49 protein-coding genes (2 of these 49 running past the window's edge) are annotated in these 57,671 nt (G+C 54.3%); 9 read left to right on the forward strand and 40 right to left on the reverse strand.

What is annotated here, in order from left to right; genetic code table 11:
- The 9 genes from gatB to glnA form a co-directional block, all read right to left on the reverse strand.
- Positions 1 to 114, reverse strand: partial view of an Asp-tRNA(Asn)/Glu-tRNA(Gln) amidotransferase subunit GatB gene (gatB, locus tag NFS35_RS08200; protein WP_251206699.1) — the 5' end (the start) only. Its footprint begins 1,344 nt before the window's first position; 114 of the gene's 1,458 nt are visible here — the first part of the coding sequence; its start codon is at positions 112 to 114; its stop codon lies off the left edge, out of view.
- 9 nt (positions 115 to 123) lie between these two features.
- A complete protein-coding gene (gene gatA / locus NFS35_RS08205) occupies positions 124 to 1,647 on the reverse strand; it encodes an Asp-tRNA(Asn)/Glu-tRNA(Gln) amidotransferase subunit GatA (RefSeq protein WP_251206641.1) in 1,524 nt (507 codons plus the stop codon).
- Between the two features lie 99 nt (positions 1,648 to 1,746).
- Positions 1,747 to 2,043 (reverse strand): Asp-tRNA(Asn)/Glu-tRNA(Gln) amidotransferase subunit GatC, encoded by a 297-nt coding sequence (gene gatC, locus NFS35_RS08210; protein WP_251206642.1) that lies wholly within the window; start codon positions 2,041 to 2,043, stop codon positions 1,747 to 1,749.
- 20 nt (positions 2,044 to 2,063) lie between these two features.
- Positions 2,064 to 3,815, reverse strand: a complete 1,752-nt coding sequence (gene aspS / locus NFS35_RS08215; protein WP_251206643.1) for an aspartate--tRNA ligase — start codon at positions 3,813 to 3,815, stop codon at positions 2,064 to 2,066.
- A gap of 419 nt (positions 3,816 to 4,234) precedes the next feature.
- The gene (locus tag NFS35_RS08220; RefSeq protein ID WP_251206644.1) at positions 4,235 to 5,500 is read right to left on the reverse strand and encodes a DUF6056 family protein; all 1,266 of its coding nucleotides are present in this window, start codon (positions 5,498 to 5,500) and stop codon (positions 4,235 to 4,237) included.
- A gap of 79 nt (positions 5,501 to 5,579) precedes the next feature.
- Complete coding sequence (locus NFS35_RS08225) at positions 5,580 to 6,794, reverse strand: LL-diaminopimelate aminotransferase (RefSeq protein ID WP_251206645.1); 1,215 nt, start codon at positions 6,792 to 6,794, stop codon at positions 5,580 to 5,582.
- Between the two features lie 103 nt (positions 6,795 to 6,897).
- On the reverse strand, positions 6,898 to 7,752 hold the full coding sequence (dapF, locus tag NFS35_RS08230; RefSeq protein ID WP_251206646.1) for a diaminopimelate epimerase: 855 nt from the start codon (positions 7,750 to 7,752) through the stop codon (positions 6,898 to 6,900).
- 44 nt (positions 7,753 to 7,796) lie between these two features.
- Positions 7,797 to 8,345: an ANTAR domain-containing response regulator gene (locus NFS35_RS08235; protein WP_251206647.1), complete on the reverse strand. Its 549-nt coding sequence runs from the start codon at positions 8,343 to 8,345 to the stop codon at positions 7,797 to 7,799.
- Positions 8,346 to 8,413: 68 nt separating this feature from the next.
- Positions 8,414 to 9,745 (reverse strand): type I glutamate--ammonia ligase, encoded by a 1,332-nt coding sequence (gene glnA / locus NFS35_RS08240; protein ID WP_251206648.1) that lies wholly within the window; start codon positions 9,743 to 9,745, stop codon positions 8,414 to 8,416.
- A 337-nt stretch (positions 9,746 to 10,082) separates the two neighbouring features.
- On the opposite strand from glnA, the gene NFS35_RS08245 reads away from it, so the two are divergent.
- On the forward strand, positions 10,083 to 10,586 hold the full coding sequence (locus tag NFS35_RS08245; protein WP_251206649.1) for a hypothetical protein: 504 nt from the start codon (positions 10,083 to 10,085) through the stop codon (positions 10,584 to 10,586).
- A 130-nt stretch (positions 10,587 to 10,716) separates the two neighbouring features.
- Here NFS35_RS08245 and NFS35_RS08250 read toward each other — a convergent pair whose 3' ends face one another.
- The 18 genes from NFS35_RS08250 to NFS35_RS08335 form a co-directional block, all read right to left on the reverse strand.
- Positions 10,717 to 12,630 carry an NAD(+) synthase gene (locus NFS35_RS08250; protein ID WP_251206700.1) on the reverse strand — a complete coding sequence of 638 codons (1,914 nt, stop codon included), beginning with the start codon at positions 12,628 to 12,630 and terminating at the stop codon, positions 10,717 to 10,719.
- A gap of 139 nt (positions 12,631 to 12,769) precedes the next feature.
- Positions 12,770 to 13,654: an Hsp33 family molecular chaperone HslO gene (gene hslO / locus NFS35_RS08255; protein WP_251206650.1), complete on the reverse strand. Its 885-nt coding sequence runs from the start codon at positions 13,652 to 13,654 to the stop codon at positions 12,770 to 12,772.
- Between the two features lie 49 nt (positions 13,655 to 13,703).
- Positions 13,704 to 14,498 carry a class I SAM-dependent DNA methyltransferase gene (locus NFS35_RS08260; RefSeq protein WP_251206651.1) on the reverse strand — a complete coding sequence of 265 codons (795 nt, stop codon included), beginning with the start codon at positions 14,496 to 14,498 and terminating at the stop codon, positions 13,704 to 13,706.
- Between the two features lie 56 nt (positions 14,499 to 14,554).
- Positions 14,555 to 15,226: a hypothetical protein gene (locus NFS35_RS08265; protein WP_251206652.1), complete on the reverse strand. Its 672-nt coding sequence runs from the start codon at positions 15,224 to 15,226 to the stop codon at positions 14,555 to 14,557.
- A gap of 39 nt (positions 15,227 to 15,265) precedes the next feature.
- On the reverse strand, positions 15,266 to 18,367 hold the full coding sequence (locus NFS35_RS08270; RefSeq protein ID WP_251206653.1) for an immune inhibitor A domain-containing protein: 3,102 nt from the start codon (positions 18,365 to 18,367) through the stop codon (positions 15,266 to 15,268).
- A gap of 3 nt (positions 18,368 to 18,370) precedes the next feature.
- Complete coding sequence (locus NFS35_RS08275; RefSeq protein ID WP_251206654.1) at positions 18,371 to 19,378, reverse strand: hypothetical protein; 1,008 nt, start codon at positions 19,376 to 19,378, stop codon at positions 18,371 to 18,373.
- 133 nt (positions 19,379 to 19,511) lie between these two features.
- Positions 19,512 to 19,988, reverse strand: coding sequence for a COG2426 family protein (locus NFS35_RS08280; RefSeq protein WP_251206655.1), 477 nt, complete (start codon positions 19,986 to 19,988; stop codon positions 19,512 to 19,514).
- 96 nt (positions 19,989 to 20,084) lie between these two features.
- Entirely contained in the window at positions 20,085 to 21,149 is a 1,065-nt protein-coding gene (hisC, locus tag NFS35_RS08285) for a histidinol-phosphate transaminase (protein ID WP_251206701.1), read from the reverse strand.
- A 23-nt stretch (positions 21,150 to 21,172) separates the two neighbouring features.
- Positions 21,173 to 22,186: a glycosyltransferase family 2 protein gene (locus tag NFS35_RS08290; RefSeq protein WP_251206656.1), complete on the reverse strand. Its 1,014-nt coding sequence runs from the start codon at positions 22,184 to 22,186 to the stop codon at positions 21,173 to 21,175.
- A gap of 488 nt (positions 22,187 to 22,674) precedes the next feature.
- Positions 22,675 to 22,857 carry a hypothetical protein gene (locus NFS35_RS08295; protein ID WP_251206657.1) on the reverse strand — a complete coding sequence of 61 codons (183 nt, stop codon included), beginning with the start codon at positions 22,855 to 22,857 and terminating at the stop codon, positions 22,675 to 22,677.
- A gap of 439 nt (positions 22,858 to 23,296) precedes the next feature.
- Entirely contained in the window at positions 23,297 to 24,298 is a 1,002-nt protein-coding gene (locus NFS35_RS08300) for a glycoside hydrolase family 130 protein (RefSeq protein WP_251206658.1), read from the reverse strand.
- Positions 24,299 to 24,319: 21 nt separating this feature from the next.
- Positions 24,320 to 25,261 carry a DUF1861 family protein gene (locus NFS35_RS08305; RefSeq protein WP_251206659.1) on the reverse strand — a complete coding sequence of 314 codons (942 nt, stop codon included), beginning with the start codon at positions 25,259 to 25,261 and terminating at the stop codon, positions 24,320 to 24,322.
- Positions 25,262 to 25,276: 15 nt separating this feature from the next.
- Positions 25,277 to 26,587 carry an FAD-dependent oxidoreductase gene (locus NFS35_RS08310; RefSeq protein WP_251206660.1) on the reverse strand — a complete coding sequence of 437 codons (1,311 nt, stop codon included), beginning with the start codon at positions 26,585 to 26,587 and terminating at the stop codon, positions 25,277 to 25,279.
- Between the two features lie 62 nt (positions 26,588 to 26,649).
- Positions 26,650 to 28,875: a glycoside hydrolase family 88/105 protein gene (locus NFS35_RS08315; RefSeq protein ID WP_251206661.1), complete on the reverse strand. Its 2,226-nt coding sequence runs from the start codon at positions 28,873 to 28,875 to the stop codon at positions 26,650 to 26,652.
- 84 nt (positions 28,876 to 28,959) lie between these two features.
- The gene (locus NFS35_RS08320; RefSeq protein ID WP_251206662.1) at positions 28,960 to 31,521 is read right to left on the reverse strand and encodes a hypothetical protein; all 2,562 of its coding nucleotides are present in this window, start codon (positions 31,519 to 31,521) and stop codon (positions 28,960 to 28,962) included.
- An 80-nt stretch (positions 31,522 to 31,601) separates the two neighbouring features.
- Positions 31,602 to 33,254, reverse strand: coding sequence for an extracellular solute-binding protein (locus NFS35_RS08325; RefSeq protein WP_251206663.1), 1,653 nt, complete (start codon positions 33,252 to 33,254; stop codon positions 31,602 to 31,604).
- 75 nt (positions 33,255 to 33,329) lie between these two features.
- On the reverse strand, positions 33,330 to 34,190 hold the full coding sequence (locus tag NFS35_RS08330; RefSeq protein ID WP_251206664.1) for a carbohydrate ABC transporter permease: 861 nt from the start codon (positions 34,188 to 34,190) through the stop codon (positions 33,330 to 33,332).
- Between the two features lie 11 nt (positions 34,191 to 34,201).
- Positions 34,202 to 35,152: an ABC transporter permease gene (locus NFS35_RS08335; RefSeq protein ID WP_251206665.1), complete on the reverse strand. Its 951-nt coding sequence runs from the start codon at positions 35,150 to 35,152 to the stop codon at positions 34,202 to 34,204.
- 605 nt (positions 35,153 to 35,757) lie between these two features.
- Here NFS35_RS08335 and NFS35_RS08340 point away from each other — a divergent pair.
- On the forward strand, positions 35,758 to 37,560 hold the full coding sequence (locus NFS35_RS08340) for a glycoside hydrolase family 2 protein (RefSeq protein WP_251206666.1): 1,803 nt from the start codon (positions 35,758 to 35,760) through the stop codon (positions 37,558 to 37,560).
- Between the two features lie 196 nt (positions 37,561 to 37,756).
- Here NFS35_RS08340 and NFS35_RS08345 read toward each other — a convergent pair whose 3' ends face one another.
- Together NFS35_RS08345 and NFS35_RS08350 are read right to left on the reverse strand one after the other, a co-directional pair.
- On the reverse strand, positions 37,757 to 38,728 hold the full coding sequence (locus tag NFS35_RS08345) for an ArsR/SmtB family transcription factor (RefSeq protein WP_251206667.1): 972 nt from the start codon (positions 38,726 to 38,728) through the stop codon (positions 37,757 to 37,759).
- A gap of 60 nt (positions 38,729 to 38,788) precedes the next feature.
- Positions 38,789 to 40,291 (reverse strand): L-fucose/L-arabinose isomerase family protein, encoded by a 1,503-nt coding sequence (locus tag NFS35_RS08350; protein WP_251206668.1) that lies wholly within the window; start codon positions 40,289 to 40,291, stop codon positions 38,789 to 38,791.
- A 586-nt stretch (positions 40,292 to 40,877) separates the two neighbouring features.
- On the opposite strand from NFS35_RS08350, the gene recQ reads away from it, so the two are divergent.
- Positions 40,878 to 43,268 carry a DNA helicase RecQ gene (recQ, locus tag NFS35_RS08355; protein ID WP_251206669.1) on the forward strand — a complete coding sequence of 797 codons (2,391 nt, stop codon included), beginning with the start codon at positions 40,878 to 40,880 and terminating at the stop codon, positions 43,266 to 43,268.
- A gap of 4 nt (positions 43,269 to 43,272) precedes the next feature.
- On the opposite strand, the gene NFS35_RS08360 is transcribed toward recQ, so the two are convergent.
- Positions 43,273 to 43,803, reverse strand: a complete 531-nt coding sequence (locus NFS35_RS08360; RefSeq protein ID WP_251206670.1) for a GNAT family N-acetyltransferase — start codon at positions 43,801 to 43,803, stop codon at positions 43,273 to 43,275.
- Positions 43,804 to 44,040: 237 nt separating this feature from the next.
- Entirely contained in the window at positions 44,041 to 44,271 is a 231-nt protein-coding gene (locus tag NFS35_RS08365; RefSeq protein WP_251206671.1) for a DUF4869 domain-containing protein, read from the reverse strand.
- Positions 44,272 to 44,403: 132 nt separating this feature from the next.
- On the opposite strand from NFS35_RS08365, the gene NFS35_RS08370 reads away from it, so the two are divergent.
- Both NFS35_RS08370 and NFS35_RS08375 read left to right on the forward strand, forming a co-directional pair.
- Positions 44,404 to 44,838, forward strand: a complete 435-nt coding sequence (locus NFS35_RS08370; RefSeq protein WP_251206672.1) for a MarR family transcriptional regulator — start codon at positions 44,404 to 44,406, stop codon at positions 44,836 to 44,838.
- 73 nt (positions 44,839 to 44,911) lie between these two features.
- Complete coding sequence (locus NFS35_RS08375; protein ID WP_251206673.1) at positions 44,912 to 45,679, forward strand: sulfite exporter TauE/SafE family protein; 768 nt, start codon at positions 44,912 to 44,914, stop codon at positions 45,677 to 45,679.
- Here the strand turns inward: NFS35_RS08375 and NFS35_RS08380 are convergent.
- From NFS35_RS08380 to NFS35_RS08390, 3 genes are read right to left on the reverse strand one after another with little or no spacing between them, the layout of a single operon-like run.
- Entirely contained in the window at positions 45,667 to 46,218 is a 552-nt protein-coding gene (locus NFS35_RS08380; protein ID WP_251206674.1) for a GNAT family N-acetyltransferase, read from the reverse strand. The genes NFS35_RS08375 and NFS35_RS08380 overlap by 13 nt on opposite strands.
- A gap of 27 nt (positions 46,219 to 46,245) precedes the next feature.
- Entirely contained in the window at positions 46,246 to 46,938 is a 693-nt protein-coding gene (locus NFS35_RS08385; protein ID WP_251206675.1) for a class I SAM-dependent methyltransferase, read from the reverse strand.
- 1 nt (position 46,939) lies between these two features.
- Positions 46,940 to 47,653: a DUF1062 domain-containing protein gene (locus tag NFS35_RS08390; RefSeq protein WP_251206676.1), complete on the reverse strand. Its 714-nt coding sequence runs from the start codon at positions 47,651 to 47,653 to the stop codon at positions 46,940 to 46,942.
- A gap of 619 nt (positions 47,654 to 48,272) precedes the next feature.
- On the opposite strand from NFS35_RS08390, the gene NFS35_RS08395 reads away from it, so the two are divergent.
- The 3 genes from NFS35_RS08395 (at position 48,273) to NFS35_RS08405 (ending at position 50,826) form a co-directional block, all read left to right on the forward strand.
- Positions 48,273 to 49,076: a transporter substrate-binding domain-containing protein gene (locus tag NFS35_RS08395; protein WP_251206677.1), complete on the forward strand. Its 804-nt coding sequence runs from the start codon at positions 48,273 to 48,275 to the stop codon at positions 49,074 to 49,076.
- A gap of 360 nt (positions 49,077 to 49,436) precedes the next feature.
- The gene (locus tag NFS35_RS08400; RefSeq protein WP_251206702.1) at positions 49,437 to 50,093 is read left to right on the forward strand and encodes an amino acid ABC transporter permease; all 657 of its coding nucleotides are present in this window, start codon (positions 49,437 to 49,439) and stop codon (positions 50,091 to 50,093) included.
- Positions 50,083 to 50,826 carry an amino acid ABC transporter ATP-binding protein gene (locus tag NFS35_RS08405; RefSeq protein WP_275564671.1) on the forward strand — a complete coding sequence of 248 codons (744 nt, stop codon included), beginning with the start codon at positions 50,083 to 50,085 and terminating at the stop codon, positions 50,824 to 50,826. Before NFS35_RS08400 ends, NFS35_RS08405 begins: the two co-directional genes overlap by 11 nt.
- A gap of 110 nt (positions 50,827 to 50,936) precedes the next feature.
- Here the strand turns inward: NFS35_RS08405 and NFS35_RS08410 are convergent, their stop codons facing one another.
- The 4 genes from NFS35_RS08410 to NFS35_RS08425 form a co-directional block, all read right to left on the reverse strand.
- Complete coding sequence (locus NFS35_RS08410) at positions 50,937 to 51,212, reverse strand: CD3324 family protein (RefSeq protein ID WP_251206678.1); 276 nt, start codon at positions 51,210 to 51,212, stop codon at positions 50,937 to 50,939.
- Between the two features lie 403 nt (positions 51,213 to 51,615).
- A complete protein-coding gene (gene xylB, locus NFS35_RS08415) occupies positions 51,616 to 53,106 on the reverse strand; it encodes a xylulokinase (RefSeq protein WP_251206679.1) in 1,491 nt (496 codons plus the stop codon).
- Between the two features lie 130 nt (positions 53,107 to 53,236).
- A complete protein-coding gene (locus NFS35_RS08420) occupies positions 53,237 to 53,890 on the reverse strand; it encodes a DUF4867 family protein (protein ID WP_251206680.1) in 654 nt (217 codons plus the stop codon).
- Between the two features lie 203 nt (positions 53,891 to 54,093).
- Positions 54,094 to 54,708: an SGNH/GDSL hydrolase family protein gene (locus tag NFS35_RS08425; protein ID WP_251206681.1), complete on the reverse strand. Its 615-nt coding sequence runs from the start codon at positions 54,706 to 54,708 to the stop codon at positions 54,094 to 54,096.
- A gap of 224 nt (positions 54,709 to 54,932) precedes the next feature.
- Between NFS35_RS08425 and NFS35_RS08430 the strand changes: the two genes are divergently transcribed.
- The gene (locus NFS35_RS08430; protein WP_251206682.1) at positions 54,933 to 56,486 is read left to right on the forward strand and encodes an alpha/beta hydrolase family protein; all 1,554 of its coding nucleotides are present in this window, start codon (positions 54,933 to 54,935) and stop codon (positions 56,484 to 56,486) included.
- Positions 56,487 to 56,569: 83 nt separating this feature from the next.
- On the opposite strand, the gene NFS35_RS08435 is transcribed toward NFS35_RS08430, so the two are convergent.
- Positions 56,570 to 57,343, reverse strand: a complete 774-nt coding sequence (locus tag NFS35_RS08435; protein WP_251206683.1) for a DeoR/GlpR family DNA-binding transcription regulator — start codon at positions 57,341 to 57,343, stop codon at positions 56,570 to 56,572.
- Positions 57,344 to 57,429: 86 nt separating this feature from the next.
- Positions 57,430 to 57,671, reverse strand: partial view of a DUF4838 domain-containing protein gene (locus tag NFS35_RS08440; RefSeq protein WP_251206684.1) — the end only. Its footprint extends 1,486 nt past the window's final position; 242 of the gene's 1,728 nt are visible here — the last part of the coding sequence; its start codon lies off the right edge, out of view; it ends in the stop codon at positions 57,430 to 57,432.

Here is a 57,671-nt window from a genome sequence, read left to right on the forward strand (position 1 = left end):
GGTGGAACATCCGCAGAAAATCTTGGTGTTGGTGGCCAGTTCCACGTGCACCTCCAGCCCGATGACTGTCTCGTATTCCTTAGGAAAGCCCTTATTCATTTGAGCGCTCTTCATCGTTGCCATTTATCTTCCCTCCCCTGTCCGCACAGCCTTTTCCTGACCGGCTCTGCGCAGTTGCTCATATGTGTATGCCGCCTGCAATATCTTCTTCTCCTGAAAGCAGTCTCCAATCAGCTGCAGACCGATCGGCAGCCCCCTGCTGTCGGCCCCGCAGGGCACGCTGATGGCCGGAAGTCCCGCCAGATTCGCGGAAATCGTATAGATATCCCCCAGATACATCTTCAGAGGGTCTGACAGGCTCTCCCCCAGCTTAGGAGCCGTGGTGGGCGCCACAGGCCCCAGAATGCAGTCATATCCGGCAAAAGCCTGGTCAAAGGCCTTTTTGATCATGGCTTTCACACGCAGCGCCTTCAGATAATAGGCATCATAATAGCCCGAGCTCAGGACGAAGCTTCCCAGCATGATGCGGCGCTTCACCTCCGGGCCGAAGCCCTCCGAGCGGGTCTTTTTGTACATCTGATGCAGTTCTTCCGCGTCTGACGCCCGATAGCCGTATTTGATGCCGTCAAAGCGCTCCAGATTGGAGCTGGCCTCCGCCGCCGCGATAGTATAGTAAGCGGGAATCGCATACTCCACCAGGTTCAGGTCAAATTCCTCTACCACAGCTCCGTTTTCTGCCAGCAGCCCCGCCGCCATGCGCACGGCTTTTGCCACTTCCCCGTCAAGCCCCTGGCCGAAATAGTCTCTGGGCATGCCGATGCGCATGCCCTTTACATCCTTTTTCAGGGAAGATGTAAAATCGATATCTTTTCTATTTAAATACGTTGAGTCTTTCCTCGTTCCCGCAGCAGCCTCTCCGTCCGGTCCGCTCCCCAGGGCACCTCCGCCGGAAGCAGCAATGGTTTCCAGTATCGCGGCGCAGTCCTCCACTGTCCGGCCCAAAGGCCCTATCTGGTCCAGGGAGGAGCCATAGGCCACCAGCCCATACCGGGACACCGTGCCATAGGTGGGCTTCATGCCTACCACACCGCAGTGGGAGGCTGGCTGCCTGACGGAGCCTCCGGTATCTGACCCTAAAGCGAAGAAGCACTCCCCTGCCGCCACAGCCGCCGCGGAACCCCCGGAAGAGCCCCCCGGCACATGCTCCGGCTGGTGGGGATTCCTCGTCACGCCGTAGGCGGAAGTCTCCGTGGTGGACCCAAAAGCGAACTCGTCCATATTGGTCTTGCCGATGATGACCGCCCCCGCCTGTTCCAGGTTCCTGACTGCTTCCGCAGTGTAAGTGGGGACGAAATTCTCTAATATCCGGGAAGCGCAGGTAGTCCTCCTCCCTGCTGTGCATAAATTGTCCTTGACAGCCACGGGGACTCCCGCCAGAGGGCCTGCCAGTTCTCCGGCCTCAATCTTTTTCTGCACCTGTCCGGCCTTTTCCAGAGCCTTTTCTTTCTCAATCGTGATATAACAGTGGAGCTTCTCCTCCGATTCCTCTATCCGGCCCAGCACAGCCTCCATGGCCTCCACGGCCGTGGCCGCGCCTTCCCGGATGGCCGTGCCCAACTCCACGGCCGAGAGCGATAAAATATCCATAATCTGTCTCTTTTCCTTTCCGGGAACCTGCCGCGCAGACCTCTGCCCCGCGAACGGCAGCACTTCCCGCACTTCGTACCTTTTCTTCCGCGGATGCCCCTACCGGGACATCACATTCGGCACCGCGAACATATTGTCCTTTTCGGCGGGGGCGTTGCTCAGAATCCCTTCACTATCATCGCCGTTCGTCACCACGTCCTCCCGGAACACGTTCTGCGCCGGGAAGACATGGGACATGGGCTCCACCCCCGCGGTATCCAGTTCGTTCAGTTTATCGATATAGTCCAGCATTCTGCCCATATCTTTCCTGGCCTGCTCCCTCTCCTCGCCGGAGAGCTCCAGCTTGGCCAGAATGCCCACATATTCCATGGTCTCATCGCTGATGATATTTGCCATTTCTTCTCCTTTCTCTGTCCTCAGTCACGCACCCTGATATGCACTTCCCGCAGCTGCTGCTCCGTGACCTCGCCGGGCGCGCTGCACATCAGATCCTGCGCGGAACCGCTCATGGGGAACGCGATCACCTCGCGGATATTCTCCTCGCCCCGAAGCAGCATCAGCATCCTGTCAATCCCCGGCGCCATTCCCGCATGGGGCGGCGCGCCGAACTGGAACGCCTGATACAGGGCGCCGAATTTCTTCTTCAGGGTCTCCTCGTCGTATCCCGCTATCTCAAAGGCTTTCACCATGATGTTCATGTCATGATTGCGCACCGCGCCGGAGGAAAGCTCTACGCCATTGCATACGATATCATACTGGAAAGCGATAATATCCAGCGGGTCCTTCGTCTCCAGAGCCTCCAGACCGCCCTGGGGCATGGAAAAAGGATTGTGCGTGAAACCAATCTGTTTCGTCTCCGGATCCAGTTCGTACATGGGGAAATCATTGACATAGCAGAACCGGAAAGCATTCTGCTCCGTCAGCCCCAGCTTCTCCCCCAGCTCATTGCGGATCTTCCCGGCGTAGTAGTTTGCCCGCTCCTCCTTGTCCGCGATGAAGAAGATCGTGTCCCCGGCCTCCAGCCCGGCCAGCCTGCGCAGCTCCCCTTTCAGCTCCTCCGGGATGAACTTGTCGATGGGCCCTTTATAGGAGAAGTCCTCCGCCACTTCCAGATATCCGAGCCCCGCCATGCCTAAGGAAACCGCGAACTGCAGCAGCTTCTCATGGAACCCTTTGCTCATCTCGGCGTGCACCTTGACGGCCCGTACTGTCCTGCCCAGAAAAGGCTTAAAAGCACATTTCTGGAAAAAATCCGTCACATCCCGGATGCGCAGGGGATTGCGCAGATCCGGTTTGTCCGTTCCGAACTCCACCATGGCCTGGCGATAGCTGATGACAGGATAGGGCGCCTGCGTCACCGCCGCGCCCTCCGGCGCGAATTTCTCAAACACCGCCGAGAGCACTTCCTCTCCTGCCCGGAATACGTCCTCCTGGGTGGCAAAGCTCATCTCGAAATCCAGCTGGTAGAATTCCCCCGGAGAGCGGTCCGCCCTGGCGTCCTCGTCCCGGAAGCAGGGCGCTATCTGGAAATACTTGTCGATGCCGGACACCATCAGCAGCTGCTTGTACTGCTGGGGCGCCTGGGGCAGCGCGTAGAACCTGCCCTTGAACTTGCGGGAGGGTACGATGTAGTCCCTTGCCCCTTCCGGCGATGAAGCGCAGAGGATGGGTGTCTGAATCTCCACGAACCCCATCTGGGTCATTTTCTGTCTCAGAAAAGCGATTACTTCTGAACGGAATAAAATGTTATCCCGCACCTTGGCGTTGCGCAGGTCCAGGTAGCGGTATATCAGGCGCACTTCCTCCCTGGTCTCTTTGGAGGTCATCACCTCAAAGGGGAGCTGGCGGTACACCTTGCCCAGCACGGTGATTTCCTGAGCCTCCAGTTCGATGGTGCCGGTGGGAAGCTTGGGATTGTAAGTGTCCTCGTCCCGTTTCTCCACAGGCCCCTCCACGCTGATGCAGGTCTCTTTGATCAGCCCTTTCAAAAGTCCCGGCCTGCGGATCACGATCTGCAGCACGCCGTACATATCCCGCAGATCGATAAAGGACACGCCGCCGTGGTCGCGGATATTCTCCACCCATCCGGCTACTTTGATGGTCTCTCCGATGTGCTGCTCTCCAATCCTTTCGATTGTCATGTCTCTGTAACAGTTCCTGTTTGTCATAGCGGCTCCTTTCTCTGTAGACGTGTCCCGGAAAGGCGCTGTGAATTGTACAAATACACATAAAAAAGCCCCGGAACACAGTTTCCTGCATCCGGGACGAATAATCCAGGGATTATCCGCGGTACCACCCGCTTTGAAAAGCCGTGCCTTCCATCAAAGGCATGCTCGGCTCTTCCACTCTTACACTTAACGCGTGCGACGTGCCGCCCTAGCGCAGAAGCAGATGCTCCTCCGTTCAGACAGCCTGCTCCGGAGTGTTCCCTGTAACGGTTCCCGCCGGCAGCGCTTTCAGTCGGTGACGCCGCCTTCCTGTTGCCTTTCCCGAAAAGAGTCTCCTTCATGGCATTTTTTAATATGACGCTATGCTATCACATTTTATCATGCTTTGCAAGCGTTTTTTATGCCTGCCTCCTGCACCGCTATCGTATCCATCCCCACAGAATCGACAGATACTCGCCGCAGAAGTACATCCCCCGCAGTCCGATCAGCGCGGCGCCGCCCCACAGCGGCCACGCCAGATCCTGCCTCTCCCGCACCATGCGCCCTGCCAGCGACAGGATGACACAGATGCACAGCGCCATGGTACCGAAAGAAGCCCTGTCGGGATAATGGGGCGAAAGGAAGAATGCGCCCCAGGAAAGCAGGGCACAGAAGAGCAGCAGGCTGTTCCGCCGCCCTATCTTCCGCTTCATGACGCATACGCTGACGAACAGCATGAAAAGCAGCGCCAGCAGGACGGGAAAGAGATATTCCATGGCCCCCTTGCACTCCCCATAGCTCCTCAAAAAAACTTTCCACAGGGTTCCGTACTGCTCTTCCTCTATCTGGGCGCTGCGGACCCCGTTGCCCGGCGCCGCGATGCACAGAATGCTGCCCGCCAGGCAGAACAGATTTCCCAGCAGCATCCAGAGCCTGGGTTTACGCCCCTCCCGCAGGCCCAGCAAAATGACCAGCAGGCTCAGACACCATACCGCCGGGCCCATATTCTCATTGCTCCAGCCCGCCAAAATTCCCAGCGGAATAATCCATAACGTGATTCCGGGCAGATGGTTCCCATTTGCCTTACCATTCCCGCCGTCAGCCGGAGCATTGCCGTTTCCTGTGGGCTTTCCGAATCCGGGCAGCAGACTGCCCTCATCCGGCAGCTCCCGCAGATAGCACCAGACGAACAAAAGGATGAATACCGTGATATACAGGTAATTCGCCGCTCCCGCCTGCCAGAACATACTCATGCGCCAGTTGGCATTCAGGCCCAGCACCATGGCCATGCCCGCAAATAGCGCGGGAAATCCGCGATGCTCCGCCACAAGGCATATGGTCCATCCCAGCAGCAGCGTGAATACTATATTCAGCACGTCCGCCGCCAGTTCCCCCGCCAGCAAGGTCAGCTGCAGGATGCCGTGGGTCATGCTCCTGCCCCCCCAGTTATTGTAATGCCATATCTGGCTCTTTACGATATCTGATATGGAACTAATCGGTGTATCGTCTGACAGCATGGTGGAATACCACAAATCGTCCATCATGAACGGTATTGCCCGATGGGTGACGAACATCACGAGAAGCAGCGCCGCCGTCATGATTCCTGTCGCTATCCACATGATTTTCCGAGATTTTTCTGTCACTTTGCCAAAATCCTCCCCGCCGCTCCGCAGATATCCATCCGCCGCGGTTACTTCTTCTGTCACAGCAGATTACCAGCCGCGGCCGATTCTCCGTCATTGGTAAGCACTTACCATCGCCGTCTTTCCGCCATAAATTCTTTCGCTACAGCGTCTTTATCCTGTCCACTGCCTCTACCGTATTCTCATAGCTGCCGAAAGCCGTCAGCCTGAAATACCCTTCCCCGCTGGGACCGAAGCCCGAACCCGGCGTCCCCACAACGTTGACTTTCTCCAGCAGGCAGTCGAAGAATTCCCAGCTGGTCATCCCCTCCGGGACTTTCATCCAGACGTAAGGCGAATTGACGCCTCCTGACACCCTATAGCCCGCCTTTTTCAGGCCATTGAAAATATAATCCGCGTTCTTCTGATAATAGGCGATCTGCTCTTCCAGCTGCGCCTTTCCGGCCTCGGAATAGACCGCCTCCCCCGCCCGCTGCACAATATAGGGCGCGCCGTTATACTTCGTGCCATGCCGTCTCGCCCACATGGAGTGGAGAGAGACATCGCCGCATTTCAATTCTTTCGGAATCACGGTGAATCCAAGACGCAATCCCGTAAATCCGGCATTCTTGGAAAAGGAGTGCAGCTCAATGGCACAGCTCTTCGCCCCCTGACATTCGTAGATGCTGTGGGGCACGTCCGGCTCCGTGATGTATGCCTCGTACGCCGCATCATACAGGATGACAGCTCCCACTTTCAGCGCATAGTCCACCCACTCCTGGAGCTGACTCCTGTTGACTGCCGCGCCGGTGGGATTGTTGGGGAAACACAGGTAAATCAAATCCGGCGTCTCCTTTGGCAGTTCCGGCACAAAATCATTGTCCGCGGTACAGGGCATATAGATCACATTGCTCCAGACTTCCCGGGCCGAATCATAGTCCCCCGTCCGTCCCGCCATCACATTGGAGTCCACATATACCGGATACACCGGGTCACACACCGCTATCCGGTTATCCAGACTGAAAATCTCCTGGATATTGCCGGAATCGCATTTCGCTCCGTCGGAGACGAAAATCTCGTCCGCCCCGATATCGCAGCCTCTGGCCCTGTAATCGTTCTCCGCAATGGTCTCCCGCAGGAAATCATACCCCAGGTCCGGAGCATACCCCCTGAATGTCTCCGCTTTCCCCATCTCGTCCACAGCGCCATGCAGGGCTTCTATGATAGCCGGCGCCAGCGGCAGCGTCACATCGCCTATCCCAAGACGGATGATCCTCTTCTCCGGGTGCGCCGCACTGTAGGCATTCACTTTCTTCCCAATCGTTGAAAACAGATAGCTTCCCGGAAGCTTCTGATAATTGTCGTTAATCTGATACATTTTTATCCCTCTCTGCCCGCCCTGGCAAGCATGCGCGCAAAGCGGACAAAGTCCCCTTTGCGGACAGGACTCACCCGGGCATTCTTTTGTGTGAGCGCACTTCTCACACTTCGCCTTCAAACACCGTAACCGCCGGGCCTGTCATATAAATCAGGTTTTCCTCCCTGTCCCATTCAATGAACAGTTCGCCCCCTAACAGCTTAACCGTTATGGCATTGTCTGTCAAGCCATTTAACACGCCTGCCACCAACACAGCGCAGCACCCGGTGCCGCAGGCAAATGTCTCCCCGGTGCCCCGCTCCCAGACCCGCATGAAGCAGTTCTTCCTGTCCAGAACTTCCACGAACTCCGTGTTGGTTCGACTGGGAAAACGCTCATGGTTCTCAAACAAAGGCCCGATCTGCTCCAGCGCCGTCTCCGCCACGTGCTCCGTGAAGACCACAGCATGAGGATTCCCCATGGACACGCAGGTCATACGGTATTCCCTGCCGCCCACCAGGATAGGCTCATCCACCGCCCTGTCCCCTGCAGCCTCCACCGGAATCAGAGCCGGTTCCAGAACAGGACTGCCCATGTTGACCCGCACCCGGGTCACTTCTCCTCTGCAGCTGTTTTCCCCGTTTTCCTCCACAGTCAAGTCCAGATACTTTACCTTTCCCGCACTGACCACGGTAATGCTTCTCTTGTCCGTCAGCCCCTTATCATAGACGAACTTCCCCACACAGCGTATGCCATTGCCGCACATCTCAGACCTGGAGCCGTCCGCGTTGTACATCTCCATCTCAAAATCGGCCTCCGCCGCCGGATTGATGAAAATCACCCCATCCCCTCCAATGCCGAAGTGCCTGTCGCTCAACCGTCTAACAAAATCCGGTTTTTCAGAATCCGAAACCTTCTCCTCGAACCCGTTCACATAAACATAATCATTCCCGCATCCCTGCATCTTAGTAAATTTCAATTCAAAAACCTGCCTCCCTTCCCAACACCCCAAAACAGGTGCATTCACGCTTTCATCATAGCCAGAACCATGGCCGCAGTCTCCACCAGGTTCGTCCCGCTGTCCATGCTGCATTTCTGCAGATACTTGTGAGCCTCATTCTCCGTCAGATGATTCCTGGCCATCAGTATCTCTTTCGCCTCTTTCAGCAGGGCCTCCTCCTGTGCGCTCCTTACTCTTGGAGCCACCCGCGCTTTCCGCCTGCGGCGGACGATTCCTTCCTCCATCATCCCCACAGTGCTGATCAAATCATTCACTTTCAGCGGCATGGACAGGCGCACGATGCCCTCCCCGCCGCACTGGTTCAGAAACCGGTCAGAGGCCATCAGGAGCATCTCGAACCCCTCCGGCAGGCATTCCCGCAGCTGGGAATATACCATGTCCGCCAGCTTATAGCCGCAGATGACGATGCCGTCCCCCAGCCCGTCCACCTGGCTGATGACCTGGGCGCCGGTGGTGCAGACGCCTGTCACCCGAAAACCGCCCCGCACCAGTACGTTCTTGATGCCTTTCGCGTCTTCGGGCTTCGGCAATGCCACGATTAAGTTCGTCAAGCGTCCTCACCTCCCTTTCCGCCATATTCTTCTCCGCATGGCGCTGCAAGTCCAGAAGAATGCCCTCACTAATAGCGATAGAGGTACTGGCGAATCTCCCACTCCGACACATGGGCCCTGTACTGCTGCCACTCCTGCTCCTTGGCCGCGATATATTTCTCCGCCACATGCTTTCCCAGCACATCCAGGATGAAGCCGTCCTTCTTCAGCTCCTCCACAGCCTCTATCAGTGTCCCCGGCATGTTCTCGATGCCAAGGCCTCTCCTCTGGGCTTCCGTCATGGTATAGATATTGCAGTCCACGCTCTTCGGCGGCTCTATCTGATTCGCAATGCCGTCCAGACCTGCTTTCAGGCATACCGCCAGCATCAGATAGGGATTCGCGGCGGAATCCGGGCTCCGCAGCTCTATCCTGGTGCTGCCTCCCCGCTCCGCGGGAATGCGAATCAGGGGACTGCGGTTCGTAGTGCTCCACGCGATATACACCGGCGCGTCATATCCCGGCACCAGTCTCTTGTAGGAATTCACAAGCTGATTGGTGACAGCCGCCATGCCCTTGATGTGCCGCATGATGCCTCCGATGAAATAGTAGGCCTCTTTGCTCAGCCCGTTAGGGTCATTACCGTCCTCAAAGAGATTCCTGCCATCCCTGTGCAGGGACATATTGATATGCATGCCGGAACCGTTCACCCCGAACCTTGGCTTGGGCATAAAGGTGGCGTGCAGGCCATGGCGCTTCGCGATAGTCCGCACCGCCAGCTTGAATGTCATGATATTGTCCGCCACCGTCAGCGCCTCGCCATAGCGCAGATCGATTTCATGCTGGGCGGGCGCGCTCTCATGATGCGAGGCCTCGATGATCAGCCCCATGTCCTCCAGTGTCATGACAATCTCCCGCCTGGCGTTCTCTCCGCCGTCCAGCGGCCCGATGTCGAAATAGCCCGCCTGCTCGTGGGTGTTCGTGGTGGGCATGGCATTCTCGTCTGTGTCGAACAGAAAGAACTCGCACTCCGGCCCCACCTCAAAGGTATATCCCATGTCGCCTGCCTCCCCTACGGCCCGCTTCAGAACCTGCCTGGGGTCCCCCTCAAAGGGCGTGCCGTCCGGCCGGTAGACATCGCATATCATCCTGGCCACTTTCCCCTGCTGTGGTCTCCAGGGAAATATCTCCAGAGTGGACAAATCCGGGTGCAGATACATATCCGACTCCTCGATTCCCACAAAACCGTCAATAGAAGAACCATCGAACGTACATCGGTTGTCCAGGGCCTTATCCAGCTGATTGGCCGTAATTGCGATATTTTTCAGTTGGCCGAACATATCCGTGAACTGCAGACGGATGAATTCCACATCCTCTTCTTTCACCAATCTCACAATATCGTCCCTTGTGTAATTCTTCATTCACCAAACCTCCTGCGCTGTATCCCGTTCTTTTCCGTACAAAAAAGGGCAGTTCTTCCTTACCATAAGAACGCCCTTGTCCTATACACTATCATAGCAATCAATTTCCAGCTTGTCAATGATTTTTCTTTCTCTGACCTGACACAGGTGCGCGTCCCATAGCGGGCTTTTTATGATTCTCCCGGAAAAGCTGCAGTTTGGGACATGGATTCAGAGGCAGAATGGACGGTATCGTCCTGCAGCATGAATAATGCGGTAATCTCTGCATAATTCTCTGCCTTATTTCATATCTATTATAAAGAAAAAGTGACAAGATAATCTTCAAGGGGAAATAGGGATGAGTGCTAAAACCAAAATCGTCGTACTTCACATGAAAGAGCTGATCTATACCGCAATCTTCGCCGTGCTGGGAATTCTGTTCATCGTCCTTCTGGCCATGATGTTTCTGCCGGACAAAGACAAGGATAAGGACAGAAGCGGAGAACCCCGGGCAGAGGACGCCTCCGGCCCGGAACCTGTCATGGCGGAAGTCTCCTCTCTCTACATACCGGGCATCTATACCACGGAACTGGTGCTGGGCAGCGAGACCGTGGATGTGGAGGTCATCGTGGATAAAGATTCCATCACCTCAATCCGCCTGGCAGGCTTAAATGAGGACGTCACCACCGTATATCCGCTGCTGCAGCCCACGCTGGATTCCATCTGCGAACAGGTCTACGAGAGCCAGTCACTGGAATCCATCACCTACACTGCGGAAAGCAAGTACACCTCCCTGGTGCTGCTGGAGGCCATCCAGGCTTCGCTGGATAAGGCGGCGGCCCAGAACGGCAATGCGGAATAAGGTTGGACTAAACGACATTTCACCGAATGAATCGCAACGAAAAAAGCGCAGGACCGGCAGAACTCCCCTGCGCTTTTTCGATTCTGTCCTGGCGTTTAGCCGTCTTTTCCATCACGGTATATCAATATTTTTACCCCAGCTTCTCCGCCTCGTCCATCCACAGCCTGGCGCAGGCGTCCGACGGCATGCGCAGATCCCCCCTGGGCGACAGCGCCACGCTTCCCACTTTCGGCCCGTCCGGCAGGCAGGAACGCTTGAACTGCTGGGAAAAGAATCTCCTGTAGAAAATCTTCAGCCATTTCCGTATCGTCGCCTCATCGTACTGCCCCTTAAATGCCAGTTTCGCCACCCGGTACACTTTCGCCGGCGGATAGCCGCAGCGCAGCATATAGTACAAAAAGAAATCGTGCAGCTCGTAAGGCCCCACCAGGTCTTCCGTCTTCTGGGAAATCACCCCGTCCACAGGGGGCAGCAGCTCCGGGCTCACCGGCGTATCCAAGACGTCCTCCAGCACATCCGACAACGCTTTATCGTCACAGATATCGGCATAATACTTCACCAGATGGCGCACCAGCGTCTTGGGCACTCCGGCATTGACGCCGTACATGGACATATGATCGCCGTTGTAGGTGGCCCAGCCCAGCGCCAGCTCCGACATGTCTCCCGTCCCGATCACAAGCCCGTTCTTCTGGTTCGCGATGTCCATGAGCACCTGGGTACGTTCCCTGGCCTGCCCGTTCTCATAGGTCACATCGTGGCTGGAGCTGTCCTGCCCGATATCCTGGAAATGTACCTTTACCGCCTCCTTGATATCCACTTCCTCCAGCGTCGTACCCAGGGTGCGCGCCAGCAGGCAGGCATTCTCATAAGTCCTGTCCGTGGTGCCGAAGCAGGGCATGGTCACCGCTATGATGCCTTTCCTGTCAATCCCCAGCATGTCAAAGGCACGCGCCGTCACCAGCAGCGCCAGGGTGGAATCCAGACCGCCGGAGATGCCCAGTACCGCTCTGGTCAGACCAGTGTGCTCATACCGCTTCTTAAGGCCCATGGACTGGATGGAAAGGATTTCCTCACAGCGCGCCCGCCGCTTCTCCTCATCCCCGGGCACAAAAGGCATAGGCGCAAAGCAGCGCCCCAGCTCTGTCTCCGCCACTTCCAGCCGGAAAGGCACTTTCACATAAGGCGCCTCCGGCTCCCTGCCGAAAGTCCCCATGCGTCTCCTGTCCGCCAGAAGCTTTCCCACATCGATATCGCCGTATAGCGTCTCGCAGGTAAATTTCTTCACCCGGGCAAGAACCGTGCCGTTCTCCGCAATCAGGTCATGTCCGCCAAACACCAGATCCTGGGTGGACTCCCCCTCCCCCGCGGAGGTGTAGATATAGCCGCAGATCAGCCGGGCGCTGACGGATTTCACCAGAAGCTCCCGGTACTCGTCCTTGCCGATGGTCTCATTGGAGGCAGACAGGTTCGCGATGACAGTGGCGCCTTTCAGCGCATGGTTCACCGCCGGGGCGTCCGCCACCCACAAATCCTCGCAGATTTCACAGCCCACCGTTAGGCCGTGCACTGTCTCACAGGGAAAGAGGATATTGGTCCCGAAAGGAATGGTCTTCCCCATGAAAGAAAAGGGAACAGGCTCCGCATTGCCCTCTGTAAAGTGCCGTCCCTCGTAAAATTCCGCATAAGAAGGGATATTCGCCTTGGGAATCATCCCCAGTATCTCACCGTTCCAGAGCACAGCCGCCACATTGTAGAGCCTCCCCTCCCGCTCCAGGGGCAGTCCCACCATGACCAGCGCATCCTTGCCCCGGGTTCGCTCCGCGATGCGTGACAGCTGATCCGCCGCCTCCTGCAGGAGAAGCTCCTGCAGGAACAGATCCCCGCAGGTATACCCTGTGACGCAAAGTTCCGGGAAGACGATGATCTTCGCTCCTTTCCTCCAGGCTTCCTCCAGCCTCTCGCAGATCGCGCCCCCGTTGTAGACCGGGTCAGCCACTTTGATTTTGGGCGTCACAGCCGCCACCTTGATGAATCCCTGCTTCATGTCGTCCCTCTTTTCTTCCCCGATTCCCGAAAACCATGTGCCCGATACCTCCGGCATTTCTCACCGCCATTGCCCGGGCGGATTTCCTTTCCAATGCCTCCGTACACCGCAGGCCTCCTGCCTGTGCGAAACGAACGGACTACGGCCTCCTGCTTCTGCGGTACAAGGTCTCCAGCTCTTCCACGCTGAATTTGTAGTGGGTGTTGCAGAAGTGGCAGCCCGCCTCAATCTCCCGGCCCTCGTCTATCATATCCTTGATTTCTTTCTTCCCAAGGCTGATCAGCACCTTTTCTATCCTATCCTTGCTGCAGTTGCAGGAAAAGGCCACCGGCAAGGTATCCGTCACTTCACAATCCAGCCCCTCCAAAATCCGCTCCAGCATCCGCTCCGGCGTATCTCCCGCGTCCAGCATGGCGGTCACGGATGTGATTCCGGCCAGGTTCTTCTCCAGCCTGTCGATTGTCGCCTCCTCCGCGAAAGGCATCAGCTGCACGATGAACCCTCCCGCCTGCCTGACCGTATTGTCCCGCTCCATGAGCACGCCCAGCCCCACACAGGAGGGCACCTGCTCGGAGGAAGCGAAATAATAGGTCAGATCCTCCGCGATCTCACTGGTCTGCAATAAAGTCTGCCCAACATAGGGCTCCTTTAAACCCATGTCCCTGATGACGGAAAGCGTACCATGCCCCAGGGCCCCTGCCACATCCAGCTTGCCCAGGGCATTGGCAGGCAGGATCACATCCGGCACGTTGGCGTATCCTTTCACACCGCCTTTTGAGTCCGCCGTCACCAGCAGCCCCTGCACCGGGCCGTCCCCTTTAATCTGCAGGGTCAGCAGGTCCTCTTCCCCTTTCTGCATACTGCCCATCATGGCTCCGGCGCTTAGAAGCCGCCCCAGAGCCGCCGTCACCACAGGGCTTGTGTCATGCGCCCGTCTTGCCGTCTCCACCACATCTTTTGTGGTACAGGCAAAAGCACGGATTTGTGCTCCTGCCGCGGTGGCGCGTACCATATAATCTGACATTTTGCACCTCGTCTCCCAAATTGAATTGCGCCTTTTTTACTCTGACTCTCTAGAATTTCTTCCCACACTTTGCCACTAAATAAATCCGCTCGCTCTTCTCCGTGACAGCCTCTCCGGTGTCCGCGTCCATGGCTTCCACCACTGCCAGGCCGGCCTGCTTAGTCAGCCTCAGGATCTGCTCCAGGGAATATCCCCTCTGGTAATGGGTCTCCTCGAATTTGCGGAACAGGCCGCCCTCTTCCCGGACGAACACGGTCAGGTCATATTCGTTGATTCCCTCCTCCGCATCATAGAAATTATCCCAGATAAAGCTGCAGTCCCCCCGGTTCTCCGCGATGGTGGCATCCCCAATCACTTCCCTGTACTTGTAGTCCGTGTTAAAGTCAAAAATGAAGACCCCTCCGGGAAACAGATAATTGTTCACCAGGGAAAATACGGTCAGGAGTTCTTCTTCGTCCAAAATATAGTTTATGGCGTCGCACACGCTGATTATGGTGCCCACCGTGCTGTACAGCTCCAGTTCCCGCATATCCTGCTGCAGATAGAGGATTTCGCTGCCGCTCTTCTCTTTCTTTTCCATGGCCACGTTCAGCATACACTCGGAGGCGTCCACCCCTATCATATCGTAGCCTTTTGCATACATCAGCTCCGCCAGCGTGCCGGTGCCGCAGCCCAAATCCACCACCAGATTCCGCTCGGATTCCAGAAGCCCCTCTGTATCCCGCTCCGGCTTCGACACGCCGTATTTTTGAATCAATCTGTCTATGCGCTCTCCCCAATGCTCATAGGGAACTTCATCCATAAATCGGTCATAGACACCCGCAAAATCCTGATAGATATCCAAACCTGCCTCCCTGTGTCCGCTTTCGGCAGACGCTGCTTTTCATATTACGGGTATGTCTACAGATAGTCGTCGCTCCATTCCATATTTTCGCCATCTCCGGAATCGCTGCCTCCCGCATCGCCGCCTCCCGTATCCCCAGGCACATCCACAGGAGGCGGGGCGGCTTCCCCTCCTCCGGAATTCTGATTTCCCGAATTCCCGCCACCGCCACTGTTTCCATTATTTCCGCTGTTATCGGCCGGCGGGTCCACCTGCTCCGGTATTTCCGCAGGGGCCTGAGGTACAGCCGTCTGGGGACGCACTGCAGGTTTTGGAGTCTCTTTCACACCTACCGACAATGCCCCTGAAGCTTCTGCGGCTGCCTCCTCCTGCCGTTTCGCAGCCTTCTCCTGCATCAGCTGTTCGTCAAAGGCCCGAAAGCCCTCTTCTGCCAGACAGAACCGATCCTCTTTCGCCAGCTCTTCCACAGACGCCACATCATGCCATAACCTGCCGTCATACCATTGCACCCGGTCGTCCTCTATCCGCACTCTGACCGTATCAGCCCTCACATACCCAAGCGTCTCCGGTGCGATTTCTGCTTTTTGTTCTTCCAAAGAACCTTCTGCGGTCCGTTCCTCCAAAGGCAGTTCCTGTTCCCCGCTGTCCCGGACAGCGCTTGCCAGAAATCCCGCGGCAAACATCACTATCCCCACAGCCGCCATCATCATATATTGTCTCTTCGCCATCCCGTCTCTCCCATCTGCCTGTTTCCGCACATCTGCCAGCTACCTTCTCTCTACGGAATCAATAATCTCCTGCACATATCGGTAGCCGCTGCTGCCAGGCTTGAACTCTCCTCTGGCCTGCACCTGCTTTGCCACAGTGTATACACTTCTGTATACCGGCGGGCCATATATGACCAGATCCTCTCCCTCGCATTCCAGCACCATATATGCCCTAAAAGAGATATCTTTCGCATACATGTTAGGCGCCAGATTTATCAACACTGAGGTAAAACGGTTCCGTCCCGCCACGGTCTCAAAAATCTTGTCGTACACTTTGCCGTTTTCCGTCCAATAGGCTCTTCCGCCTCCTACCTTTGTGCCGTCTTTCACAAAAGGATATTTCTTCCTGTTTTCATTGGTGATAAATAAAGTTCCGTATTCTTTCAGCCTGCAGCCGTCCACATTTCCCGCGACCAGCTGCTGCTTTAAGCCTGTACCGATGCCTGATTTAAAGCGGATTCCCGCCGGGCTCTGTATCCGGATGGAAAAACCGTGATAGCTCAGAAGATTCTCCAGTCCCGGCATGGGAACGGCCTTACAGACCTCTCCCTCCCAGGACAATCTCCATACATACATGCCCACCGGAATGTTCTTCGCATCATAGGAATACATGACCGCCGTCCTGCCGGAAGTATCCGGCAGCTTCAGCTGATAATTGTTTCCGCTTTTGACAGCCGTATATTCTACGCCGTCTATATAAATATCATTTCCCGTATATCCTGCCGGCGGAGTCAGGGTCAGCAGGCGCGCCTCCTGCGTCGGAGGAGGCGTTACGCTTCCTCCTGCTATCGCCTTTTTGCGCACCACCAGATTGGTCGTATTCTGTGCCCGAGTGGCAATATAAAGGTTCGAGCCATAACTGCAGACTCCCAGATAATCCAGCCCTGTCCCCAGATTGTCAGCAATCATCCGGAAAGAAGCGCCTGTGCCCTGGAGCAGCTTTGTCTTCCTGGCGTCTGTATCATAATAAGCCAGACAGACCTGATTTCCCACCATTGCCATGGATGCGGCATTGAATTTCTTCATGTCCGGAATCGTATAATTCGTCCAGCTGTTCCCATCGAACACTGCCATGGCACCGCTTTCCTTGCCGAATTCCCCGCCCCCGGCAAAAGCGTAGATATTTTTCCCATACTTCACAATCTGATGGATATTGGTATGCCGGTTCGGCAATGTATCCTCCGTGCTCCATTTGCCATTGCTGTACTTCTGTACTTTCGTAACGCCGTCGCGGCTGTCCGCATACACCATGTAGAAGCTGCCGTTTGACATCAGCATGGCCGGGCGGCTGAAATCGCTTGCCGTCAGGCTATTGTCCACCAGACTGTTGCTCTCCAGATTATATATCTTCCATCTTCCGCCGTGCTCATAAGCAGCATAAATATCACTGCCATCCACCACGAACTGCATATATTTCGGATAGGCGACATTGTGCCGGGCAACCTGTTTCCATGAACCGTTCTCCAGTTTGCAGTAGACAGGCTGAAACGCCTGATCCAGATAGGCAAGATATACCTCCCCCCCGCAAACGGCCATGCTGACCGGATATGCCGTGGCTGCCGGGCTTACCTTTGCTCCCACCTGCTGCCACGCTTTCCCGTCCCAGCGCTTTACGCTTACCTGTTCATAACTGTAGCTGCCGGAAATGCTTTCCGTAAACGCCGCGTAGAGAGTCCCTGTGGAGGGATCCGTACAGACAAAAGGGTCTCCCGTGCACTGACCGCCCACGGTATCTCCCATGTTCTCCCACGACATGGCGCTCTTGTAGTCCGCAAAAGTCACCGTAAAAGTCAGCTGTTTCTGATCCGAAGAGAGCTTCACGTCACTGATTTGAATCCCGCTGTTGCTCCCGTCAGAGTAGTACAGCGTGTCCTTTGTAAAATCTGCGCTCAAATCCGTGCTGCCGTAGGAGGTCTCACCTGCCGTCACATCCAGAGCCGCTTTATGCACACGATTGATATTTGCGTCCTTATCAGCGGCCAGCTCCGGATCCGTCACCCCCGGCCGGTACACATAGATGTAATTTTTTCCCGCCCGGTTGTCCAGACCGTCAACCTTGGTATCCACCCGGTACATCAAAAGGCCGCTGGAGGGAATCCGATGCTCGAACCGGTTTAAATCCGCATTCTTCCTCCGATATTCCAGGCAGATGAACTCCGAATCGGAAAGCGGGGTGCGGAGCGCAAAGACCTTATTCCCTCCCGGTTCTGAAACCGCCGTCAGGGTATAAGTGCCGTTCTGGGTAATGTTCCCCATGGAAATCCATCCCTGCCTGGCCCGCAGATAGGATAAAGGATACTGCAGAAAAGGACCGGTGCTCGCCATGATATCCCACGCGCCCACAGGCTCTCCCACGCCGTTCTTCCGATAAAGGTCCGGCAGTCCCAGCGTGTGCAGGAATTCATGGGCAATCGCGCCCTGCTCTGCCGCCACATACAGGGACGCGTCATTGGATACCAGCATCGATGAAGGGATTACGTTGTAGTGCGATACCCTCAGGCCGGAGCCATTTATCTTGGCTGTTCCCGCATAGGTAGTGTGAAAAGCAGTCTTTTCGCCGTTTATGGTATCTCCCTGCAAAATAATCGTCAGATTGTCAATATATCCGCTGTTTCGATTGTCCAGCTTATTATTTCGGGCGTCCAGAATGATTTCGTTCTTATTGATGGCATCGACAACCGACTCTACCAGGCCGGAACCGCCGCCGTCGCTGTCTGAGGGCAATGTATATACCTTTACGCCTTTTTTGTCCGGGTTCTCCTGCGGAAAATAGTTCGTTACCCTGACATTGTTTTCCGTAACCACGGAAATATAGTTGGCAAAGGAATTGTTGAATCCCGTCCCGGTCCCCTCGTCATACATCCGCTTTATCCGCTGCCAGTTGGAATAAGTGATGCTGCCGGAAGAATATTGGGCATTAAAGATATCTCTGTTATCGCTTTTCAGCCTTACGAATATGACCACATTGGCCATCTGTGTGCCGGATGCCTCTGCCCTCTCATGGGGCAGAAACGGCAGCGGAAGAGATATCATGAGCGCCACAGCCAGCAGCATGACCAGAAAATTAGTCCACCGGCCATGCTTTTTCGAAAATCCGTTCATTTTCTACCTCCATTCCGCATATTCCGGAAAGCCCAGATAAGCCGCGTCCAGACGGAACGTCTCCGGCTCCGCCTCTTCCTGATACAGATAGGATTTTCCGTCGGCGGTATATGCATAAACCACGCCGTGCGCATCCGCCGCTTTCTGATACTGCTCCTCCATGGAAGTGCCGTCGGCATTCAGTTTCCCTGTATATGTAGCGCCCTGGTACTCAACAGTAATCTGGTCCACACAAATGCCATCCTGCAAAGTACCGCTGAAGGAGCGCAGGATATTCCCCTCCCCATCTGTGTATGTCACTGTCGCCGCGCCGCTGTATGCACCGTCTTTCAGCACGGCCTCTCCCAGCACAGCGCCGGTTTCATCTCCCTGATAAAAGCAGAAACGACCGTCCGCGCCATGCCACGTAATCTCCGTGCGGGGGCCGTCCGCCGCGATCTGCAGCACGTCATCTCCCTGACAGTAACGAGTCCTGGTCTCGATGCCGAGCATCCCGCCCTGAAGAATCCGCCGCCACTCTTCCTGACCTGTCAGTTTCTGCAATCCCGTCATGTCATGGGAACCAAGCGCTGTCATCGTCTGTTCCGCCAGCGCCGCCATCCCTTCGTTCTCGCCGTTTTCCTGCACCACGATAGCGCTCACCCGATCCGCGTACTCTCTGGAAGGGTACAGCCGCAGCACCTTAGACAGGATATCGCGCTGCAGCATCTTTTCATCCAGATCCGCATATAACTGTGCCAGGGCCACATAATCCGCCTCCTCGAAGGCATCCATGCCGAGCAGCTGCTCATAGTATCCTCTCTTTAAATCCAGCGCCTCTTTTCCGCTGTCCAGCTGAGCGATGGCCTGACGCAGCTCCTCTGCTGTCTCGGGCGGAGCCGGCGTCGGTTCCGGCGTCTCAGCGGGCGCTGTGCTCTCCTGTTCCTGCGCGTTCTGCACCTGGCCGCATGATACCAGAATCAGGATGAGAATCAAAAAAATACAGATTCGTGCGGGGACATTTCTTTTCATCAAATCATTCTCCTTTAATTTATCAGTGTTCCCTCAGGCAATCTATATATCGACACTTTTCCGATTCCCCTTAATGTATTTTCCGCTGCCGCAGCAGGCTTGCCGCCTGTTTTCCCGGCAATCGCGCTAACCGCTAGAACAGCACGCCCAGCGCGCCGAACAGCCCGGCGCTGGCCAGTCCCATGATGATGCCCGCCAGAACCACGCCGATGAGCACCGCGGCCACGCTGGACTTAAAATCCATATCCAGCAGACTGGCCGCCAGCGTTCCCGTCCATGCCCCTGTCCCGGGCAGCGGAATCCCCACGAAGAGCAAAAGCGCGACAAACAGCCCCTTGCCTGCCTTTTCTTTCAGCTTTTCGCCGCCTTTATGTCCTTTTTCCAGACAAAAAGTAAAGAATTTACCGATAACCGGCTTATCCGCACCCCATTCCAGCACTTTTCTCGCGAAGAGGAAAATGACAGGAACCGGAAGCATGTTTCCCAGGATACAGACAATGTAGCTGGGAAGCACCGGCAGATCCATGCCCAAAGCGATGGGCACTGCCGCCCTCAGTTCAATCAGCGGAACCATGGAAATAAAAAACACAATCAAATATTTCTTCAGCATGACAATCTCCATTCTTTTTTTCTGTTATACCATCTTGTTTCTATCGTTATAAGCCCTGCCTCTTCCCGCCCATCCCCATCAGGCGCATCACAGGCCTTACCAATAGCGCTTCACATAGTCCTTCAAAAAGGAAAGCAGCCGGTCCATCTGCTCGTCCGTCCCAATGGTAATGCGCAGGAACTCGGAAATACGCGGCTTGTTCCAATAGCGCACATAAATATCCGCCTCCCGCAGCGCCTGAAAAATCTGCCGCGCGGGAATGACCTCATGGGATGCGAAGATGAAATTGGCTTTCGAGTCCGGAAACGAGAATCCAAGTTCTCTCAGCTCTCCTTTGACCCGCTCCCTTGTAGCCACGATTTTCGCAGTGGCGGCCCTGAAATAGGCATCGTCCCTCACCGCCTCAGCCCCCAGTATCTGGGAGGGCAGGTTCATGGTATACGAATTGAAAGAGAACTTCACATCATTCAGATACCCGATCAGCTTCTCACTGCCTATGCAGAAACCGATGCGCAGTCCCGCCATTGCACGGGATTTCGAAAATGTCTGCACTATAAGCAGATTGTCATAGCGTTCCACCAGAGGCAGGGCGCTTTTCCCGCCGAAATCCACATAGGCCTCGTCCACGATGACCACCACGTCCCGGTTGGCCCGGAGAATCTCCTCCACTGTATCCAGGCTCTCCAGAAGACCCGTGGGCGCGTTGGGATTGGGGAAAACCACGCCGCCGTTCGGCTGCCTGTAATCCTCCGGGCGGATATGCCAGTCCTCGTCCAGCGGGCAGGTTCGGCAGGGAATCCTGTGGAGATCCGCCCACACATCGTAAAAGGAATAGGTCACGTCCGGGAACAGGATGGGCTTTGAACCGTTGAAAAAGGTCATGAACGCCATGGACAGCACATCATCCGAGCCCACGCCCACAAATACCTGTTCCGGCTTTACATGATAGTACTTTGCCAGAGCGTCCACCAGCACTGCAGCATCCGGATCCGGATACAGGCGGAAAGCGCCGCAGTCCATCTTTGCCGCCAGCCTCTCTACCCCCGGCGCGGGGGGATAAGGGCACTCATTGGTATTCAGTTTGATCATGCCCGGTTTATTGGGCTGCTCTCCTGCCACGTAGGGCACGACTTTCCTTACATTTTCTTCCCAGCTCACTATATCTTCCTTCTTTCTGTGTTTCCTCACAATTCTCTCTTACGCAGCTCCTCCCGGTAGGCATCCGCCTGTTCCGGGCATTCCAAGGCCTCATAGCACCGAATCAGCCCCTCCAGGCTCTCCCTGCCGCCGGACTTCAGGGCCAGAATAGGCTGGGTCTCATAGACTGCGTTGTAGTACCAGATAGCCGCCTCCTCCCAGTCCTGCATTTCCTCATAAAAATGCCCCAGCTCGCAGCAGATTTCCGAACAGCCCTCCTCCGCAATCACCTTGGATGTATATTTGAAGAAATTCACCGTGTCCTTCGCCAGCCTGGCAGCTTTCGCCACCACGCAGCAGGACTGGGCCATCTCCTCGCCGTCCCGCCCGTTGTCCGCTGCAGCCTCCATAAATGTTCCCGCCGCCTCCAGGAAATCCTCCTGGTCCCCGGTCAACATCAGCTCCCTGGCGTAAAGGCCCAGGAGCCGCTTCGGCAGCCGGTAGCCGGCCTCCCAATGCCTGTGGAAATTGGCCAGATCCCGCTTGGCGTGGCATTCCTCCGGCAGATGGATGATGACGATATCGCTGTCGTATATCACGGGCTCCAGCCGCACCGTCTCGTGGATGGGCGCCTCCCAGACGAAATCCCGTTTTCTTTTGAACAGTTTAGGGCGGTATTCTTCATCGTAATTGTACACCGTATTGAACTGCAGCTGATTGGCGTACTTCATCTGCACGATTTCGACCTCCGGCAGCAGCGTCTCCTTCAACAGCCGGAATCTGTCCCGGTTCTCCGGGGACAGCACCTCATCCGCGTCCGCAGAATATATATATTCCTGAGTCGCCCTGGAAAAGACATCATTTCTGGCGGCGCTGAAATCATCTGTCCACGGAAAGTCATAGACATGCTCCGTATAGCGCCTGGCTATCTCTTTGGTGGCGTCCGTGGAGCCCGTGTCGGCTATGACGATTTCGTCCACCAGATCCGCCACGCTGTCCAGGCAGCGCTTCAATATCTTCTCTTCATTCTTCACAATCATACATAGGGATATCGTGACCATATTGCTCCCCCGCTTCCTTCCGCCTTTTCAACAAGCGTCACATAGATAATACCAAAAAGAAAGCAAGGGCACAACCATTATTCTCCAAACAAATCAAATATTCTCCGGGACAGCCGAAAAAATATGATGTGGCCATTGAGATTTTCGGAAGAATATGATACAATGATTCCGTCTTGAGCACAAAATGGCCAAAGGGCCTTGCTTTTTGCAATCATACAGGAGGATTATATTATGTTCATTGTATTAGGCGGCGGTTTGCTGATTATCATCATCGCAGTGGTCATATCCGTAGTTTCCAGCGTCGTTTCCGCTGTGGCTGCAGATGCGGATGAAAGCGCGGATTGATTTTGCGTTCCATTGTTCCGCACCATAGAAAAAGGCCGGTCAGTCCGGAAAACCTTCCATCCGTCAGGAAAGTTTTCCGAACTGGCCGGCCTTTTTCGTGCCATTGCATGTTCCATGGGCAAAATATTCCATATCCCGGTTTTCTATGACTTCGCAAGAAAATCATCGCAGAACCGATACCATTTTTCCTTATACTCCTCATGGCTAACCGGCAGCAGGGCGCCCGGCCTGCGGACATTCCGCTTCCTGGCCTCCTCCACGAAGCCGCAGACCCAATCGTCCGGCGTCTCCGCTACGGCGCGGGCGCTCTCCCAGCCCTGCGGCACCGCATAATACGGCCCGGTGTGCCGTCCAGGGAAATATATTGCCCCTGCCGGGACAGCACCTGGATGATGATGTCATCGGCCTTATGGATGAAGCTGCCAATAGCAGCAATCTTGTCCCGGTCCACATAGAACCGGGAAGGCTGAATCTGGTCCAGCCGAATTGTCAGAAGCTGTGCCGCCGGGAATTCTTTTCTACGTTTCCATCTACTTCCAGAAAGCGCGTGATATGCGGTTTAAAAAGAGAATTGTATCAATCAGCCCCGATAGGCGCCTCGTCCTTTCCCCGAATCACCGCCTCGCAATCGGACAGGACTTCCACCTCATACGGCATTTCATCCACCAGGAAACAGCCGTGCCGGTTCAGCACCCTTTAAGAAAAGTTGTAATCCTCATAGGTATCGATTCTTGTGATTTCCATTTTCATTCTCTCCTTATCCGCTTACTCAGCCTTGCACAACCGAATCAAATCCTCCACCTGGGCAGTTGCCAGACATTCCACCGTGTCAGAGGCTCCGTAATAGATTTTCACCGTCCCGTCCTCCTCCAGAATAAGGCCGCCTGGGAAAATGACATTGGTTCGAAAACCTCCCTCCACTTCATACCCTGTCTCCGGCGCTATAAGCGGTTCTTTATACATTCCGATTATTTTAGAGGGATTCTCCAAATCAAGCAGCATGATTCCCGCGCAGTAACGCTTCTGCCAGCGCGCTTCCCATCCGTTCTTCCCTCTTGTCCGGTCAATGTCCACTGCATGGAACAGGGTCAGCCACCCTGCATCTGTCTTTATCGGCGGCGCACCAGGCCCAATCTTATCATTGGCATACGGAACATCCTCCACTCCCATGAGAAGCCTTGATTCCCCCCAGTATTTCAGGTCAGGCGATGCCGACATCCAGATATCAAACCGGTCGGTTCCTCCTCTGGAATATACCGGAAAAGGCCGCTCCAGCCGCATATATTTCCCACCGATTCTTTCAGGAAACAATACCATGTTCCGGTTATCCGGCACCGTCAGGGACAGCACTTCCACTGTCTGAAAATCGTCCGTCACCGCAATGCCCCCGCGCAGTCCATGTCTCGTGTCCACCGCAAAACACAGATAGCATCTGTCTTCGATTACGGTCAGACGAGGATCATATACCCGCGTGACATCCGGATCACCCATATCCTCCACTGTCAAAAATGGTTTGTCCTGCACCTCCCATTGGATACCGTCTCGGGAGAAAGCAATACCTATCACACATTTCCCAAATGCGCCAACTCCATTAAACTGATAGTCATTGCGAAATACCATCACGTATCTTCCGCGATATTTCGCCACCCCAGCATTGAAGATACATTCCGCCTCGTAGGGAATGTCTTTTTTGCTCAGTACTGGCTCCCCGCCTTTATAGCGGGTAATTACCTTACTGGATTTCAATTCCGGTAACATCTTGGCCATATGCTTCTCCTCCTGGAATACTCAATGATATTTCCCGCCAAATGGATCTTCAATCACGATTCTGCCCTCCGCCGTGTCTCCAATGCCGCTATAGAGATCCGCTCTGCCGTCTTCCCGCAGCCGGATACCAGAAGAAAAAGCACAATCCGCCAGATTCGGCTTTTTCGCAGGCCAGTCAGGGTAGCTTCTCCTGGTACCGATGATTTTGGCATCCGATACCAGATACGTATCCGGATTGAACACAAAGGCAATATTCAGATAAACCTGCTGGCTGATGCCATTCTGCTCCTCAAGATAGCATCTGTGCCCAATGACACCTACACTCCCGTCTTCCAGCAGGAAACACTGGTTGCAACCGCCCCACTCATCTTTTCCGAAAAAACCGTCCACGATTCTGGCCTGCTCTACCACCTTATCATCCAGCTCGCTGATATCCTTTATCACCGTAAAGCCTATCACGGACTCGCTGCCGTAAGCCTGCCTTACATGCTCTCCCCTGGGTCTCGAAAATACCCCCAGGCGTCCGTCCTTCAGCTCCACCATTCGGATATCCTTCATGTTTTTCGGTCCTGTGGTATAGTAGCGCAGGTGAAACGGATCCTTTCCCTTATAGAACACTCCGCAAAATCCTGCCAGCTTTCCCCTGGAGTAATCCACCCTGGTTCCTCCCAGCACAAACTCATTCTGTACTTTCGCCACAAAAGGATCCTCCAGCTGGTAGACAAAAGATTCCGGCACGATTTCCCAGATATCCTCCGCCTTTTTGGAAAAAAGACGTACCGTGGAATTCGCCCATTCTTCCCTGCGCTCCACCCGTCCGAACAGATAGCTTTTGCCTTCATATGCAAAGGGAACCGAAGTATTATAGACATCATATCCTTCTACCCCTGCAAAAGTCAACAGATTTCTCTCATAAATCAATCCCTGTTGCTCGAAACGCTCTCTCATTTCTCTGATATCCATTCTTTTCACCACCTCTCAACCTCTGTAATTGGGCAGAAAACATCCATTGCCTGCCAGCATCTTCTGAAGCTCCTGCACCGAAATCCCCCTGACCGTGCAGCCTCCGGCAGCTGCCAGATGCGCCGCCGTTCCCGCAGCCTGTCCCAGGATATAACAGCCAGGCATCACGCGGACAGAGGCCTGCACATAATGATCGCAGCTGATGCATCTTCCCGCCACAAGCAGATTGTCAAAATCTCTGACCACAAGGCTCCTGTAAGGAATCCCATAGCTCTCGCCCTTGCCATACCGGTATCTTTTATTGTAATCCTCACTGAACTGTTTGAACTGAGCCGCTCCCATGGAAGGATGGATATCGATAGGGTAGGCATATCGTCCTATTTCATCCGCAAAAACCGCTCTCTTCTCATAATCTTCCACAGACAGCACATAATCCCCCTCAATCCTTCTGGAAGCCCGTACCCCCAGCACATCTGCCGTCCCCACCAGGATGGCATCCTGAAAGCCCGGCACATATTTTTGATAATAGGCCTCATACTGAGGCAGTATCCTGCGCTGATGCACCATGGCCCTGGACACTTCTGTGGTGTTCAGGGCATCTACATCATAGGCATGACCGCAATTTCCGCCACCCTCATGCTCTCCCACCTGCCAGATACCGGGCAGGTGCCTGTCCTCCTGCTCGAAAAGCCTCTCTTCAAAGGCCTGTCCCAGGTAAGAGCTCTGATCGATTCCCTCCGCCTGCTTCCAGTCGATGTTCGTCCAGTAGGAACATAAAGTGGACGGCATGGTCACTCCGTTCTCATCTCCCTCCTGATACCCGGCGCCGGCCATTACACATAAATCTCCATCGCCGGTACAGTCGATAAACACCTTTGCCCTCACAGCGTACAAGCCTTCTTTGGCCGCAAGAATCACATATTCCACCTGACCGTCCTCCGCCTTGACATCCACGATTCTGGTCATCAGCTGGTATTCGATGCCGGCCTCGGTAATCATTTCGTCATAGACCCGTTTCAACGTCTCCTTGTGGATTCCCATCTTTTTGCAGTATTTTCCGGTCTTATCGCCATACAATCTGTCCAGGATTTCCTTGCCCAGGCCTGCGCAGAGCAAATGGACCCCATCCGTAATCTGCATATAGGCAGGTACTAGTCCCACAGTGCCCATGCCGCCGAAACTGCCCGTATTCTCTGCAATCATGACGCTGCTGCCCAGTCTCGCCGCCGCAACCGCTGCAGTCACTCCCGCAGGGCCGCCGCCGCCCACGAACACATCCACCTCATATTTCACCGGTATCTCTCTCTGATAGCTGAAACTGTCCATTTTCTCTTCCTTTTCCATAGAATGTTTCAAATGCGCTTTTATGTTAAATTTTCGTTTGTTTTTTAATGTTTTTCAAGTTTCATCATCTCAGCAGCCGCCATCATCACGATTCCCGTGCCGTGGTCGTCATTCTTCTTGGCCGGCAGCTGCTTATAGTACTCCGCATCTTTCGCGCAGCCCGATCCCAGGCACACGCCGTATACATCCCCCGCAGCGTCCACAGAATGCTGCAGCAGGGCATTCCAGGCCTTTTCCATACAGGACAGATAGTCCTTTGCCTCCAGCCATCCCCTGTTCACTCCGCGGACAATGCTTAACAGGAACATGGCCGTGCAGGATGTCTCCTGATAGGAATCCGGCCGGTTGAGCACCTGATGCCACATACCGGAGGAATCCTGGCAGGACAGAATGCCTTGCATAAATCTCCGATACAGCTGAAGCTCCTCATCCCAGCGCGGGTTCTCCTTCGGAAGAAGGGACAGAATCTCCGTGAGCGTCACGGCAATCCAGCCGTTCCCGCGCCCCCAGGGAATCCCGCTCATCTGCTCTTCCTCCGGGAAATAGATATGGGAAAAAATCTGCTCTTCCTCTATCCAGAGACGCTTTCGGAAGCCCTCCACCTGCAAGTGAACTTCTTCCTCATAAGCCTTGTCGCCGGTCAGGCGATACAGCCTGGCCAGAAACGGACAGCTCATATACAAATCGTCCGCCCACATGGTCTTCACCCGGAAATAGGTTCCGTCCGGAAACCTTGGGATATGGGTCATCACCGCCTCCCCCACGGCGCGGATGACCGGAAGGAGCTTCGGATTCCCCGTCATCTCATAGGCCTCAATCAGAGAGACCCCAATCGTACCGCAGGCGTCCAAATCCGGAAGCCCCCATGCCCTGGGCGTGAGCGTAGGATCGCCGAACTGCTCTTTGTCCCAGTCCTTGTAGTCAAAGTAATCCGCCATGGTCTGGATGCTGTCCAGATAATACTGAAGATGTTCTCTGTTGCCAGTGGTCTTCGCGGCGTGCATCAGGCCGTGCAGCCCCACCTGAACCGCATAGAACCATTGTCCGAAAAAGATACCGTCCCGATACGGCCTGATGTAAGCCTCTCTCTGGGGCATGCGCCAGAAGGCATGCCGATAGTTTCCCAGCGGGTAAGGGCGCTGAAACTGTATCTCATGTTCCGGCGCGAAGGGAATTAACAGAGAATCTCCCACCTCCGTCACGAAAGGCCCAGTCACAATCCAGCGTGCCTGTCTTCCCTTCCCGATTTTCACGAACGGCACACAGTTCACTATATTTCCGTCCTCTGTCCGGACAGCTCCGTCCAGCCACCATTCCCTGTCCGTCCGGGGCAGCTTTACCAGGATTTCCATATCTTTCCCGTTTCCCACAATGGGAATCTCCGTCTCCCTGCCCTCCGGAATCCGGAAGACATTTCCGTCTGCAAACACGCAGGCAGATCCGGAAGCCTCAAGCCGCAGCACATATCGCTCCCCTTCTCTGCTCTGCACATAGCTCAGCGCGTAGGCACAGCCCTCACTGTCACCATATGCTTCCCCAAAATCCACGCGGCTTCCCAGGCATTCTTCTTTCCATCTGGGCTCCCACTGTACCCTGCCGCCGGAAGGCAGCGCAAGCACATCGCCATAGCCAATCTTCCCCCGCTCTATGGATGCCTCCAGGTCGTGTGCATCAGCGCCTGCGGGCAATGGTCCGATATGCGCGAAGCCTTCTATCCCTTCCATCTGTTCAAAGGGCAGCGTGGGACGCACCGACAGAAGGTAATCCCTGGTCCACCGGAAAGGGTACCGGGGATAGGCGATATAGAGCAGAAGCCCCCAGTTATCCTTCCCCTTTTCACACCTCATCAGCAGGTCGTTCTTTCCTTTTCGCAAATCTACCTGCACAATGGTGTATTCCGATTCCTTCGTCACTGCGGACAAAGGCTTTTCCAGCCCCTTGCCATCGTAAACGATTCTACCGTTCAGCCAGATTCTGGCATTTCCCGCAATCGTAAGCGCCGCCTCGCAGTCCCTGTCCGCCATAGCCCAGGTTCTGATATAGGCAGTGTCCCCTATCTGCGCCCGGGGATAAGTCTGCTCCAGATTCAGCTCCGCCATCTGTGAAATTGGCTTCAGCGCCATATGCTCCTGTTTGAAATAGGGGCGCAGGGTCAGTTCCACCCGCGACCGATGTACCAGCATCCTCTCACTGATCAGACGGATAACCTCTTCAGGCTCCCGAAAGCCCTTTTCATAGGCCGAATCCTTCCTCTGAAGAACTTCATTCATATTTTCCCATTCCTTTCCTGTCTGAAAGCTATAACACACTCGGTCAAGGATATCCTTCACGACACCCTTGACCGGTAACCATTTTTATTCGCTTGCCGGGTACGACCACTGAGTGACCGTAAAACCGGGACATGTATACGCAAAACGACCGCTGCCATAGCGAGAGTGCAGATACGGACAGGACACCAGGTCGTCCGACACCGGCACAGGCTGTCCGTCCGCCAGGAATCCTTCTGCCAGGCCGAATTCCAGCCTGCCGCTGCCCGGAGAGACAAACAAAAACTGCTCCCCCTCCTGCGCGACCTTTGCCGCAAGCATCTTTTTCCGGAAGTCGGCAAAGCTGCCGTCCTCCCGCCTGCTGCCGCACTCTGCCAGCCACACGGTCTCATTGCCGTCGCAGACCAGCTCCCTTCCGGCATAAGCGCCTTCCTTTCGGAAAGAGTGAGGCGCACTGGAATAAACACCTACATAGCTGTCGCCCTTGCGTCCAAATGTCCATCCCTCCTCGGACACCACCTCATCGAACTTACGGACATTGAAATGGCAATGAGTCATCCAGATATCCGGATTATCCACATTGTGCCATATCACAGCCAGCGTACGGCCGTGCATCAGCACCCGGGGCAGAAACGCCTGACCAGCCCAGTAATCCGGACGCAGCCCGCTTCCCTCCGCCACATTGTTGGGCGATGAGAAGAACAGGGTGATGTCTCCCGGCAGGGCAATCATGGCAGAGATAAAGTGCATGTCGCACATTCCCACATTATGGTCCCGGACACCGCCAATCATGTACTCCGGCGTACGGCGGATGGTAAAGTCCGCATTGTGCTTGTCGAAATGCATGATGCCCTCTTTGAAGGTAAAGGTCGCCGGCGTGAAATCGTCCGCCAGTTCACAGAGCGCTTTCGGAGGCACATAATAGCTGAACGCCATCTCCTGATTGGCAAACTTCACATTGGCAGGCGCATTTCCAAAGTACATCCAGAACAGGCCGTTGATGGTGCTGGAAAATCTGCTCCTCAACGGCATATTATAGCTGCGCCCTCTCGGCGTCGCCATCACCCCGTCAAAATTGCTGACCGCAAAGATGAAGGTCAGGAAGTCCAGAAGCACGTTCACCATATTGCGCAGCGGATATTCCTCCATGGGAAGCACCTCCCGCAGCACCAGAAGCGCCGACAGCGTCACCGGCAGATAGGAATCCGAATGGGGCTCATCAAAGCCCACGCGGCAGCGCTGGTTCAGCCATTCCACCAGATGCATACGTCCCTTTAAGGAATGGTACATGCCATTCTGTCCGCAGTTCGTGAAGATATCCTCCGGATACAGCAGTCCCGCCAGATACTCACAGACATGGAAACCGATGCGATGGTTTTCCGAGCAGTAGAACATGGAAGACGTCCCCGGCTCATCCACCCAATAGCGGAAACCAAGCGCCGCGTCCTTCACCATCTGTACGATTTCTCTGTCCAGCAGACCGGCTCCCCTGTCTTCCCACATCAGCCAGAGCAAAGGCAGAAGGTCAAAATCGGCGCAGTCTGCTCTGGTCTCGATTTTCCGGCACATGAGGCGAATCTTATCAGGATTGATTTCCCCGGCTCGTCCCAGACGATACAGCCCCAGGGCATTCCCCTGGTCTGCAAGACGCTCCAAAGTCAGCTGCCGTCTCTCCTCAAAATGTTCCCAGCCGGGACAGGGCGCCAGCACCTCAACCATCATAAACTTCAATTCCTTCTCCGTCAGGAGCGTACCGTCAGGCAGCCGCCAGGCCATATTGACATGATACTCTCCCGGCCCGCCGATTCCCCCCAACGCAACATACCCTTCCTCGTCAGCCACGCTCTCCGCATCATCCCCGGCCCCCAGAACAGCCGAAAACAGTGATTCTCCGTTCGCAGAATAAACCTGCAGTTCCACCCGACAGTGAGAAAGAGGATATCCTCCCACATGCAGCTTTGGCGTCTCTCCCAAGACATAACTGTCATCCTCCAGATAGGTCTCCAGCTGGCTGCGGAAGATTTCTCCCCGCACTTTCTCCGGCATATTCAGAGGCACAATAGCACGCAAAGGAGTCTGGCTGGATACAAGCTCCATGCTGAAGCTGATGCCGGTTCCCCTGTCCACCTTCCCGGTGACGGCAATCAAAGTATTCCTGCCGGCCCGCAGCTTCAGTGTCAGCACCTCACGATTGGGATTTACCACATGTTCGAACACATAGCGGCGAGGACGCTTTCTGGCATGAATATCCGTGTTGTCGTATACCGTCCTGCCATTGAGCAGCACCAAAAGCCGACATTCCTGCGTCCGCACCGTAATCTCCTGGGCACACTCGCTTTCCAGCTCCAGATAGACCGGCATCATCGCCAGCTTTTCCATGACATAATAATGTCCGTCCGCATATCTCGGCGACTGTGCGTCGCATACAGTCCATTTTCCTTGCATTCCACAGAGAGTAAAGGAATCAAACTCGCGAAATTCCTGTCCCGCAAAATCTGTCTGTGCCTGAGTCAACGCTTCTTCGAAATAGGCCCGCATGGCCTTTCCCGTACGTTCTCCCGGATAATCTTTCTCCAGAACCCCGGCTACCATGAACGGACGGATGGGCTTTCCCGGAACCAGTTCCTGACTAAAATATGTATTCTGCATACGTTACCTCCTTCAGCGTACAGAAAACGCAAGCCTGCACTTACCGAACACAGGCTTGCGTCTATCGCGCCATTCAGCAATTACTTTTCGGCTTCCAGTTTATTATAGAGCTCGATTCTTTGGTCTATCACTTCCTGTCCACCAGCATCCAGATAATCCTGCAGCACCTTGTCATAAGCCGCATCAAATTCTTCCGGTTTGCAGGTAATCAGCATGGGAATCTCACTTCCCAGACCAGGTAATAATCCGGCATATTTCTCATCGGCTTCCGTCTTTATCCCCTGGAAATAATAGTCTGCCCGTCCACCTACCTCTGCGGCCTTGAACGCATCATATACCAGCATCTTCATTTTGGCTGTTACCTCATCCATTCCCTCTGTGGAATCCTGATATCCATACGGCTTACCGTTATAAACCAGCATCATATCTCCCACATTGATACGTTCGAAGTCATACTCAGAGGCTGCTTTCTCCTCATCCGTATACGGAATCGTGACAACCGTATTACCGTCCATCTCATAATGCACGCCTTCGAATCCATAGTGCAGCACCTTAGCATTATCCCAGACAGAAAGCCAGTCCAGATACTTGATGGCATTTTCAGGGTTCTTGCAGGTAGCAGGAACCGCGATATACATACCGGTAGGTGCATAGACTCTGTTGAACTGTTCTCCGTTTACATTGTCCAGATAGAACGGAACCACTTCCGCTTCAGAATCCGTCTCATACAGAGCCTTCACCCCTGTCACTTCCGCCGCGTCATGGCCAAATGCCAGGATACGGCCGTTGCTGAGCAGGCCATTGAAGGAGGTATAGGATGTATCAGTATCTACCATGAAATCCGGATCCGCCAGGCCCTCATTGTACAGCTGGTTCAGGTAACGCACGCCTTCCTTGTATCCGGGCCAGAACATATCGTTGTAGCAGGCATGCATTTCATCCGTCAGGTTCGGCGTGTCTATGAAAGCCTTCATGATGGTGTCTGCCAGGCCCGCGTCCCAGGCGCCAATCAGACCAAGAGGGAACATCTCGCTTCCCTGGTTGGAGGGATCCAAATCCTTGAACTGATGAAGCAGATCCGTGAAGTCTTCTATACTCATATGATAGATTCCATCTGCATCTGTCTGCAGCGTATAGCCTATATCATCCAGCCAGTCCTTGCGGATATACATGCTATGCCAGCCTACATCCGCACGCTTCGCCACGATAGCCCACTGATTTCCCTCTGATTGTCCATAGGACATCGTCTCTCCCAGATTTTCCTGCAGATTGGGGCCATACTGCTGAATCAAATCGCCCAGTTCCACCAGACCGCCATCCTTGCCGAACTGCATAATCATATTGCTGTCATAGCTAAAGATAATATCTGGAGCTGAATCGGATGCCATCATGGTATTCACCTTCTGGGCATCCTCGGAACGCGGAACCGGAACGAAGGTCAAAGTGATGTTATTAGGATCCCCAAACTCCTGCTGAATCCAGCGAGTCCAATAATTATCCGTTGCAGAGCCATAGGTCTCTGTGGTGTTGCCGCGCTCATAAATCATAACAGAAAGCGTCGTCGCATCCGCAGGAGCCTCCTGGTTTCCCTGATTCCCTTCACTCGACTGGCTTTCCTGACTCCCCTCATTCGGCTGGCTTTCTGCGCCGCCGGACGGTTCGCCGGAGCTCCCGCAGGCCGTAAGCCCCAATACCAATGCCGATGTCAGCATCATAGAAAATAACTTCCTCATAAACAGTACCTCCTTTAATTTTAGTTTTTATGTATTTGCCGAATCATCGGCAGAATAACCTGTTGCAACTTTTAATCAGCCCTTCACGGAACCAATCATGACGCCCTTCACGAAATATTTCTGGAGCCATGGATAGACAATCATAACCGGAATCATGCTGAAGACCAGGCAGGAAGCCTTTACAGTCTCCGCAATCAGATTCGCCTTCATCTCCGGGATGTCCTCCAGCATTGTGTTCACCTGGCTGGCTTGAATCAGCTGGCGCAGGCGCACCTGGATGGTGTACAGCCTCTCATCATTGATATAAAGGATTGCATCCATGAAACCGTTCCAGCGGCCCACGGCATAGAACAGGGCCAGCGTAGCCAACATGGCCTTGGACAGGGGCAATACAATCCTCACCAGCACCACAAAATCATTTGCTCCATCCACATAAGCCGATTCTTCCAGTTCCCTGGGCATGGACTGGAAAAAACTTTTCATCAAAATCATGTTGTAGGTAGACAACATGCCCGGCAGAATCAACACCCAGAAATTATTGAGCAGTCCCAGGGACTTGATATTCAGATAGCCCGGAATCATGCCGCCGCTGAAATACATGGTAAAAAGGATATAGAGCAGCAGCGGTGCCTTGAATTTCAGGTCAGGGCGCGACAGCGGATAAGCGCACAAAATCGTCATCACCAGGCAGATTAAAGTGTAGGCCACTGTCAGAAACAGGGTGAACCACATGGAATCCATCAAACCCTTATTGTTGAATACTGCTTTGTAGGCAGACAAGTCCCACCCTTTCGGCCAGAGGAAGACCTCTCCCCTCATGACGGCTGTCTTGTCGGAAAAGGACATTGCAACAATGTGCAGAAACGGAATCAGGCAGCACAGACCGACGATAACCACTACCAACACCGTAAATATCTTAAATACCTTATCCTTCATGCTTTCCCTCCTCACCAGATGCCGTTGCCGGATACGCGCTTACTGATTGCATTGGCGCTGAGCACCAGTATAAAATTAATGACTGACTGGGCAAGTCCCACCGCAGTACCGATACTGAAGTTGGCCTGCTCCAGGCCCACGCGGTATACAAAGGTGCTCACCACGTCCGCCACCTCCATGACCGTGCTGTTCTGCATCACAAACGGCTGTTCGAATCCAATGCTGGCCAGACCTCCCACTGCCAGAATCAGCATGATGGCAACCGTATCCTTGATGCAGGGAACCGTGATGGCCGTCATCATCCTGAACCGGGAACAACCGTCCACCCTGGCTGCCTCATAGATTTCCTGGTCTATGCCTGTCATCGCCGAGAGATAGATAATCGTGTTCCACCCGATGCTCTTCCAGACGCCTACAATAAAATAAGTAAAAATCCACCAGCCATTATTCGAAAGGAATTGAACCGCCTGTCCTCCCAGACCTTTTATAATCGTGTTAATCAGTCCGGATGAGGCAAAAATCTGGTACATCATGCCGCCTACCACAGACCAGGAAATAAAGTGGGGCAGATAGAGAATCGTCTGTACAGTCTTCTTGAATAACACCTGATTGATTTCATTCAGGAACAGCGCCAGAATGATGGGAAGCGGAAATCCCAGCACAAGCCCCAGTATGTTCAGAGTCATCATGTTCCGCACGGCCAGCCAGAAGTTCTTGGAGTCTGCCACCCGTTTAAAATATTCCAAGCCCACCCACGGGCTGTCCCAGATTCCCTTGAACATATTGAAATTTTTAAAAGCGATTACGACTCCTGGCATGGCCCGGTAGCAAAACAAATAGTAATATAGAACTGGCAATGCCAGCATCGCATAAAATATCCAATGTCTGCGAAGATAAGACAGCGTTCCTTTGCCCTTTTTAGCCGGATTGCTTTTTTTCAAATTCAGCGGCCTGTTCTTCATTCCAATCCTCCTTTTCCGTTTCCAGAATGATACCTCTTTTCCCTCATCATATTTGCAACATAAATCATGTTATAAATATCCGTCAGTTCACTTCCTTGCATCAAGTATAGCACTGCAATTATATCGAGTCAATTATTGAAACATAATAATTGTTTGTATTGTTTTTTGTATATAACTCACAAAGTTTTGGTATTTTTAGCATTTTTGAGAGTGCCATTTCTTTCCATTGTGCATCATGTGCATATTTTTAAGAAATATATGTGAAATATTGTGTGTAGATTTATTTGTAAAAATTTGTTATGCTAAAACCATCAGTTTTTCTGTTGGAAACAATTTTCCATTTGCAACACTATTTATGTTTTTAATTGCGTTTTTTCTGCCTTGTTATTGCAATATTACTGTGGCATTCAAGAACTGCAAAAACTCAGGATTCACAATCGAAATGTGATTCCCACCAGCAGGAACATCAATTTATACTGCACACCGAAATCATTTGCCAACCTAAGGGCATAACAAGTGAGCATTTCTGCGAAGCAGTACAGACAACAGTAAACGAATATGCTCACGATTATAATCTAGGAAAATGCAGAAAGCGAGGAAAAATTATGAGAAGGAGCGAATATCCAAGACCACAATTTGTCAGAAAGGAGTGGCTCTGTCTGAACGGAACCTGGGATTTCTCATTCGATGACCACAATCGTGCCTCCTCGGAGCACTGGGAGAAGGATTCCTGGCAGCTGGAGCAGAAAATAGAAGTCCCTTTCTGTTTCGAAAGCAGATTGAGCGGCATCCAGGACACTTCCATCCATGACAGAATCTTCTATAAAAGAAGGTTTTCCATTCCGGACAGCTGGTCAGGCAGCCGCATCCTGCTTCACTTTGAAGCAGTGGATTATCAGTGCCGCGTGTTCGTAAACGAACAGCTATGCGCACAGCATAAGGGCGGGAACTGCGGATTCTCCGTGGATATCACGGACTGTCTGCGACAGGGCGAACAGTCCCTGGCCGTGGCGGTATACGATCCGGCCAGGGACGAAACCATCCCGAGGGGCAAGCAATATTGGGAAGAAAAGAGCGCCAGCATCTGGTACACAAGGACCTCCGGCATCTGGCAGAGCGTATGGCTGGAACCCGTGAAAGACTACCATATCACCCAGGTACGGTTCACGCCGGACATCGACCATGATACCGTGCTTCTGGAAGCGGATTTTTCCGATTTCGCGCAGGAAATGTATCTGGAAGCGGAAATCAGTTTCCAGGGAGAGCTTATCTGCCGGGATCGTTTCCTGGTGAACAACGGACATGTCTTCCAGCGCAGCATCCATCTGGCGAAGGACCATGTCTTATACCGGGACGTCCATGGCCCGTGCCGGTACTGGTCTCCGGAGCATCCTGCTCTGTATGACGTCAAGCTGCGCCTAAAAGTCTCCGGCCAGGAAACCGACCGGGTGGACAGCTATTTCGGGATGCGTAAGATCCATACGGAAAACGGCATCACCTACCTGAACAACAGGCCCTACTATTTCAAAATGGTATTGGATCAGGGATACTGGAAAGACGGCATCCTGACGGCGCCTTCCGACGAAGATTTCAAGACGGACATCCGTCTCATGAAAGAAATGGGCTTTAACGGCTGCCGCAAGCACCAGAAGGTAGAGGACGCCCGCTTTCTCTATCACGCGGATACCATGGGACTCCTCGTCTGGGGCGAGATGGCCGCTCCCTGCCTCTACACGGAACAGGGGGTATGCGACTATGCCGCGGAATGGTTCGAAATCATCAAAAGGGATTACAACCATCCCTCCATCGTGACCTGGGTATTGTTCAATGAGAGCTGGGGACTCCCGAATCTCGGACTGGACATCCGCCAGCAGGCCCAGTCCACGGGCATGTATTATCTGGTAAAAAGCCTGGATTCCACAAGACTCGTCATCAGCAATGACGGGTGGGAGATGACCAGAAGCGATATCTGCGCCATCCACAATTACAACCACGGCTCCTGCAGCGAACCGGAAAAACAGGAATTTTTCAGGGAGACCGTACAGAACAGGGCCATTCTCCTCTCCTGCACCCATGCAGGCAGGAGCGTCTACGCAGAAGGATATTCCTATACCGGCCAGCCAATCCTGATCACGGAATGCGGCGGCATAAACTATCGTTCGACCCAGACGGGCTGCTGGGGATATACCAGCGCCGACAGCGAGGGAGATTTCCTTGGCCAGTATGAGCATGTCATCCGTTCTATCCTGCAGTCCGATCTGGTGTATGGCTTCTGTTATACACAGCTGACAGATGTGGAGCAGGAAACCAATGGCCTGCTCACCTACGAACGGGCTCCCAAATGCGAATTGTCCAAAATCCGGAAAATCAACGAGACTTATCGGCACAATATCTCGATAGACGCTTAGCTTCCGGCCTTACATATACTGCATAACACTGAATACCGCCTAATGCAAGCATGCGGTCGAACCAGTCAGCGTTATGCGGTCTGGTCTCATGGCAAGCGAAATCGTTAAGCAGTATAAAATGCCGGCAAGCGCCTCGTTCACAGGCAGGCATCGTCCACTGCCATCCACAGGATGCGGGCGGCGATGCCTGCCGCAATTATGCGCAAGGTGTTCCCGGTTCTGCGGGCTCCTCATCGACTTTGACGCTCATGATCAGCCCCTGGGCATAATCGCCGAACTTTTCTCCAAATAAGTTCATGCCTCCGGCATGGGCCGCGTCAGGCCTGACGCCCAGCTTCAGGCTGATATAGTTCCCTTCCTTCAGGCGAAGCGTGTCCACAGTCTGCTCGGAACATTTCACATCATTCTCATAGCAGCCAAGCGGATTCACCTTGATGACCTTATAGACACCGTACTGCGTCAGGGTATCCCCCCACCATTCAGGATTCAGACGTCCCCGCCTTCCCCCGAAATCCCCTTTGGAAGCTATGGTATCCACCTCCTGTCCATTCACCCACACCGTGATATCCGAAGGCCAGTCATTCTGATATCCCGGAGCCTCGGAACAGACTTCGAAGGAAAAGGAGATTTCCTGTATGCGGGAAGTCCGGAAAAGAGAATTCGGAAAACGATATTCCAGATAGCCCGTCTCGAACCATAACAGCTGCGCTTCATTCCTGTTCTGGCAATAAAAGCTGGACGCAAAATCTTCTACGCCCAAATATCCCCTTTCACTGACTATCCCGCAGTTTCCCGATATCTCGCAATCGAAATAATTTCCGATGGACATCGGAAACTGCAGCACTTTACTGCCATTATGTTCTATTTTATGTTCAAATGCATTAATGTATATGTCTTCAAATGATATCCCGCACACCTTCTGCGCCCCCCGCACTCCCGGTTTCTCATTAACCGATATCATGCCGGCTTCTTCCAGAACCTTCACGTGCAGCGCCGCGGAAGACTGAGGCAGGCCAAATGCCGCCGCAATTTCACTGATATTGGCAGAATTCTCAATCAACAGCTTCAGGATTTCCAGGCGCACTTCAGAAGAAAGCGCCTTGCCTACCAGCGCAGTCTTTTCCAGATTGACTAAATCGAGGGTTATCCTCTTTTTATTCGCTTTCAAAACCATACCTGCTTTCTTACTTCTTTCCCAAAAAAGCGGGAACTTTCGTGGCACATGCTCTTACATGAACGGATTCTCGGTAGGATACAGAACGCCTTTCGGCTGGTTGTAATTCAAATCCTCCACCGGAACGCCGATATACTTAAAGACCTCGTACAGAGCCTTTCCGAAATGGCCGAAAGCCACCGCCCCGTGATGGGGATAGTTTTTCTCAATCAATACATGGCGGTAGAAACGTCCCATCTCCGGGATGGCGAACACGCCGATGCCGCCAAAGGACTTCGTAGCCACCGGAAGCACCTCGCCCTGGGCGATATAGGCCCGCAGCTTGTTGTCCGCGGTGGACTGGAGACGGTAGAAAGTGATGTCTCCGGGGATGATGTCCCCCTCCAGGGTGCCCTGGGTCACTTCCTCGGGAAGCGTCCTGGCCATGATCATCTGGTACTTCATGCTGCAGGAGGACAGTTTCCTGGTATTGGTATTGCCGCAGTGGAAGCCCATGAATGTGTCGTTGCGGGTATAGCTGTATTTGCCATGAATGGCATCTTCATACATGTCGTCGGGCACTGTGTTATTGATATCCAGTAAAGTAACCACATCCTCGCTGACGCAGGTGCCGATGAACTCGCTTAAGGCTCCGTAGATATCCACTTCACAGGATACCGGGATGCCCATGCCGGTGAGACGGCTGTTCACATAGCAAGGCACGAAGCCGAACTGGGTCTGGAAAGCGGGCCAGCATTTTCCGGCGATGGCCACGTACTTGCGGTATCCCTTGTGGTCCTCTATCCAGTCCAGCAGAGTCAGCTCGTACTGGGCCAGCTTGGGCAGAATCTCGGGCTTCTTGTTGCCAGCGCCAAGCTCCTCTTCCATCTCCTTCACTTTGGCGGGAATCCTCTCATCCCCCTCATGCTTCTTGAAAGCCTCGAAGAGATCCAGCTCGGAGTTCTCCTCGATTTCCACGCCCAGGTTGTAGAGCTGCTTGATGGGCGCGTTGCAGGCCAGGAAGTTCAGGGGCCTGGGGCCGAAAGAGATGATCTTCAGGCTGCTCAGCCCCACGATGGCCCTGGCGATTGGGAGGAACTCATGAATCCTGTCCGCGCACTCCGCAGCGGTGCCCACGGGATTCTCGGGGATACAGGCCTTCACGTTGCGCAGCTTTAAGTTGTAGCTGGCGTTGAGCATGCCGCAGTAAGCGTCGCCGCGGCCTCCCACCAGGTCGTTCTGGCTCTCCTCGGCAGCGGCTATGTACATGGCTGGGCCGTCGAAATGCTTGGCCAGCAGAGTCTCGGAAATCTCCGGGCCGAAGTTCCCAAGGTACACACACAGGGCGTTGCAGCCGTTTTTCCGGACATCCTCCAGGGCCTGTACCATGTGAATCTCGCTCTCTACGATGCATACCGGGCACTCGTAGATGGCGTCTGCGCCGTATTTGGCGGTGTAGGCTTCCACCAACGCTTTTCTTCTGTTCACGGACAGGCTCTCCGGGAAGCAGTCACGGCTCACGGCTACGATGCCGATTTTGACTTCAGGTAACAATTTTAGCTCTGTTAAATTGTTCATGTCTTAACCCTCCTGATTAGTTTTATTGTTTGGTTCTGATATGAATTATAACTGTTTTATCTCTGCTTTTCCACATTTTTACAAAATTGTTGCAAAATAGCTTCAATTGATTCTGTTGACATAGTCCCTCTTATCGGGGAAAACCATTGAACGGCCTGTCTAAGCGTTACCGTAATTTCACGCTTGATGAACGGCAGCGCCTTTTGTACCGTTGCTGATTCCCAGATGGCGAAGATTGACAGGAATCTTTCTCCGGACGCGGGCAACACTAAGCCTGACATCGGAAAGCTTTTCCCCATGTCGTGGCAGAGTGTTTTTTGGTTGAAATGCCCTCCATGCACCGTTTCCTGCCTTACATTGTTATTATAGGTTGTTGGCAGAATTCAGTCAATATCCTTTGCCCTTTCATATGTCAACTGGTTACTATTCAACATTTGGCTCAGAATCCCTATTCCAAAAGACTTGATTCGAGATATAGATTTGAGCTATAATAGAATCCGAAAAGGATTCTATTATTCAAGTTCTATAATAAAATCCAGGCTCCGCAGAAGGCCCAAAAAACAATTTCAGGAGGAAACAACAGGAAGTGACTGCCAGGGAAACGTTAAAACACTACTTCGGATACGACTCCTTCCGGGAGGGACAGGAAACTATCATATCATCCATCATGGCGGGCCGGGACGCGCTGGCCATCATGCCCACCGGCGCGGGCAAGTCCATATGCTATCAGGTTCCGGCGCTGATGCTGCCGGGCATCACTTTGGTGATATCGCCGCTGATTTCTCTGATGCAGGATCAGGTGAAGGCCCTGAACGAAGCCGGCATCCACGCCGCCTTCATCAACTCCTCCCTGACGGAGACCCAGATAGGCATAGCCTTAAGCCGGGCGGCGGAGGGCATCTACAAAATCATCTATGTTGCGCCTGAGCGATTGGAAACTTACGGTTTTACGGACTTCGCAGGCCGGGCGGACATTTCCATGGTGACGGTGGACGAAGCCCACTGCATCTCCCAGTGGGGCCAGGATTTCCGCCCAAGCTACCTGAAAATCGTAGACTTCATCAAGAATCTTCCGGGGCGCCCCATCGTCAGCGCCTTTACCGCCACCGCCACGGAAGAGGTGAAAGAAGACATTCTTTGCATCCTGAATCTCATGAATCCCAATGTGACAGTGACCGGCTTCGACAGAGAGAATCTCTACTACAGCGTGGAGAGCATACGACGGAAAGACGATTTCGTAACAGGCTACATAGAAAAGCATCCCACGGAAAGCGGGATTATTTACTGCGCCACCAGGAAAAACGTGGACAAGCTCTTTGAGACGCTGCGAAACAGGGGCGTCCCCGTCACCAGGTACCACGCGGGCCTTGACAATGACACCAGGAAGCAAAACCAGGAGGACTTCATCTATGACCGCGCCCCCGTCATCGTGGCCACCAACGCGTTCGGCATGGGCATCGACAAGTCCAACGTCCGGTATGTGATCCACTACAACATGCCCCAGAGCATGGAAAACTACTACCAGGAGGCCGGGCGCGCCGGGCGGGACGGGGAGCCTTCCCAGTGCATTCTGCTGTTCTCGGCACAGGATATCATCATCAATAAATTTCTGCTGGAAAAAAAGGATTTCTCCGGACTGGAATACGAGGACGCGGAGCTGATCAAACAGCGGGACCTGCGCCGTCTCCAGATCATGGAGGGTTACTGCCGGACTACCGGTTGTCTTCGGAACTATATCCTGAACTACTTCGGCGAGAAGCCCCGCCTGCCCTGCGACAACTGCGGCAATTGCCACAGGGATTATAAGGAGACGGACATGACTGCGGAAGCAAAGCAGATCATCAACTGTGTGGCGGAGACAAGGGGGCGCTACGGCCTGACCATCGTCACCGGAACTCTGCTGGGCGCTGACCGGGCCAGGCTGCGGGAGCTGGGCACGATTCATTATAAATCCTACGGGGCGTTGAAGGATCGCAATGAAGCCCTGATACGGAGCCTGATCAGCCAGCTGGTGGAGGAGGGCTATCTCTATCAGACAGAGGATCAGTACAGCGTGCTGAAGATGGGGAATATCGCGCCGCTGAAAGAGGAAGGCACCCGGGTCATCATGCGGCTTTATGAGGAGAAGGAGCCTGACCGTAAGAAGGCTGCCCACCGGAAAAGCACCGATTCCCTCACGGCCGCGGGGTACGACCTGTTCGAGGAGCTGCGGGAGCTCCGGCTGGAAATCGCCAGGGCGGAATCGCTGCCGCCTTACATTATCTTTAACGATAAGACCCTGATCGACATGTGCGTGAAGCTGCCCAGGACGGCGGATGACATGCTGAACGTCTCCGGCGTGGGCGAAAATAAGCTGGCGAAATACGGCGGGAAATTCCTGACGGCAATCGCTTCCTTCGTGGAGGCCCACCCGCATGCGGTGATCAGCATGGAGACGGCGGCCGCCGATACGGACAACGGTACAGGGACAGCCGCTGCCGCCGCAAAGCCTGCGAGGAACAGGAAAGGGAAAAAGGCCGATTTCCGTCTCGGCGAGAAGGACGCGGCGCAATTCGTCTACCAGGATTTGTACTACATCAGCGACATCAAGAATGAGCTGAACCGCATCTGCACCGTAGACGGCGTGAAGAAAGTCACCATCGGCATCATCTGGGAATATCTCGTATCCCAGGGCCTGACCCATGAGGAAGGCGTCAACGGGGTTTTCGTCAAAAAGCCCACCGCAAAAGGGACGGAATATGGAATCCTGCTGGAGGACAAGGTGACTCCCTCGGGCGTTCCCTACCAATTGATCAAGTATCCGCCGAGTGTCCAGAAAATGATAGTGGACTATCTGGCCGGGCCAGGGCGTGAAGAGGACGGGAAGCTGAAAGAAGAATATCTGTCCGGTATCAAAATAGCGGAAATCGCCAGGATACACGGCAGTACCCCGGACGACATCCGCTCCAGGCTGAAAAGGCATGGGTTGATAGAATAGAGCGTCACAGCTCACACTCCAGCTGGCAGTCATAGGGTTCCGCCTCCACATGCCCCTGATGGTACTTCTCCGCTTCCACGCAGCCCATGGCCTTGTAGAAAGCCTGGCTCTCCACGGCGGAATGGGCGGATATGTAAAGCTTCCGCCCGCCGCGGGCCCTGGCCCAGTCCTCTGCAGCCAGGAAAAGGGCCTTTCCGATACCTTTCCCCCGCGCGTCCTCCGACACATGGATACAGGACAAATCCAGGTATCCCTGCTCTCCGCCGAACAGCGCGGGCTCCACCGAGGCAAAGCCTTTCAGGGTGCCGTCGCAGAAAGCCGCGAACCCAAAGCCCCCTGTGGACGCGGTATTCTTCAGGCACTTGACTAATATCCGATACTCTTCTTCCGTCCCATCGTCAACAAATGGTGCATCCCGGATCACCCACTCGCCCTTCTCCCGCCGCCAGCACTTCGTCACGACCTGGCGGCGGATGAATCCGGCGAACAGTTCCCTGCATATCTCTTCTTCCCTTAAGATTCGGTATACAATCATATTTCCCCTTCCTTCCTGCCCCTGGGGCCAGAAGCATCCCTTGTTTTCTTATCTCTGCAGACTTACGCCATCTATCACATCCAAAATAGCCTGTTTCATTTTCTCATGTAAATAAGCTTTGTTCAGCCTGCTCTTGTTAGCCAGCATTTGAGTCCTCCACCACCACAACCTCCGGCTCCACTTTGCCGGAAAGCACTTCCGGGCTGTAAATATGGTACAATTCGTTATAGGTTCTTTTCAAATCATGGTACCGGCCAGAAGCATGAATGCCGTAAATCTCTTCCACCGAATAGGGCAGATTCGTCTGATTGCTTCTTCCAGATACTCCCCATAACTGTGGACGACTGCGCCGGTATTCAGCATTACGGCTTCGAACATCTGTACGGAGCTGAAATCCATCACATGGTGGAGATTAATGGTCAAGTCCTTCTCCCTGCTGATTTCCACAATCCATTTCACGCATCGCATTTATACTCTACCTCATTTCATGCTTCTGTGCAAGTATCGGTCCACAGGTTCCTCTTTATAAATATTTTATTTGACAAATGGCATTTCTGTATTAAAATAGTTCTAAAAAGAACAAAAGGGAGCCTGGGCAAAATGATACCGCTGAATCCATGGGAACATCAGAACGCAGTCAAAACGCTTTATGGAAAATTTGTAGGCGGGGTCTGCGCAAAGCATGGAATGGCCCGGATAGAATTGGACATCCTCCTCTTCCTGGCCAACAATCCCTGTTTTGACACAGCCACTGACATCATCGAAATCCGGTATCTATCCAAATCTCAGGTATCTGCCGCCGTAAAGCTCCTGGAGGAAAAAGGATATCTTCGGAAAGAATACGCGGACGGCAACCGGAAGACGGCGCACCTGAAGCTCTGCCAAAGCGCCGGGGACATCATCCGTGACGGAAAAGCCGCTCAGGAAGCTTTCGCCGCGGCCCTGCTGGACGGCTTTTCCCAGAGCGAAATCCATGTCATGAAGCAATATAATGAGCGTATTTTGGGAAACATCCATTCCCTTTTATCTCAATGACGCCTGTGCTGACTGGAGATATTCGGTAAGATAGCGGCACGGGAATCCGCAGAACTGGAACAGGAGACTTGCTATGTTTAAATTTCTGATCTGTTTTATCGCTGGAATAGGCGCCGGTCTTGGCACCGGCTTCGCGGGCATGAGCGCTGCCGCCGTTATCAGCCCCATGCTGATCACCTTCCTGGGCCTTCCGGCCTATGAAGCCGTGGGCATCGCCCTGGCCAGCGATGTCCTGGCAAGCGCGGTCAGCGCGTACACTTATGGCAAGAACAAGAACCTGGACATCCGAGGCGGCGTGGTCATGATGGGGGCTGTCCTGGTTTTCACGCTGGTGGGCAGCTTTGTGGCGAGTGTGGTGCCCAATACCACCATGGGGAGCTTCTCCATGTTCATGACGCTGCTGCTGGGCATCAAGTTCATCGTAAAGCCGGTCATGACCACAAAGGAATCCATGGCCTCGGTCAGCGCCAGGAAACGCATCCTCCAGTCCGCAGTCAGCGGCACCATCGTAGGCTTCATCTGCGGTTTCGTAGGCGCGGGCGGCGGCATGATGATGCTTCTGCTGCTGACCAGCGTACTGGGCTACGAATTGAAGACGGCTGTGGGAACCAGCGTGTTTATCATGGCATTCACCGCTTTCACGGGAGCGGCCAGCCACTTCGCCATCGGCGGCATGCCCGATATAGGGTGCCTGGTCTTCTGCGTGGCATCCACGCTGCTGTGGGCCAGGATTGCCGCCAAGTTCGCCAACAAGGCCAGCGCGGCGACCCTGAACCGGGCCACAGGCATTGTGCTCACCGTTCTGGGGATAGCCATTTTATCGGTGAATTATTTACGGTGATGCGGATGAAATTCCGCCTTATTTTCTATAACTGTAAAACCGATACATTTGCTCTGTCTCATCGTCAATATCCTGATACATTTTTTCTCTGTCAGCCTAAATCCGGCTTTTTCTATAGTCCTCCAGGATGGAACATTGTCTTCCCTGATGGTCGCGATGATTTCGTCCTGCTCATACTGCTGCAGGAAATACCGGACATATGCCTTTGCCGCCTCCGCCGCATATCCATGATTTCTGTATTCCCTTCCCATGAAATACACAATGCCGACTTTTTCCATATCTTTATAATAGGAGCATCCAACCGAACCAATCACTTCATGCGTATCTTTCAGTTCCACGGTATAAGCCAGATAATCGACAGTGGGATCATCTTCGGCGGCCAGCTGGCGCGCTTCAGCCACCCATTCATCCATCCAGCCGCCGCACTCTATGTCAAAGCCGACATCGTCGAGGCTGCCGTCAGATGCCATGGCGGAAAAAATCTGCCCGTCTGCCGTTTCTAAATCCCGGATAATCAGCCTGTCTGTTTTTATAAGCAAAATACTTCACCTCCTCGGATTCTGACTTCATTTCACCGACCGCAATAACGGCGTGTCGCTCTCGCCGGAATACCCCAGGCATTCCACTTTGCCAAATCCCGCTTCCCTCAAAAGCTCCATCTCATGCTCCAGGGTCAGCGGCGTGTCAAAGTGCACGAAGGTGTCCTCGGGAATCCCGCATTTCTTTCGCCTGCGGGCACATTCCGCGAACAGATACTCCTCCATCTCCTCCGATTCCGCTATATAGTCCACTTCCAGATAGCAGCCGCCGGGCTTCAGGCTGTCATACAGTTTTTTGAATACAATGAGCTTATCCTCTGACTTAAAATGATGTAAAGTCTCAAAAGAAACCGCTGTGTCAAAGCAGGCCTCTCCGAAGGGGACCTGGAAATAGTCCCCCCGGATGCACCGGAGATTCCTGCGGCCATGCTTTTTCCGAAGCCGGTCCAGCATAGCCTGCTCTAAATCAATCCCTGTGACCGCCAGATCCGGCCGGAGCCGGAAGATTTCGTCCAGCTCCAGGCCGGTGCCGCAGCCGATGTCCAGGAGGGTCTGCGTCCTTTCCGGAATCATCTGGGCCATCCACTTATAGCAGTCTTTCCAGACGGACATATGCTCTTCATATCCCTCCACCCGGGCCGCGAAAAAGCTGCCCATCTCCTCCAGCGGCTCGTCCGCCGTATCCTCAAGCCATTTCTTTATTTTCGTTAATTCGTCCATTTTAATCTGCTTTCCCGTTTCTCCCGGTTTCCCGGATGTCCAAGGTTTCCCAAGGGCTTTCCGCAATCTCTATCTCCGCCCTTCTCCCGATATAGTTCCGGGGCAGTGATATCTTCCCTTCTTTTGCCAACTGTCTGGCCTTGCTCCTGGTGATATGGCAGACTTCCGCTGCCACTTTGTCCGCCCTGATTTTCAGCTCATAGGGATTGAAGATAATCAGCAGCTTTTTGCGGCATCTTTCCGCCTTTCCATCTATAGCGCTGTTCCCCTGGCATTCCATTTCCCGGTTCTGGCATTCCTGGTTCTCATCTCCCCGGCATCCCGACCTTCGGTCTTTCGCAGGAATCGCCCCGTCCACCGGAATCACCTCATAGGAAATATCCTCCCAGTCTATCTCCGCCCTGTTCCTGGCAAAGACGCCTTTGTCAGTGCCCCACCGCAGGGCGGCCTGGCCGTCATTCTCCAGGAAGCTGCGATATTCCTCCCCCGGAATCTCTTTCGGCCGTACCCTCTCATATATGGCAAGATTATACGTATGCCCGCACTTTTCGCACTGGTAGATCAGCCATACGTCAACCTGTCTCCCGTTGGCATTGACGCGGAAGTTCCCGGTGCTGCCGTAGACGCTCCTGCCCCCGCAGCCGGGGCAGAAGCGCAGGATTTTATACCCGGACACCGGGCGGATTCTGTATTCAGTTTTTTCAAAATAGCACATTTTGCATCTCCCTGATCGTTTCTTTCACGGAATATGCAAAGGCTGTCACAGTACTCCTCGATTTTTATTTGCAATAGCCTCTGCTATGCAAACTGCTTGGGTGTCATCATAAGAACAAACTCCTCTCTATATCCAATCCTGTCTCAGGGCAGCGGCCCCTCTTCTCCCTATGTGCCGGAGAAACCTCTCCGCCGCTTTGGTCTTCCTCATCTTATCAGAGCCCCCCGCCCTTTTCCACCTCAAACTTTTTTCAATACAACTATGCTCCAAACCTGCGGCCAGCCCAAATATAAATAACTCTCCTCGGGCGCGATGAGGAGAGAACCCCTCACAAACCGAATTCTGTCCATTGATGTCAGCAACCCCCAAAACTCCCCGCAGCAAGCTGCGGGGTCAAGAAAGGACCAAGCCTCTGGGCACAGCCATCTTAATCCACTCCTTCCGCCTCCCGCCTTTTATGCAAAATTTCATGCATATTCCGGAAAAATATTCATTCCATTAATTTTGCTCCTATTTTTCGCAGAATCCATTGACATTTTATGCATTAAATGCTAGTATCTGTCCATTGGCTTTACTAAATGAAAGGCTGATGAATCTATCACGGGAGGATACATTCTTTATGAAGAAACTGATTGCATTGCTATTGACTTCCGCCATGGCCCTGTCCCTGGCAGCCTGCGGCGGCACGCCTGCAGACAGCGGCAGCGGCGACTCAGAGGGCGGCTTCACCACCGCCGTACAGGGCAAGCTCACCATGGCCACCAATTCCACTTTCCCGCCCTATGAATACGTAGAGGGCGGCAAGGTCACAGGCATCGATGCCGAAATCGCAGCGGCCATCGCCGAAAAGCTGGGCCTGGAGCTGCAGATTGACGACATGGAGTTCGATTACATTACAGAAGCCGTCTCCACCGGCAAGGCTGACATCGGCCTGGCGGGCATGACCATCACCCCTGACCGTGAGGAGGAGGTTGCCTTCACTGTCAGCTACGCCACCGGCATCCAGGTAGTCATCGTCAAAGAAGACAGCGACATCACCAGCGCAGACGACCTGACCAAGGACGGCGCGAATCATGCCATAGGCGTCCAGCGCAACACCACAGGCGACATCTACGCAAGCGGAGATATCGAGGAGGCGGGAAAAGGCACTGTGGACCGCTACAGCAAGGGGGCCGATGCCGTACAGGCGCTGGTCACCGGCAAGGTAGACTGCGTCATCATCGACAATGAGCCCGCCAAGGCTTTCGTGGCCGAGGTAGAGGGCCTGAAGATTCTTGATACCGAGTATGCCGTAGAGGACTATGCCGCGTGCATGAGCAAGGACAATACGGCACTGTACGAAGCCGTGAATACCGCTCTGCAGGAACTGATCGCGGACGGCACCATACAGGGAATCGTCGACAAATACATCAACGCCGACTGATTCCGCCCTGCCGCGGACGGCGCATGCCCTGAACGGCTCTTCCGATATCAATAGCAAATTTATACTGACGGTCACTAAAACTTGCCAAGCAACCCGACCCACGAGCGAAAGATGCTGGAGACATCGCGGCAAATTTCATCGCTCGTGAGTATAAAATGTCTGCTCCCCACGGCACCGGCCCATGTCCGGATGCCGGGCGGGGCAGATGCCAAACTATAATAAGGAGAATTGCACATGAGACCCTCCGCCTCCCAAAGCTGGCCCCTGGTGGCGCCGGATTGGATCCAGAACGGCCCTGAGTGGCTGAACGACTTCGGCTATGATGTCTATAAAAGCTTCATCTTCGACGACCGGTACCAGATGTACCTGAAAGGCCTGGGCAACACCCTGCTCCTGACCTTCCTGGCGCTGCTCATCGGAGTGGCCTTGGGAATCGTCATATCCCTGATTCGAGTCTCCTGGGACAAGAACCACACAGAGATGCACGGCCCCATCAAACCCGTCCTGGGCTTCCTAAACGCCCTGGCCAGGGTATACCTGACGGTCATCCGGGGCACCCCCGCGGTGGTGCAGCTGATGATCATGTACTTCATCGTCTTCGCCTCCAGCCGCAACAAGGTCATGGTGGCCGCCCTCTCTTTCGGCATCAACTCCGGAGCCTATGTGGCGGAGATCATCCGGGGCGGCATCATGTCCATCGACGAGGGCCAGATGGAGGCCGGGCGCAGCCTGGGCTTCGGCTATGTGTCCACCATGCGCTATATCATCCTGCCCCAGGCTTTCAAGGCCGTGCTGCCCACCCTGGCCAACGAGTTCATCGTGCTGCTGAAGGAAACGGCGGTGGCAGGTTATGTGGGCCTGACCGACGTGACCTACGCCGGCAACATCATCGGCGGCAACTGCTACGATTATCTGTTCCCGCTGCTGATGTCCGCCCTGATCTATCTGGTGCTGGTCATGTTCTTCACCTTCCTGGTAGGGAAGTTGGAAAGGAGGCTGAGAAGCAGTGAGCGCTGAGTACATCATTCAGGCCAAAGAATTGCGCAAATCTTTCGGCGGCGGCGAAATCAAGGCTCTGGACGGAGTCACCGCCGACATCCGCAAAGGCGAGGTAGTCGTAGTCATCGGTCCCTCCGGCTCCGGCAAATCCACGTTTCTGCGGTGCCTGAACCTGCTGGAAGTGCCCACAGGCGGACAGGTCCTGTTCGAGGGCGTGGACATCACGGACAAAAAAGCCGACATCAACCTCCACCGCCGGAAAATGGGAATGGTGTTCCAGCATTTCAACCTGTTCCCCCATATGACGATTCTGAAGAACATGACCCTGGCCCCCGTGAAGCTGCTGCAGAAGCCACAGGCGGACGCGGAAGCCCAGGCGAAGGCCCTGTTGGAGCGGGTGGGCCTGGCCGACCGGGCGAACGCCTATCCCAGCCAGCTCTCCGGCGGCCAGAAGCAGCGCATCGCCATCGTCCGGGCGCTGTGCATGGATCCGGAGGTCATGCTCTTCGATGAGCCCACCTCCGCCCTGGATCCGGAGATGGTGGGGGAAGTGCTGGAGGTCATGAAAGAGCTGGCCAAGGAAGGGATGACCATGGTGGTGGTCACCCACGAGATGGGCTTCGCCAGGGAAGTGGCCGACCGGGTCATCTTCATGGCGGACGGGAAAATCGTGGAGGAGGGCAGGCCCGAGGAAATCTTCTCCGCCCCGCAGCAGCCCCGGACCCGGGAGTTCCTGGCGAAGGTGCTGTAGAATCCTGCCGTGCCACAGCATACTATAGCAAAGGGGCTGTCGGGAAACCGCATTTAAATGCGTCTTTCCACGATAGCCCCTCATCTTTTCATTCTCTGTCATCTCCGGCCTCAATCCTTACGGCCCATTTCCCGCACGATACGCTGGATGCTCTTCTCCGACAGGAAGTACCTGTCCGCCAGTTCGCCGATCCCCGCCCCCTGCTTCCAGTCCGCAAAGATGGCTTTGTTCCTGCCAAGCAGCTCCTGCCTGATCCTGGTGCCGCTTCCCCAGGCCTGTCTGTTCTCCGCCTTTTTGGGGATGTAGATGCTCTCTCCGTCCACGTACCGCTGGATGATTTCTATGACTTCCATCGGCAGAATCTCTTCTGCTCTCCTATAGCCCATCATGCCCTCCTGAAATTGTATATTCTCCTAAGGGAGCACGGCTATAGCAAATTTATCTTTTATACTCGTGAACGCATTTAATTGCCGTTTTCAACTCCGGATTGCCGATGCGTTCACTCGTTATCCTGTACAGACGGCAATTATTGGCGTTTGTGGTTATAAATTGCGATAGCCTGTGCTACGCAATCAGCTCGGGTCTTCCCATAAAACAAGCCTCCTTTTTCATATTCTGTGCGAATTTATTCCATGCGAACTTAATCCGGGCAAGGAATCTGCATCCCTGCCCCACACATATGATACCGAGAAAACGCCTTCCCATCAAGAGCCTGTCCAAGACTTTCGCCTGGCGCTATCCGCTCGTTCCAATGTACAATTCCTCGTACAGCCGGGCTACGACACCCTGTCAATTACCTGAATCTCTTCCCGCAATCCAGGCATGGAACAACGGCTTGCAGGCCGGATAGATTTCCTTAAAATACTGATACCTTTCCTCATATCTGGCGGCCAGTTCCGGCTCCGGCTCTACGGTCTCCACCACTTTCACGATTCTTTCGGCGGCTTCCTCCACGCTTTTGTACTCGCCGCAGGCCACGGCTGCCAGCATGGCTCCTCCCATGGAGGGCCCTTCCTCGCTCTCCGGCACATCCACCTTCAGGTTCAGCACATTGGCCACAATCTTTTTCCACAGGGGGCTCCTGGCGCCGCCGCCGCAGATCTTCGTGCGCTCCAGCCGGATGCCCAGGGACTTCGCCACCTCCAGGGAATCCCGCAGGGCGAAGGCCACGCCCTCCAGCACCGCCTGGGTCATGTCCGCCCGGGTGGTGTCCATGCTCATGCCCAGGAAGACAGCCCTGGCGTCTGGATTGTTGTGGGGCGAGCGCTCTCCCATCAGATAAGGGAGGAAGTACACATGGTTCTCCCCCAGCTTCTGGATGGACTGCTGCTCTGTGGCGTAGTCCTTCGTCCCGATGATTTCGTCCATCCACCATTTGTTGCAGCTGGCCGCGCTGAGCATGCAGCCCATGAGGTGATAGCTCCCGTCGGCGTGGGCAAAGGAGTGCAGCGCGTTGTGGCTGTCCACCCCGAACTGCTTCGAGGAGATGAAGATGGTGCCGCTGGTGCCCAGGGAGATGTTGCACATATTGTCCCCCACTGTGCCTGTCCCCACGGCTGCCGCGGCATTGTCCCCGGCCCCTGCCGCCACTTTGACGGATGCGGGGACGCCCAGCTCCTGTGCCGCCTGGGGAAGCAGGGTGCCAACGGCCTCATAGCTCTCATAGCATTTCGCCAGCTGGGACACCTGGATGCCGCAGATATCGCACATCTCCTTGGACCACTGACGGTTCTTCACGTCGAACAGCAGCATCCCTGACGCGTCCGACACATCCGTGCAGTGCACGCCGGTGAGCTTGTAGGCGATGTAGTCCTTGGGCAGCATGATCTTCGCAATCTTCGCGAAATTCTCCGGCTCCTTGTCCTTCACCCAGAGGAGCTTGGGCGCGGTAAAGCCCGCGAAAGCGATGTTCGCTGTGTACGCCGACAGCTTCTCTTTGCCGATCACCCTGTTCAGGTATTCCGTCTCCGCCCCTGTCCTGCCGTCGTTCCAGAGGATGGCAGGTCGGATTACATTGTCGTCTTCATCCAGAATCACCAGGCCGTGCATCTGGCCGCCGAAGCTGATGCCTGCCACCTGGGACTTGTCCACGTCCCGAATCAGTTCTTTGATGCCCAGAACGGTTGCCTCGTACCAGTCCTGAGGATTCTGCTCCGACCAGCCGGGCTGGGGAAAATACAGGGGATATTCCTTTGATACGATGTTGACAATCTTTCCGTCGCTGTCCATCAGCAGCAGCTTCACGGCAGATGTCCCTAAGTCTATACCTATGTAAAACATATGTCATTCCTCCTGACGATAGCTTCCGTCCATTTATATCCTGACAGGCCCGGGCTTCGGATGCAGTCCCCTTGCGCCCGGGCTTCGGACCGCCCTGGCAGGGCACCGGGCAGCGTCTCCTCTGCGGCCCTCAGTCCTCCAGATCCAGATTCTTTCCCTTCAGCCCCAGAAAACTCCCTTCGTCCAGGCCGCCCTCCGCATGGCCAATCAGCCACTTGTTCACGGCGGTGAGCATGGCGTCCTCATCTGTGACGCCTGCGCCGGACCGAACCTCCGCCACCTTCCTGTGGCTGCCTTTCAGGGGATAATTCGTCCCCCTGGGCAGAACGATGGCCATCTGGAACCCTTCCTCGCCTGTATGGCAGGGCGCGTAGTGCAGGGTGGTGGCATAAATCTCCACCGCGGTCCCGGCAGGCACCAGGAAAGCCTCCACCTTGGACGTGTCGTAAGTATGGTCAGCTTCTACATCCGTCAGCAGCCCCAGCAGCAGCACCGCGTCCTTTGCGGCCACGTTGATTTCGGAATCCCTGTGGTACTCCAGGGCGTTGAGCCTGGTGTTGTGCCCGTTGCAGTATCCAATCTGGATCGGCATCTCCCCGTAAATCACCCTGGAGAGTTCCTCCATCACGGGCAGCGCCTCCAGCGCCTCCACTGAGGGCTCATAGACCACGTCCCCGGGGACCGGCGTTTTCTTCAGCTCCTCCACCAATCCGGTGAAGTCCACGTTCTCCACCACCCTGCCGTACCTGCCGAACGCGGCGTCTGTCACTTTCAAAATCTTCATTTCATGTTCCTCCTACTTATACTGCATAACAGTTAAAATTTCCGAGCAGCCTGACTACATAACGCCAGCTATATACGATTAACCAATGAAGTATGGTAAATTCCGGCGTTATGTTTCCTTTCACCGTGCAATACCAGACAACCCCCGGTACTGTCGCTTCCTCGTTTCCGTTTTGTCTGAAATTTTGGAGACATCGCCTCCCGTCAAAGCCCCATAGCCTTTTTCCAGGCCTGCGCAATCAGCTCATGCCCTGCGGCGGTGGGATGGACACCGTCCCCTGACCAGCGCGCTGCCGGGAATTTCTTCTGCGCCTCGTCAAAAGCCTCCTGCAGATCCACGTAATCCAGGCGGAACTCCTCCGCCAGCCTGCGGGTCACGTCCCTGCGGGCTTTCACCTCACCGGAGAATCTCTCCCACTCCGGATCCGTGGCCAGGCCGGGAATGACATAGGCCCCCATGAGGACCATGCGCACGCCCGGCAGCGCAGCGAAAGTCTCCCGCAGCAGAATCCTGTATACTTCTTCAAACAGAGGAGCGCTCACCCCATTGCGGTTTCCCAGCTCATGCCACACATCGTTCACGCCGATCAGAATCGTGATCACATCCGGCTTCAGGTTCAGGCAGTCCTTCTTCCACCTGGCCAGCAAATCCACCACACGATTGCCGCTGATGCCACAGTTCATGACCTCGCAGTCCCCGTCCCGGGCCATCAGCTCCGCCTCCAGCAGGCGCGGATAGCCGCACCCTGTGGCATACGGATTCTCATAATCCCCTCTGCCGCAATCCGTGATAGAGTCCCCTTGAAACAAATATCTCATGACTTGCTCCTTTCCAGCCGAAACAGAATAAATCCATTTTCTTTTATCTTACACCAATATCGGACATATTTCCATGAAAATATGATATCCGGCCTATTTTTCTTTCAGCGTGAAGGACGCGGACAGCGCAAGACATGAAAAGAAGAGTTGCCATAAAGCGGACAACCAGGTATAATATCATTTGAATCATAGAATTCATATAAAAAAGAAAGAAGGTAATTCTCATGAAAAGAAGCTTACGCGGAAAAGCCTTCATGCTTTTCCTGGCCGCTGCCGCCGTCTTTGCGACAGTCTCCTGCGGTGCTCCCGAATCCACGGGAAATGAAAGTTCCTCCCCTGAAAGCGTATCGGAGCAGCCCTCCGGGGAACAGAGCTCTGAATCTGAAGAGGAAAGCACCGAAGAGCAGTCTTCCTCTTCCAGGAAAAATCCCCTGGCGGACAACGCTTCGGCCCAGGCCCTGGTGGAAAGCTACGGCAGTTTCGCCGAAGCCCACGACGCTTTCACCACCACATTGGCCCGGGAGGAAAACGATGATTATTCCATCCCCGAGCCTCCCGAGGGGCTCTTCGACCTGGTCTCCTATCCCTCCAAGGTGGGCGACCTGGCAGCCTATGTGTCCAGCGACCCCGGCGACGGCCAGAAGCATCCCATCATCATATGGGTGGTAGGCGGCTGGGGCAACGGCATTGACGACTTCCCCTGGTGCTATCCCGCATGGGACAATGACCAGACAGGCTCCGCTTTCTGGCAGGCCGGACTGCTGACCATGTACCCCTCTTTCCGGGGCGGCAACGGCAATCCCGGCCATTATGAGGCGCTCTTCGGCGAGGTGGACGATATCATATCCGCTTACGAGTACGCGGCCTCCCTGCCCTATGTGGATCCTGACCGCATCTATCTGGGCGGCCACAGCACAGGCGGGACCCGCGCTCTGCTGGCATCCGAATACACCGATAAGTTCCGGGCAGTCTTCTGTTTCGGCGCAGTGGACGAGGTGAAGTACCACAACAACAGCCAGTTCACTTTCGACACCGACAATGAGGACGAGTTCACCATGCGCTCCCCCATCCACTGGCTGGACAATGTCAAGAGCCCTACTTTCCTCATCGAGGGCAGGGACGGCAATTCCGCCAATCTGGAGCGGATGGAGGCAGCCACCGACAACGAGAACATCCACTGCTATGTGATCGAGGGCGCGGACCATTTCTCCACCCTGGCTCCCCTCACCAGGCTGGCGGCCCAGAAGATTCTGGCCGATACCGGCGCGGAAGTCTCTATCTCCATCACGCAGGAGGAACTGGACGCCGCTTTCGCCCAGACGCCGGAAGCCCCTGTGCCCGTGATGACACAGCGCACCGTGGACTGGCTGGGCCTGACTTTCTCCTGCCCTTATGTGTGGGAGATTTATGACTCCTCCGAGGAAGATGAACTTACCGTCTATTCCCGCTATGAGGAAGACAATGCCTGGGATATGTCCGTCCTGTATCTCTCCGGCCTTACTTTACAGGATGGCAGCAGCCTGACGGATCTGGCGAACTCTTTGAAAGAGAACGGCTATGAGGCCACAGAGACCACCATCGGCGGCGCTTTGGCCGTCGACTGCACAGGCATGGTCCAGGATGACGAGGGCTATTCTTACTACGAACGCTATGTCATCATCCAGAACGGCGATTTCTATGTCACCCTCGATTACATGATTCATGAATCCTATCTGGAAGAAGCGCAGCCGCTGTTCCAGAGCATTCTTGACAGCGTAGTAGTAGGACCGGCAGAATAAACAAAATCCTGAATGCCAAAAGAGGCTGCTGCAGACAAGAAATCTGCTTCAGCCTCTTTTCCTTATCATCGCCTGCTATAATACTACACTTTCCGATCCACCTTTGCCACAACGACTTCCAGCCCGGTATTTCTCAGGCATTCGACATATTTCTCCGGCGTCCCGTCATCCGTGACCACGATATCCAATTCGTTTATGGCGGCAAACTTCAGCGCGTTGCGGACACCAAATTTAGAGTGGTCGGCCAGCACGATTGCCTGACTGCTGTCATTGATGACCCGGCGGCGTATGTATCCTGTGTCTGTAGGATTGTCCGTAAAATGCGTCTCCGTGATGCCCGTAGCCCCAATGAAAGCCTTGTCGATATTGAACATCTTCAGATTCTCTTCTGTCTGAAAGCCCTGCATCTCCAGAGAGCCCGGCTGCAGCTGCCCGCCCAGAAGCATGACAGTACAGTCCAGCACCCCGCTCATGGCCATTCCTATCCGCAGAGAATTCGTGACTACCGTAATGGGGACCACATCTTTCAGATACTGCGTCATCGCCATCACAGTGGTTCCATCCTCAAGATAGAGAGTGTCACCCCTGTCCACCAACTTTGCGGCAGCCTGCCCGATTGCGTTCTTTTCCTGCACATTCTTGGCAGAATTGACTTTGAAATCCGCCTGGTTCACCCCGGCGCCCTTTATGACCGCGCCGCCATAGACGCACTGTATATATCCCAGTTTCTCCAGGAATTTCAAATCCCTTCGGACAGTCTCTATGGATATATCGAATCGCTCCATCAGGTCACTGTTCTTCACCATACGATTTTCATTTACCATCTTGATAATCTGTTCCCGCCGTTCCTGATTCACTCGCCCTACCTTGCTTTCTTCACGATTCTATAGTCAAAGTCCTATTGAAAGAAATACCATATTTTGTCAATCCTGTCAAGATACAATCAATTTTGGTCTTTCGCTTCCGCCTGTTCGCGGCAGTATTTTGACCATATTTTTGGCTCTACGCTGAAATCTTCCAGCTCTGGCAGATTCCATGACTCGCAGTGATATGCAATCCCGAACTCCTTAAGGCTCTGGTACAGCGCACGGTTCCTCTCCACCTGGCCGTCAAAGTCCATATACAGATTGTAGTACTCATCCTGAATCTTCGATTTTCTCACACGATTCCTGTATTCTTCCGTGC

Source organism: Acetatifactor aquisgranensis (genome assembly GCF_943193215.1).
In the GTDB taxonomy this organism is placed as follows: domain Bacteria; phylum Bacillota; class Clostridia; order Lachnospirales; family Lachnospiraceae; genus Acetatifactor; species Acetatifactor aquisgranensis.

Excerpts from the sequence above, each read along its gene's own strand:
- glnA (WP_251206648.1), bottom strand. The coding sequence starts at position 9,745 with ATGAAGAATTACACAAGGGACGATATTGTGAGATTGGTGAAAGAAGAG.
- NFS35_RS08250 (WP_251206700.1), bottom strand. The coding sequence starts at position 12,630 with ATGAAGCAGGGATTCATCAAGGTGGCGGCTGTGACGCCCAAAATCAAA.
- NFS35_RS08370 (WP_251206672.1), top strand. The coding sequence starts at position 44,404 with ATGATACCGCTGAATCCATGGGAACATCAGAACGCAGTCAAAACGCTT.
- xylB (WP_251206679.1), bottom strand. The coding sequence starts at position 53,106 with ATGTTTTACATAGGTATAGACTTAGGGACATCTGCCGTGAAGCTGCTG.
- NFS35_RS08245 (WP_251206649.1), top strand. The coding sequence starts at position 10,083 with ATGAGTGCTAAAACCAAAATCGTCGTACTTCACATGAAAGAGCTGATC.
- gatC (WP_251206642.1), bottom strand. The coding sequence starts at position 2,043 with ATGGCAAATATCATCAGCGATGAGACCATGGAATATGTGGGCATTCTG.
- NFS35_RS08425 (WP_251206681.1), bottom strand. The coding sequence starts at position 54,708 with ATGAGATATTTGTTTCAAGGGGACTCTATCACGGATTGCGGCAGAGGG.
- NFS35_RS08225 (WP_251206645.1), bottom strand. The coding sequence starts at position 6,794 with ATGTATCAGATTAACGACAATTATCAGAAGCTTCCGGGAAGCTATCTG.
- NFS35_RS08410 (WP_251206678.1), bottom strand. The coding sequence starts at position 51,212 with ATGGGCTATAGGAGAGCAGAAGAGATTCTGCCGATGGAAGTCATAGAA.
- NFS35_RS08420 (WP_251206680.1), bottom strand. The coding sequence starts at position 53,890 with ATGAAGATTTTGAAAGTGACAGACGCCGCGTTCGGCAGGTACGGCAGG.
- NFS35_RS08390 (WP_251206676.1), bottom strand. The coding sequence starts at position 47,653 with ATGTGCTATTTTGAAAAAACTGAATACAGAATCCGCCCGGTGTCCGGG.
- NFS35_RS08400 (WP_251206702.1), top strand. The coding sequence starts at position 49,437 with ATGTACCTGAAAGGCCTGGGCAACACCCTGCTCCTGACCTTCCTGGCG.
- NFS35_RS08340 (WP_251206666.1), top strand. The coding sequence starts at position 35,758 with ATGAGAAGGAGCGAATATCCAAGACCACAATTTGTCAGAAAGGAGTGG.
- NFS35_RS08270 (WP_251206653.1), bottom strand. The coding sequence starts at position 18,367 with ATGAACGGATTTTCGAAAAAGCATGGCCGGTGGACTAATTTTCTGGTC.
- NFS35_RS08430 (WP_251206682.1), top strand. The coding sequence starts at position 54,933 with ATGAAAAGAAGCTTACGCGGAAAAGCCTTCATGCTTTTCCTGGCCGCT.
- NFS35_RS08310 (WP_251206660.1), bottom strand. The coding sequence starts at position 26,587 with ATGGACAGTTTCAGCTATCAGAGAGAGATACCGGTGAAATATGAGGTG.
- NFS35_RS08360 (WP_251206670.1), bottom strand. The coding sequence starts at position 43,803 with ATGATTGTATACCGAATCTTAAGGGAAGAAGAGATATGCAGGGAACTG.
- hslO (WP_251206650.1), bottom strand. The coding sequence starts at position 13,654 with ATGTCAGATTATATGGTACGCGCCACCGCGGCAGGAGCACAAATCCGT.
- aspS (WP_251206643.1), bottom strand. The coding sequence starts at position 3,815 with ATGACAAACAGGAACTGTTACAGAGACATGACAATCGAAAGGATTGGA.
- NFS35_RS08290 (WP_251206656.1), bottom strand. The coding sequence starts at position 22,186 with ATGGTCACGATATCCCTATGTATGATTGTGAAGAATGAAGAGAAGATA.
- NFS35_RS08325 (WP_251206663.1), bottom strand. The coding sequence starts at position 33,254 with ATGAGGAAGTTATTTTCTATGATGCTGACATCGGCATTGGTATTGGGG.
- NFS35_RS08275 (WP_251206654.1), bottom strand. The coding sequence starts at position 19,378 with ATGAAAAGAAATGTCCCCGCACGAATCTGTATTTTTTTGATTCTCATC.
- NFS35_RS08315 (WP_251206661.1), bottom strand. The coding sequence starts at position 28,875 with ATGAATGAAGTTCTTCAGAGGAAGGATTCGGCCTATGAAAAGGGCTTT.
- gatA (WP_251206641.1), bottom strand. The coding sequence starts at position 1,647 with ATGGATATTTTATCGCTCTCGGCCGTGGAGTTGGGCACGGCCATCCGG.
- NFS35_RS08320 (WP_251206662.1), bottom strand. The coding sequence starts at position 31,521 with ATGCAGAATACATATTTTAGTCAGGAACTGGTTCCGGGAAAGCCCATC.
- NFS35_RS08335 (WP_251206665.1), bottom strand. The coding sequence starts at position 35,152 with ATGAAGAACAGGCCGCTGAATTTGAAAAAAAGCAATCCGGCTAAAAAG.
- NFS35_RS08385 (WP_251206675.1), bottom strand. The coding sequence starts at position 46,938 with ATGGACGAATTAACGAAAATAAAGAAATGGCTTGAGGATACGGCGGAC.
- NFS35_RS08350 (WP_251206668.1), bottom strand. The coding sequence starts at position 40,291 with ATGAACAATTTAACAGAGCTAAAATTGTTACCTGAAGTCAAAATCGGC.
- NFS35_RS08305 (WP_251206659.1), bottom strand. The coding sequence starts at position 25,261 with ATGGATATCAGAGAAATGAGAGAGCGTTTCGAGCAACAGGGATTGATT.
- NFS35_RS08265 (WP_251206652.1), bottom strand. The coding sequence starts at position 15,226 with ATGGCGAAGAGACAATATATGATGATGGCGGCTGTGGGGATAGTGATG.
- NFS35_RS08365 (WP_251206671.1), bottom strand. The coding sequence starts at position 44,271 with ATGCGATGCGTGAAATGGATTGTGGAAATCAGCAGGGAGAAGGACTTG.
- NFS35_RS08375 (WP_251206673.1), top strand. The coding sequence starts at position 44,912 with ATGTTTAAATTTCTGATCTGTTTTATCGCTGGAATAGGCGCCGGTCTT.
- NFS35_RS08395 (WP_251206677.1), top strand. The coding sequence starts at position 48,273 with ATGAAGAAACTGATTGCATTGCTATTGACTTCCGCCATGGCCCTGTCC.
- NFS35_RS08300 (WP_251206658.1), bottom strand. The coding sequence starts at position 24,298 with ATGGCCAAGATGTTACCGGAATTGAAATCCAGTAAGGTAATTACCCGC.
- NFS35_RS08330 (WP_251206664.1), bottom strand. The coding sequence starts at position 34,190 with ATGAAGGATAAGGTATTTAAGATATTTACGGTGTTGGTAGTGGTTATC.
- NFS35_RS08280 (WP_251206655.1), bottom strand. The coding sequence starts at position 19,988 with ATGCTGAAGAAATATTTGATTGTGTTTTTTATTTCCATGGTTCCGCTG.